Raw genomic sequence first — 57,215 nt, 5'->3', positions numbered from 1 at the left:
CCGTACCCGGCCAGCACCTCCGGCAACCGGTGCCCGCCCGCCGTCGCCGCGTCGATCAGGGCGTGGGCGACCGTGCGGGCCTCGTCGTGCAGCCCGTACCGCGCCAGGCCGAGGGCGATCAGCGCGTTGTCGTGGGGCCAGACGGATCCCCGGTGGTGGGACAGCGGGTGGTACGCGGCCTGGCCGGCGGCCAGCGTGCGCACGCCCCAGCCCGAGAAGAAGTCCGGCTCCAGCAGCCGCCGGCCCACCACCTCGCCGTACTCCTTGTCCAGCAGCCCCGACCACAGCAGGTGCCCGGCGTCGGAGGCCAGCGCGTCGATCTGCCGGCCCCGCCCGTCCAGGGCCAGCGCCGGGAAGGACTTCTCCCGCATCCAGAAGTCCCGCTGGAACCGGTCCCGGAGGTCGGCCGCCGCCTGTTCCAGCAGCGCGGCGTACGTCTCGTCCCCCCACACCGTCCGCGCCACCCCGGCCGTGCGGCGCAGCGCGTCGTAGGCGTAGCCCTGGGCGCCCGCCGCCATCACCGCGCCGGTGGGCCGGGTGCCGTCGGCACAGCAGATCGCGCCGGGGGAGTCCTTCCAGTTCTGGTTGGCGAGGCCGCCCTCGTCGGCGCGGTAGACGAGGTAGCCGCGCGAGGTCAGGCCGCCGTGGTCGAGCATCCAGCCGACGGCGGCCCGGGCGTGCGGCTCCAGGCGCCGGGCCGGCTCCGTTTCCCCCGTCCGCTCGACGTACGCGCCGAGCAGGATCAGGAAGAGCGGGGTGGCGTCGACCGAGCCGTAGTAGCGGCCGAACGGCACCTGGCCGAAGTGGGCCAGCTCACCGTGGCGTACCTCGTGCACGATCTTGCCGGGCTGGGCGACCGGGGACCGGCCGGTGCCGGTGGCCTGGGCGGCGGCCAGGGCGAGGAGCGTGGCGGCGGCGGACCGGGGGTGGTACGGCAGGACGAACAGGGAGGTGAGGAGCGCGTCGCGGCCGAGCAGGGTGAGGAACCAGGGGGCGCCGGCCGCCGGTACGCGCAGGTCCTCGCCGTCCGGCCCGGTGGCCGGGACCTGGAGCGCCGCCAGGTCGGCGAGGCCCCGGGCGCAGGCGGCGGCCAGCTCCGGCCAGCCGGTCGGGAAGGCCACGCCCTCCATGAAGCGGGCTTCCTCCGCGAGGAGGTGTTCCCGTACGGCGGCGGGATCGCGGGGCACGCGCAGGGCGCGCTTCTCGCCGTGCGGGCGGGCGGTCACCCGAAGCAGCAGCTCGGTCGTGCCGTGGGGTGCGAGGTCGAGGGTCCACACCAGGCGGCGGGCGCCGGTGCCGGTCTCCTCCACGGCGTCGGGGGCCGGGTCGGCCGTGATGGTCGTACAGGACCGCCACTCGGCGCGCCGGTAGGTGAACTCGATGCCGTCGGGCAGGACGTCGCGGGAGCGCAGGGCGCCGGGCTTGGCGTAGGTGCGGTGGTCGGAGCGGAGCTCGAACTGGTCGGTGAAGTCGGCGTCGACGGTGAGCGCGAGCCGTACGGTGGTGGGCACCGGGCGGTTGCCGGTGACCTTCACGGACTCCACGAACGAGCTGTCCCCGACGGCCTGTTCACGGAAGACGGTGTATGCCGGGGGCTCCTGCCGGCCGCCGCGCGGGACCAGTGCACAGCGGGCCTCGTCCCCGTCCGTGACCGGTGTGAGCACCTCGGGCACCGCGCCGTCGAGGGTGAGCTGCCAGCGGCTGAGGTGCCGGGCGTCCCGGACGAACAACCCGTCCGGGGAGCTGCCGCCCCGCACTCCGCTGATGTCGCCACGGTCGCCCACGGCGGCGAAGGTGGCGCCGTGCACGAGCAGATGATGCCGGTCCGTCATCCCCGGTCCCCTCCTCTGTCACTCCTGTCGAACGTTCCGGTGTCCGTGGGGGGTACGACTCTTTGTCCGCTCTTGTCCAGATGTTGACGCTCGTGAGGGGCGGCCGGCCGGTGGCACAGGTCGAGTGCGAGGGCCGCCGTCCAGCTGAAGCCGGTGGCCCCGCAGGGCGCGCCCGTGTACGGGTCGACGTACTCCGCGAAGCCGGTGGCGCCGGCGAGGTCCAGCACCGCCCGGCGCAGGGCCTCGGCCGCCGCCGTCTCGCCGTGCGTGCGCAGGCCCCGCTCCAGCAGCCAGCCGGTGTTGAACCAGGCCGGTCCGCGCCAGTAGCGGTGCGGGTCGAAGGCCGCGCCGAGCAGGTCGTAACTGGGCACGAGCCGGGTGCGGTCACCGACCGAGAAGTGCGGCCCGCGCAGGGTGCGGACCAGGCCGGCGGCGATGTCGCGGGGGAGGCCGGGCAGGAGCAACGGCACCAGACCGGAGACGGCGCGCTCGGGGAGGAGGCGGGAACGCCCCGGGCCGCCGTGCGTGCGGGAGGGCAGGAGGGCGGGGCCGGCACCGGACGAACCCGGCCCGGAACCGGCGGCGCCCCGCCCGGGGGCGGCGCCCTCGTCCCGCAGGTCCCGGCACAGGAACATCTCCGCCTCCGCGTCCCACAGCCGCTCCACCAGCGTCGCCGTCAGCCGGTGCGCGCGGGCCCGGCGGGCGGAGCCGGACGCCCCCAGTTCCTCGGCGATCCGGGCCAGCGCGAGCTCGGAGGCGATGAGGAGGGCGTTGAAGGCCGGGTCCTCCACGGCGAACCCGCCGCCCCCGTCCGCATACCCGGCGTCCCGGTAGTCCGCGGCCAGCCGCACGTACCGCCCGTAGTCCAGGTCCGTCGGCCGGTCCCCGGCCGCGCCGTGCCGGAGGTCGGCGCGGTGGAAGGAGCGGGCCGGGGCCGGGGTGATCCGGGCCAGCGGGGCGTCCCAGCAGGGGCTGTTGTCCATGCCCTGCTCCCAGGGATGGACCACGGACACCAGTCCGGCGCCGCCCAGGTCCCGGCGGTGCAGCAGGTACCGGTGCCAGGCGGCCAGTCGCGGGTGGACGCGGGCCAGGAAGCCGCGGGCCCGGGACAGCCGGGGGTCGGCGCGGTGCACCAGCCAGGCCGCCAGCGCGTGCACCGGTGGCTGCACGATGCCGGAGGTCTGTAGCGTGCGCGGGGCGCCCGCCGTGCGTCCGGCGGTGGCGGAGCGCCAGAAGTCGGGGCTCGGGAAGTACGCGTCGAGCGGTACGGAGGGGTTGAACACGATGTGCGGGACGCGACCGTCGCCCCACTGGGCCGCGAGCAGCGTCTCCAGCTCCGTCTGGGCCCGCCGCGGCGAGACGTGCCGCAGCCCGATGGCGATGAACGCCGAGTCCCAGGACCACTGGTGCGGGTACAGGGCGCGGGAGGGCACCGTCGACGCGCCGGTCCAGTTCGCCTCCAGCACCCCGGCGGCCCTCGCGGGCAGGGACGCCGTGACCGGGGTGGCGGCCGTGGCCGGTGGATCGTATGCCGTCTCGTACGGGGTGGAACGGGCAGTGAGCTGGGCGGTGCGATCCACTCGGGGCTCCCCGGAGACGTCCGGCCGACGCGGTTCCGCCCCGGCCACCGTAGGGTTACGCCTATTCAACATGCAAAACTCAATATGTAAGGCAGACTTGAGAAGCACAAGGGGGCGCGCATGACCGGACGTCCGGGAAGGACCGGCAAGAGCGGGAGCCAGGCGGGCGCCGGCGATCTGCTCGAACTGGTGCGCAGCGGACGGGCCGTGACGCGCGGCGCGCTCCAGCGGGCGACCGGACTGTCCCGGGCCACCGTCGGCCAGCGCCTGGACCGGCTGTTCCGGGCGGGCTGGCTGCGCGAGGGCGCCGGCGGCCCGGTGGACTCGCCGCTCGGCGGACGCCCCTCCATCACCCTGGAGTTCGACGACTCCCACGCGGTGGTCCTCGTCGCCGACCTGGACACCCGGCACGCCCGCGCCGCCGTCCTCACCCTGACCGGCCGCATCCTCGCCGAGCAGGCCGGCACGCTGGTGGTCGAGGACGGCCCGGACGCGGTCCTGGGCGAGCTGGGCCACCGGTTCGCCGGGCTGCTGGCCAAGGCGGGGCGGAGCGCGGAGGAGGTGTGCGGGATCGGGCTGGCGGTGCCGGGCCCGGTGGACAGCGAGACCGGCCGGGTGGTCCAGCCGCCGATCATGCCGGGCTGGGACGGCTACGACATACCGGGCCGGCTCTCCCGCGCCCTCACCGACCGCACCGGGGCCCCCGCGGTGCCGGTCCTGGTCGACAACGACGCCAACCTCATGGCGTACGGCGAACAGCGCACCGGACACCCCGACTGCAGGGCCTTCGTGCTGGTCAAGGTGTCGACGGGCATCGGTGCCGGGGTGGTCGTGGACGGTGCGCTCTACCGGGGCGTCGACGGCGGCGCGGGCGACATCGGGCACATCCGGGTCGGCGCCGACGCGCTGTGCCGGTGCGGCTCGTACGGCTGTCTCGCGGCGGTGGCGAGCGGCGGTGCCGTGGCCCGCCGGCTGGCCGCCGCGGGGGTGCCGGCCGCCTCCGGCTCGGACGTGCGGGATCTGCTGGCCGCCGGGCACCCGGAGGCCGCCGCGCTGGCCCGGGAGGCCGGGCGGCAGGTCGGGGACGTGCTGGCGACGGTCGTGACCCTGCTCAACCCGGGTGTGCTGATGATCGCGGGCGACCTGGCCGGAACCCCCTTCCTGACCGGTGTGCGCGAGCTGCTCTACCAGCGGGCGCTGCCCCGATCCACGGGTCACCTGGACGTCGTCACCTCGCGGCTCGGCGACCGGGCCGGGCTGATCGGCGCGGGCGCGCTGGTGGTGGAGCACCTGTACGCCCCGGACCGGGTCGAGCAGCGGCTGTCGGAGCTGGGTGTGTGACGGGGCTGCCGCCACTCCTGGCCGGCGTCCGCCGAGCGGTCCGCATGGTGGAACGGAGCGGTCTGTGGCAGCGTGATTCTCGCCACCCTTGATAAGGGTTGCGCTCAGATGAGCGGATCATGCGCGGCTGCACTTCCTCAAGGGGTGGCACTCCGTGCCACCCCTTGATCGTTCATCGATCGAAATCAGTCGTGCCAGGGTCCGCTCACATGAGCAGAAAACTGCACCTGTGGAGACTGCTGTCTTCAAGAAGTGAAAACATATGGCTGGCCTCGCTTGCCAAGCCTTGACTTTCGATCCGCTGGCGGACGGGTGGTTACAGGCGCATGACGCGCAAGTGGACGTACCCAGGCACCTTCGATCTGGGTATGTTCCTCGCCATCAGGGCAGCCACCGTGGCCTCAAGGAGTCGAGACCCGTGTCGGAAAACAAAGAACCCCAGGCAGCGAAGTTCGTTTACGACTTCACCGAGGGCAACAAGGACCTCAAGGACCTGCTCGGCGGCAAGGGTGCCAATCTCGCCGAGATGACCAACCTGGGTCTCCCGGTCCCTCCCGGCTTCACGATCACCACGGAGGCCTGCAAGGTCTACCTGGAGAGCGGCGAGGAGCCCGCGGCACTCCGTGACGAGGTCAGCGCGCACCTCGAAGCCCTCGAAGCGAAGATGGGCAAGAAGCTCGGCCAGGCCGACGACCCGCTGCTCGTCTCCGTCCGCTCCGGCGCGAAGTTCTCCATGCCCGGCATGATGGACACGGTCCTGAACATCGGCCTGTCCGACACGTCGGTGCAGGGCCTGGCGGCCCAGGCCGGCGACGAGCGGTTCGCCTGGGACTCCTACCGCCGCCTCATCCAGATGTTCGGCAAGACCGTCCTCGGTGTCGACGGCGACCTCTTCGAGGAGGCCCTCGACAAGGCGAAGGCGGCCAAGAAGGTCGCGGTCGACACCGACCTGGAGGCCGCGGACCTCAAGAAGCTGGTCGCCACCTTCAAGAAGATCGTCAAGAAGGAGGCCGGCCGCGACTTCCCGCAGGACCCGCGCGAGCAGATGGACCTCGCCATCAAGGCGGTCTTCGACTCCTGGAACGGCGACCGCGCCAAGCTGTACCGGCGCCAGGAGCGCATCCCGCACGACCTGGGCACGGCCGTCAACGTCTGCTCGATGGTCTTCGGCAACCTCGGCCCCGACTCCGGCACCGGTGTCGCCTTCACCCGCGACCCCGCCTCCGGCCACCAGGGCGTCTACGGCGACTACCTGCAGAACGCCCAGGGCGAGGACGTGGTCGCGGGCATCCGCAACACCGTGCCGCTCGCCGAGCTGGAGCAGATCGACAAGAAGTCGTACGACCAGCTCATGCGGATCATGGAGACCCTGGAGAACCACTACAAGGACCTCTGCGACATCGAGTTCACCATCGAGCGCGGCCAGCTCTGGATGCTCCAGACGCGCGTCGGCAAGCGCACGGCGGGCGCGGCCTTCCGCATCGCCACCCAGCTGGTGGACCAGGGCCTCATCGACGAGACGGAGGCGCTCCAGCGCGTCACCGGGGCCCAGCTCGCGCAGCTGATGTTCCCGCGCTTCGACGAGCAGGCGAAGGTCGAGCAGGTCGCCCGGGGCATCGCGGCCTCGCCGGGCGCGGCGGTCGGCAAGGCGGTCTTCGACTCGTACACCGCGGTGAAGTGGTCCCGTTCGGGCGAGAAGGTGATCCTGGTCCGCCGGGAGACCAATCCCGACGACCTGGACGGCATGATCGCGGCCGAGGGCATCCTCACCTCCCGCGGCGGCAAGACCTCCCACGCGGCCGTCGTCGCCCGCGGCATGGGCAAGACCTGTGTCTGCGGCGCGGAGGAGCTGGAGGTCGACACCAAGCGCCGCCGGATGACGGTGCCCGGCGGACGCGTCGTGGAGGAGGGCGACCTGATCTCCATCGACGGCTCGTCCGGCAAGGTCTACCTGGGCGAGGTCCCGGTCGTGCCCTCCCCGGTGGTGGAGTACTTCGAGGGCCGCATGCACCCGGGCGCCGACGACGCCGACGAGCTGGTCGAGGCGGTCCACCGCATGATGGCCTTCGCCGACCGCAAGCGCCGCTTGCGGGTGCGCGCCAACGCGGACAACGCCGAGGACGCGCTGCGGGCGCGCCGCTTCGGCGCCCAGGGCATCGGCCTGTGCCGCACGGAGCACATGTTCCTCGGCGACCGCCGTGAGCTGGTCGAACGCCTCATCCTCGCCGACACGGAGGAGGAGCGCGAGGAGTCCCTGAAGGCCCTGCTGCCCCTGCAGAAGAAGGACTTCGTCGAACTCTTCGAGGCGATGGACGGCCTTCCGGTGACGATCCGTCTGCTGGACCCGCCGCTGCACGAGTTCCTGCCCGACATCACGGAACTCTCCGTCCGCGTGGCCCTCGCGGAGTCCCGCCAGGAGCCGCACGAGAACGAGCTGCGCCTGCTCCAGGCCGTGCACCGGCTGCACGAGCAGAACCCGATGCTGGGCCTGCGCGGCGTACGCCTGGGCCTGGTCATCCCCGGCCTGTTCACCATGCAGGTCCGGGCCATCGCGGAAGCGGCGGCCGAGCGCAAGGCGGCCAAGGGCGACCCGCGCGCGGAGATCATGATCCCGCTCGTCGGTACGGTCCAGGAGCTGGAGATCGTCCGCGAGGAGGCGGACCAGGTGGTCGCCGAGGTCGAGGCGGCGACCGGTACGCGGCTGAAGCTGGCGATCGGCACGATGATCGAGCTGCCGCGGGCCGCCCTCACGGCCGGCCAGATCGCCGAGGCTGCGGAGTTCTTCTCCTTCGGCACGAACGACCTGACGCAGACGGTGTGGGGCTTCAGCCGGGACGACGTGGAGGCCTCGTTCTTCACGGCGTACCTGGAGAAGGGCATCTTCGGCGTCAGCCCGTTCGAGACGATCGACAAGGACGGCGTCGGCTCCCTGGTGAAGGCGGCCGCCGAAGCGGGCCGTCGTACCCGCCCCGACCTCAAGCTCGGCGTCTGCGGCGAGCACGGCGGTGACCCGGAGTCGGTCCACTTCTTCCACGAGGCCGGCCTGGACTACGTCTCCTGCTCCCCGTTCCGCATCCCGGTCGCCCGCCTGGAGGCGGGCCGCGCGGCCACCCAGTCGGCGGGCAGCGACCACCGCTGACCCACCCGGTCCCCGGAGCCGCCGTCGGTCCCCGACCCTCACCGATCGGCGGCGGCTCCGGCGCACGAAAGAGGAGGGGCGGCACCCCGGTGCGGGGGGTGCCGCCCCTCTGCGCGGCCGGACCACCTCCCGCTTCCTATGATCAGTCGATCATTCAAGGGCGGGGTCCGAGAGAGCCGGGAGAACGACGATGAACGACAAGGTCACGCGGGTACCGCCGCGTCCCCGGCCGCGTCCCGTGGCGGACTGGGAGGACGCCGAGGAGAACGCCCTGGAGTGGGCCCGGTGGCTGGGTTTCGCCGGAGCGCGGCGGACGCCGGGCGGCGCGGACAGGGGACTCGACATCGACGGGCCCGGCGTGTACGGGCAGGTCAAGTTCCACGGCCGGGCCATCGCACCGAACCTGATCCAGCAACTGTTCGGTGCGCGGGGCCGCCGGGAGGGGGAGCTGCTCTTCTTCTCGAACTCCGGGTACACGAAGGCGGCCCTGGAGTGCGCGGACGATCTCGGTGTCCGCTGCTTCCAGTACTCGCCGTCCGATGGCGAGGTCACCTCCCGCAACGCCTCCGCGCGGGAACTGATGCAGCGCGCGCACCGGCCCGCGGAAGCGGGGGAGGAGGGTCCCCCGCGCACGGTGCGGAGGTTCACCGAGCCGGTCTTCCTGGACGGCGACTACGCGGAGTTCAGCCCGGACGGCTCGATGATCGCCTACAAGGACACGCTCACCTCCGTGCGCGTCGAGGAGTGGCCCAGCCGCGCGGAGGTCGCCACCTTCACCGAGGACAGCGAGGTACTCGGTCTGGAATTCGTCGCCCCCGCGCTGCTGGCGGTCCACTTCCCGTTCCTCGACGAGACGGTGCTCTGGGACGTCCGAGCCGACACCGTCCTGCGGACCGTCGGGGAGCGTCCGCGGCACGGGCGACCCGGCATGGCCTATGTGCGCCGGGTGGAGTGCGGTGGCCAGGTGGTCACCGTGTTCGGGCACGACGGGCCGGACCGCTGGTCCGTGCTCACGGGCGAACGGCAGCCTCCACTCCGGCTTCCCGGCGTGAACGGCATGACCGACGGGCTCGTCTCGTGGGGCATATCCCCCCAGGGGGTGCCGGTGGCGTGTTACGGCAGGCGGTCGGGGAAGAAGCGCAGCTGGAACCTCCACATCGGCGACCGGTTCCAGCGGATCGCCACGGAAAGCCACGGAACGGTGCCGTCCCGCTTCGCCTTCACCTCCGACGGCCGCCTGACGGCCGCGGTGGGACACGGTCCGGACATCGCGGTCTGGGACATGGACCGGGCCGAGAGGGTCGCCGTCCTGTGCACGGGCAACCCCCCTCCTGCCCGAGGACGAGGACGCGCTGGAGGCGGTGGCGTTCAGCGCGGACGACTCCCTCCTGGCCGTCGGGGGCCGTGACAGGACCGTCCGCCTGTGGAACATGCGTCTGCGCGAGGAGACCGCTCTGCTCGAAGGCTGCGAAGACGACGTCTCGAAGATCAGCTTCAGCCCGGACGGACGTCACCTGGTGGCGTCGGACGAGAGCGGGACCGCCCGGCTGTGGGACCTCTCGCGGGACCGATGACACACGGCCGCAACTCGTCTTTCGTAATCGGGGCGCATGGTTGATCGTTGGGCCGTGCATCGATGACGGACGTCAGGGGGCACACGATGACGATCAGCCGTAGGGAGCTGCTGGCCGCGGGGGTGGGCGCCGGAGCGCTCACGGCTTGCGGATCCAACACCGGCCGGGGCGGCGGTGGTTCGGGGCCGCAGCTGACGCAGTGGTACCACCAGTACGGCGAGCCCGGCACCGAGCGGGCCGTGCGGCGCTACGCCGCCGGCTTCGGCAAGGCGCGCGTGTCGGTGCAGTGGCGGCCCGGGAACTACGACCAGCAGATCGCCGCCGCGCTGCTCACCGACTCCGGGCCCGACGTCTTCGAGGTCAACGGGCCCACCCTGGACCAGATCCGGGGCGGGCAGGTGCTCGACCTCACCGACCTGGTGCGGGAGGTGAAGGACGACTTCAATCCGGCCGTGCTCACGCCGAAGACCCACGACGGCAGGGTCTACGGCATTCCGCAGGTCATCGACACGCAGATGCTCTACTACCGCAAGAGCCTGCTGGAGGACGCCGGTGTCGAGCCGCCCGCCACCCTGGACGCCCTGGTGGACGCCGCGCACCGGCTCACCACCGGCAAGGTGAAGGGGCTCTTCCTCGGCAACGACGGCGGAGCGGGCGTGCTCGGCGGGACCCCCCTGTACGCGGCCGGATTCCGGTTCGTCGGCGACGACGGCAAGGTCGGCTTCGACGACCCCGCCGCCGCCCGCACCCTCGGCAAGCTGCACCGGCTGTACGCCGACAAGTCCCTGCTCCTCGGCGCGCCCAGCGACTGGTCGGACCCGTCCGCCTTCGTCCAGGGGCTGACCGCGATGCAGTGGACCGGGCTGTGGGCGCTGCCGCAGGTCCGCAAGGAACTCGGTGACGATTTCGGGGTGCTGCCCTTCCCTCGGGACGGGAGCCACGGACGGCCCGCCGTGCCCGTCGGGGCGTACGGCGCCGCCGTCAGCGCCCGCAGCCGGCACAAGGAACCGGCCAGGGAGTACGTGAAGTGGCTCTGGGTCGACCGCACCGACCACCAGGAGGACTTCGCGCTCTCCTACGGGTTCCACATCCCCGCCCGGATCTCCCTCGCCGAGAAGGCCACCGCGCTGAAGGACGGTCCCGCCGCCGACGCCGTCCGCTTCACCACCGACCACGGCTACGCCCAGCCGCTGCTGTGGACCCCGGCGAGCCAGACCGCCTACCAGGACGCGCTCAGCCGGATCATCAAGGACGGGGCCGAGCCGGAGCGGGAACTGCGGGCCGTCGTACGGAAGGTGTCGGCCGAACTCGACCGTGTGAAGAAGGCGTCGTGAGGCGGCGCGGGGTGCTCTGGTTCTGGGTGTTCGTCGGGCCGTTCGCGCTCGGGCTCGCGCTGTTCACGTACGTCCCGCTGCTGTGGAGCGTGGCGCTCAGCCTCTTCGACGCGCACAACACGGTCACGCCGACGCGCTTCGTCGGGCTGGACAACTACACGGCCATGCTGCGGGACGGGGCGTTCGTGGACAGCCTGAAGACCTTCGCCGTCTTCACGGCCTTCATCGTGCCCGTCACCTACGCCTTCTCCCTCTCCCTCGCCCTGATGGTCAACCGCCTCAGGGCCGCCCGGGCCTTCTTCCGGTCCGTGTTCTTCCTGCCGGCCGCGTGCAGTTACGTCGTGGCCGCGCTCATCTGGAAGATGTCGCTGTTCAGCGGGGTGCGGTTCGGGCTCGCCAACACCGTGCTGGGATGGTTCGGCGGCGATCCCGTGGCCTGGCTGTCCACCACCGATCCGCCCTGGTACTGGCTGGTCGTCGTCACCGTACGGCTGTGGCTCCAGGCCGGGTTCTACATGATCCTGTTCCTCGCCGGGCTCCAGCGGATCGACCCGGCGCTGTACGAGGCGGCGGCGGTGGACGGGGCCCGGCCCGGCTGGACGGTGCTGCGGCACATCACCCTGCCCCAGCTGCGGGCCACGTCGGCCGCGGTGGTGCTGCTGCTCGTCGTGGGCGCCTTCCAGGCCTTCGACGAGTTCTACAACCTGCTGTCCGACGCCCGGGGCTATCCGCCGTACGCCCGGCCGCCGCTGGTCTACCTCTACTACACCGCCCTCGGACAGGGGCAGAACCTCGGGCTCGGCAGCGCGGGCGCGGTGATCCTCGCACTGGTCATCGGCGTCGTCACGGTGGGGCAGGCGCGCTGGCTGCGGCTGGGGAGGACGGACGGCGATGGATGACGCCCTGGTACGGGCCGGACGGGCGCTGCGGCTGGTGCTGCTGATCGCGCTCGCCCTGCTCTTCCTGCTCCCCTTCTACCTGCTCGTGCGCAACGGACTGGCCGACGAGAAGGACATCACCTCCCCCGAGTGGACCTTCTTCCCCCGCCACGTGCGGTGGGGCAACGCCCGCGAACTGTTCGGCGACCCGTCCGTGCCGTTCGCCCGGTCCCTGCTCAACTCCGCGCTGATCGCCGTCGCCACCACCCTCGGCACCCTGCTCCTCACCTCCCTCGCGGGGTACGGCCTCGCCCGCATCCCCTACCGCCACGCGAACAAGGTCTTCTACGCCGTGCTGGGCACCCTGCTCGTCCCGGCGGCCGTCACCTTCGTGCCCAGCTTCGTGCTGGTGTCGACGCTGGGCTGGGTCTCCACGCTGCGCGGACTGATCGTGCCGACCCTGTTCCCGGCCTTCGCCTGCTTCGTCTTCCGGCAGTACTTCCTGGGCTTCCCCCGGGAGCTGGAGGACGCGGCACAGGTGGACGGGCTCGGGTACTGGCGGACGTACTGGCTCGTCGTCGTACCCAACGCCCGTCCGGTGTTCGCGGCCGTCGGGACGATCGTGTTCCTCGGCGCGTGGAACTCCTTCCTGTGGCCGCTGGTGATCGGGCAGGACCAGAGCGCCTGGACGGTGCAGGTGGCCCTGTCCTCGTTCACCACCGCCCAGGTCGTGCGGCTGCACGAACTGTTCGTCGCGGCGGCCGTGTCGATCCTGCCGCTGCTCCTGGTGTTCCTGTGCTTCCAGCGGTGGATCGTGGCCGGGGTGGAGCGGTCCGGGATCGACTGACGCGGCCGGGGTCAGGCCGTGGAGCCGCCGTCGATCACCAGGTCGGCGCCGACCACCGAGGCCGCGTCGTCCGAGGCCAGGTACAGCACGGCGGCGGCCACCTCCGCGACGGTGGAGACCCGGCCGAGGGGCACCTCCTCGCGCATGCGCGCGGCCCGGCCGGCCTCGGTCTCCCCGTCCCGGAACGACATGTCCGTGGCGGTGGGGCCGGGGCTGACGGCGTTGACGCGCACACCGTCGGCGATGTGGTCCAGGGCGGCGGCGCGGGTGAGGACGGACACGGCCGCCTTGCTGACGGCGTAGCCGCCGGTGCCGGGCCGCCTGCTGTGCACGCCGATCCGGGAGGCGATGTTCACGATGGCGCCGCCGTCCGGCTGGGTGCGCATCCGCGCGATCTCGGCCTGGAGGGCGAGGAAGACACCGGTGACGTTGATGTCGAGCATCCGGCGCCAGTCCTCCTCGGCCAGGTCGCCCACGGACCGCCCCTTGCCCTGAAGCACCCCGGCGTTGTTCACGGCGACGTCCAGGGAGCCGAACCGGTCCACGGTGGTGTCCACCAGGGCGCGCAGGTCGTCGGCGCGGGAGACGTCGGCGGTGACGGCGAGCCCCTTGCCGCCCTCGGCCTCGATCAGTGCCACGGTCTCGTCCAGCGGCTCCCGGCGCCGGCCGGCGACGACGACCCGGGCGCCCTCCCGGGCCAGGGCGAGGGCCACCCCGCGGCCGATGCCGGAGCCGGCGCCGGTGACGAGGGCGGTCCGGCCGGAGAAGCGGTGCGTCATATGAGGTTCCCTTTTCTAGACCGAGCGGTTCAGTATGAGGGGGAGAAAAAGGCGCATCGGGAACGCGCCCCCGCAAGGAGCGCGTCCAGGGGGCGCGTCCAGGGGGCGCGTTCTCCGTGGTCCCGTTCAGGCGTCCAGCAGTGCCAGGGCCTGCTCCGCCGCGTCCCGGACCCTGGCCGGGTCCGTCGAGGCCTTGCCCACCACCCGCAGGCCCTGGAGCAGGACCAGCAGCATGCGCGCGAGGGTCAGCGGGTCGCGGTCCCCGGCCAGCTCGCCCTGGGCCTGGGCGCGGACGAGGGCGGAGTGCAGCAGGGTCTCGACGGTGTCCCAGCTGCGCTCCACCCGGCGGGCGGCCTCCCGGTCGTGCGGGGCCAGCTCGACCGCCGTGTTGGTGACCAGGCAGCCCTGCTCCCGGGTCGCCTCGGCGGTGGCCTCGGCGGCGAACCGCCGGACCAGCGCGCGCACGGCCGGCAGCACCGGGCCGGGCCGGGACAGCTCCCGCGTCAGCACCGGGTCCTGTGCCCGCCCGTACCGGTCCAGCGCCCGCAGGTACAGCTCGTGCTTGCTGCCGAAGGTGGCGTACAGGCTGGCCTTGCCGATGCCCAGGTGCCCGACCAGATCGGCCATCGACGTCGCCTCGTAGCCGCGCCGCCAGAACAGCTCCAGGGCCGACTGGAGCGCCGCGTCGGGGTCGAATTCCTTGGGTCGGGGCATGGAGGCAGGCTAGGCCCATCTGAACCGGTCGGTCAAGAAACAGCCGTGGCGACGAGGGGCTCGCGAGGGCGCCGCGCGCGTGCTGGCCACCGGTGGCAGCATGGAGGGCCATGCGCGCCGCGTACATCGAGCAGCTGGGTCCCCCGGACGTCATCCGGTACGGCGAGCTGCCCGCGCCCCGCCCCGGCCCGACCGACGTCCTGGTGGACGTGCTCGCCACCGCCGTGGACCCGGTGGACGCCCTCGTCCGGTCGGGGGTCTTCCGTACGGCCGTGGAGTTCCCGTTCGTCATCGGCCGGGATCTGGTGGGGACGGTCGCGGAGACCGGACCCGGTGTGACCGGCTTCCGGGCCGGTGACCGCGTGTGGTGCGACAGCCTCGGACACGAGGGGCGGCAGGGCGCGGCCGCCGAGCAGGCGGTGGTGGCGGCCGACCGGCTCTACCCCCTGCCCGGCGGCGTCGACCCGGACCTCGCCGTGGCCGCCCTGCACCCGGCCGCCACCGCGTACCTCGCCCTGTTCGTCCACGGCCGCCTCCGCCTCGGCGAGACGGTGCTGGTCGCGGGCGCCGCGGGCAACGTCGGCAGCGCCCTGGTGACGTTCGCCGCGCGGGCGGGGGCCCGGGTCCTCGCCACGGCCGGCGCCCGGGACGCCGCGTACTGCGCCGAGTCCGGCGCGGCCGAGGTGTTCGACTACCGCGACCCGGAGCTGACCGAAAAGATCCGCCGGGCGGCGCCGGCCGGTGTCGACGTGTACCTGGACACGGCGGGCGTGAACGACCTGGAGACCTCGGTCGGTCTGCTCGCCCGCCGTGGCCGGGTGGTGCTGCTCGCCGGGGCGGGGACCCGTCCCGTGCTGCCCGCCGGACCGCTGTACATGAACGGCGGCTCCGTCGTGGGCTTCGTCATCTCGCACGCGACGACGGCCGAACTCGCCGCCGCCGCGCGAGCCGTCAACGACCTGCTGGGGCAGGGTCTGCTGCGCCCCCGGAGCCTGGAGTTGCTCCCGCTGGGCGCCGCCGCCGAGGCGCACGCGCGGATGGAGCGGGGGGAACTGCGGGGCCGCCGGGTGGTCCTGCGCACGGACCTGGCCTGACCTGGTCCGGTCCGTGCGCCCCGTCGTCTACGGCGCCCGCGCTTCATCGCGCCGCGCGGTCCGTGCGCTCCGCCGCCTCCGCCCCGGGCTGCAGTGCCCGCGCCCGCATCTCATCTCGCGCGCGACGACCGTCGGGCTCGCCGCCGAGGCGCACGCGCGGGGGGAACCGCGGGGCCGCCGGGTCGTGCCGCGCACGGACCCGGTCCGCGGGCCCCGCCGGCCCGCGCCACCGCTACAGCGCCCGCACCTCGTACGCGGTCACCCGCGCCGACTCGTCGTCCAGGCACTCCCCGGTGACCAGGTCGAAGCGCTGCTTCAGCAGCGGGGACGCCACGAACGGGCGGCCCCGGTGGGTGCCGGTCAGGCCGCGGGAGAGGACGGCGGCGCCGGTGAAGGGGTCGCGGTTGTCGACGGCGTACAGCCGGTCCGCGCGGTCGCGGAAGAGGGCCGCCTGGCGGCCGTCCGGCAGCAGGGCCGCCACTCCGCGGCCCGGGACCAGCAGGCTCAGGTCGCAGACCGTGAACCAGTCGTCCGCCAGCCGGAGCCGTACCTTCAGGTCGGTCGTCTCAACTGCCAGGGTCATCGCTGGGCGCTTCCTTCCAGGACGTCGTCGGCGGGCCGCAGGCCGATGGCCAGCAGCGGCAGGTCGGGCTTGATCTGGTCGCGCTCGGGAACGAAGGAGACGACCGGGTCCGGGGTGTCCGGGGCGTTCACGAAGGACACGAACCGGGCCAGCTTCTCGGGGTCCCCGACCGTCTCCGCCCACTCGTCGCGGTAGTTCGCGACGTGCGCCCGCATCAGCTCCTCCAGCTCGTCGCAGATGCCGAGCGAGTCGTGCACCACCACGTCCCGTACGTGCTCCAGGCCCCCCGGGAGGCGCTCCAGCCAGGTGCTGGTGCGCTCCAGACGGTCGGCCGTACGGATGTAGAACATGAGGAACCGGTCGATCAGCCGGACCAGTTCGGCGTCGGACAGGTCCTGGGCCAGCAGGTCGGCGTGGCGCGGGCTGGCGCCGCCGTTGCCGCCGACGTACAGGTTCCAGCCGCCCGAGGTGGCGATCACCCCGAAGTCCTTGGACTGGGCCTCGGCGCACTCCCGGGCGCACCCGGACACCGCCGACTTCAGCTTGTGCGGGGACCTGAGGCCCCGGTAGCGCAGCTCCAGGTCGATCGCCATCCGGACCGAGTCCTGCACGCCGTAGCGGCACCAGGCGGAGCCCACGCAGGACTTCACCGTGCGCAGCGACTTGCCGTAGGCGTGGCCGGACTCGAAGCCGGCGTCCACCAGCCGGGCCCAGATCAGCGGGAGCTGCTCGACACGGGCACCGAACATGTCGATCCGCTGACCACCGGTGATCTTCGTGTAGAGGCCGAAGTCCCGGGCGATCTCGCCGATCACGATCAGCTTCTCCGGTGCGATCTCCCCGCCGGGGATGCGCGGCACCACCGAGTACGAGCCGTTCTTCTGGAGGTTGGCGAGGAAGTGGTCGTTGGTGTCCTGGAGCGCGGCCTGCTCGCCGTCCAGGACGTAACCGCTCGCGCCGATCACCGGGGCGAGGGAGGCGATGATCGAGCCGACGGCCGGCTTGCACACCTCGCAGCCGTCCCCGCCCCGGGCGCCCTCGCGGCCGTGGCGGTCCAGCAGTTCCCGGTACGACGTGATGCGCAGGGCCAGGACGATCTCGTACAGCTCCTCGCGGGTCTGGGCGAAGCAGCCGCACAGGCCCTTGTCGACCTCGACGCCGGACGCCTCCAGCTCGGCGTCGACCAGCCCGCCCAGCACCTTCACGCAACTGCCGCACGTGGTACCGGCCTTGGTGCACTTCTTCACCTCGGGCACCGTGGTGCACCGGTGCTCGGTGACCGCCGCGCGGATCGTGCCCTTGCGGACGTTGTTGCAGGAGCAGATGATCGCGTCGTCCGGCAGCGCGGCCGCGCCCAGCTGCGCCCCCGAATCGGCTCCGGCGGGCAGCACGAGCGACTCGGGGGAGACGGGCGGCACCGAGCCGGTGAGCGCGCGCAGGGTGCCGTACGCCTCCGCGTCGCCGACCAGGATGCCGCCGAGCAGCGTGCCGTCCGCGCCGATGACCAGCTTCTTGTACAGGCCCGCGCGGGAGTCGGAGTAGACGACGTCCAGGCAGTTCTCGGTGGTGCCGTGCGCGTCGCCGAAGGAGGCCACGTCGACGCCGAGCAGCTTCAGCTTGGTGGACAGGTCGGCGCCGGTGAAGGAGGCCTCGTCGGCCGCGATGGTCGCGGCGGCCGTCTCCGCCTGCTCGTAGCCCGGTGCCACCAGGCCGTAGACCCGGCCGTCGGCGGCCAGCGCGCACTCCCCGATCGCGAACACGTGCGGGTCGGAGACGGTCCGGCACTGCTCGTCCACCGCGATGCCGCCGCGCTCGCCGACCGTGAGGCCCGCGTCGCGGGCCAGCTGGTCGCGAGGGCGGACACCGGCGCTGAACACCACCAGGTCGGTGGCGAGTTCGGAGCCGTCGGACAGCCTCATGCCGGTGACGGCACCGGAGTCGTCCGTGACGATCTCCTGGGTGCCCACACCGGTGTGGACGGTCAGGCCCATGTCCCGGATGGTCCGCAGCAGGGCCGCGCCGCCCCCGTCGTCCACCTGCACCGGCATCAGGCGCGGCGCGAACTCCACGATGTGCGCGTCGAGTCCGAGCCCCTTGAGCGCGCCGGCGGCCTCCAGGCCGAGCAGACCGCCGCCGACCACGGCACCCGTGGCCGCCCGGGTCCTCGCGTACTCCTCGATCGCCAGCAGGTCCTCGATGGTCCGGTACACGAAGCAGCCCGTGGCGTCCTTGTTCGGCACCGGCGGCACGAACGGGCAGGAGCCGGTGGCCAGGACGAGGACGTCGTAGTCCACGGCCAGGCCCGAGCGGGCGGTCACCGTGCGCGCCTCGCGGTCGATCGTCTCCGCCGGGTCGCCGAGGTGCAGCTCGATGCCGTGGTCCTCGATGAACCCCATGTCGGTCAGGGAGAGCTCCTCGGCCGTCCTGCCGGAGAAGTACGAGGTCAGCTGGACGCGGTCGTACGCCGGACGCGGCTCCTCGCACAGCACGACCACGCGGTGCGTGGCGGTCAGGCCGCGCTCGGCGAGCGCCTCGAGGAAGCGCTGGCCGACCATGCCGTGGCCGACGAGCACGATCGTGGGGGTGGCCCCCGGGGTGGCGGTCATTCAGGAGCCTCCGTCGTTGGTGAGCAGGTGGAGCAGGGGGCCGTCGCCGGGGAGCGGATCCGCTCCCTCCCAGGCGCGGGCGAGCGCGCCCACGGTGCCGAGTTCGCCGACGAGGACCCCGCCGACCAGGCGGTCGTCGCGGACGACGACCTTGCGGTAGGTGCCGCGGGTGGCGTCGGCGATCCGCACGACGTCGTCACCCGGGTGCGGCTCGGTCTCGCCGAACGCGGCGAGGTCGAAGGGGGAGCCGGGACCGGTGAGGGTCAGCCGGGTCAGCGAGCGGGTGCCGGTGTAGCGGGCACGGGCGTCGCCCGCGAGCAGCTCGGCGAGCGCGTCGGCCTGTTCCAGGGCCGGGGCGGCCAGTCCGTAGACCGTGCCGTCGTGCTGGGCGCAGTCGCCGACGGCGTGCACGCGCGGGTCGGAGGTGCGCAGCTGGTCGTCGACGAGGATGCCCTCGCGGACGGCGAGGCCCGCCTGCTCGGCGAGACCCGTGCGGGGCCGTACCCCGCAGGCGAGGACCACGAGGTCGGCGCCGAGCGCGTACCCGTCGGCCAGCTCCACCGAGCGGACCTGGCCGGCGACGCAGCGCACGTCCCGCACCCGGCACTCGGTGTGCACCTCGACGCCCAGCCCGGTCAGGTGCCGCAGCACCAGCCGGGAGGCGTCCGGGTCGAGCTGGCGTTCCATGAGCCGCTCGGCCTGCTGCGCGAGCACCACCTGGGCGCCGCGCACGGCGAGCGCGCGGGCCGCGGAGACGCCGAGCAGCCCGCCGCCGATGACGACCGCCCGTACGCCGGGCCGCACGGCCCCGGCGAGGCCCAGGCAGTCGTCCATGGTGCGGAACGCGTGGACGCCCGCGGGCAGCCGGTGGCCGGGCCCGAACAGGCCGCGCAGCGGGGGCAGCACCGGGTTGGAGCCGGTGGCCAGCACCAGCGCGTCGTACGCGATGCGCGTGCCGTCGGCGCAGGTGACGGTCCGGGCGGCCCGGTCGATGCCGGTGACCCGGGTGCGCAGCAGGCCGGCGGGCGGCGGGAGGGCGATCACCTCAGGGGCGTACCGGCCGGCCAGCACCTCGGCCAGCAGCACCCGGTTGTACGGCGCGTGCTCCTCCTCGCCGACGAGCAGCGGGGGCGTGCCCAGCTCGCCGAGCCGCCGGGCGAGCCGTACGCCCGCGAGGCCGGCGCCGATCACCACCACACGCGTATTCGAGGTCATGTCCCGAGCGTGCGTCCCCGACGTTACCCGGCGGCATCACGTCTGTTTCCCGGGCGGAACGCTGCCCTCAGCGGGCCGGGGCGGGGGGTGTGAGGGGGGTGCGCGGGGCCGGGGGAGGGGTGTGAGGCGGGGGCCGCCGGGGGCCCGGGGGCCGGCCCGGCGGCCGCGAAGCCGCGGGTCAGCGGGTGCGCAGCAGGTCCACCAGGCCGGTGGTGTCCTCCGTGGCGTGGCCCGCCGCCGCCCGTGCGCGCATCAGGTCCAGGAACGGGGTGAGCAGGTGCGCGCTCACGCCCTGTTCCGCGGCCGTGCGCAGCAGCGTCCCGCTGCCGGCGACCTGCATGCCCAGGTGGGAGACGACCCCGGTGGTGTAGTCACCGGACGCCAGCCGGCCGGCCGTCTCCTCGGCCGTGCCGGCCATCGCGGTCAGCCAGGGCACGAGCAGCGCGGCGAAGTCCCCGGGCGCCACCTCCGTCCCGCGCAGCAGCGCGAACGCGTGGGTGACCCCGGCGAACATGCCGTACATCGCGCTCAGCAGCGCCACGTCGTGCAGCGCGGCGAGAGAGGGGTCGGCACCGACGTACTCGGTGGCGGCCGGGACGGCGAGGGCGGCGCGGTGCTCCTCGAACAGCTCCGGGTCGCCGCTGTAGAGGACGAAGGCGCCGGGCGCGCCGATCATCGGCGGTACGGCCATGATCCCGCCGTCCAGGAACCGGGCGCCCCGCTTCTCCGCCCAGGCGGCGCGCTCCCGGGCGTCGGCGGGGGTGCCGGTGGTGAGGTTCACCAGGTCCCGGCCGGCCAGCTCGGCGGAGTCCAGGGCGGCGCCCACCGAGGCGTCGTCCAGCAGACAGGTCACGACGAGCCGGTTGGCGGCCACCGCCTCGGCCGCGCTCCCCGCCGCCACCGCGCCCGCGGCGGTCAGCGCGGCCGTCCGCCCGGGCGTGCGGTTCCACACGGTCAAGGGGTGTCCGGCGGCGAGCCAGGCCCGCCCGAGCGCGGTGCCCATCGCACCGGTGCCGAGCAGGGTCAGGGGAGTGGGGGACGCGGCGGAAGGGGAGGTGTCGGTCATGGCGACTAGGCTCGCCCGTGGAGCCGCCGCGCAGAAGTACGTACTTCCGAGTGGGTGGTTACCAGCGGGAAAGCATGCGGGCCGGAAGGGGGAGGACCATGCCGGTGGGACGGCGGCCGGGGGCGTACCTGTGCGGGACCGACGCGGCGATGGACATCATCGACGGCAAGTGGAAGGTGTCGATCCTGTGGGTGCTGGGCGAACGCGGTACGTGCCGCTTCGGTGAGCTGCGCCGGCGGCTGCCGGGCGTCACGGAGAAGGTGCTCGCCGCGCAGCTGCGCGAACTGGAGGCCGACGGCGTCGTGCACCGCGAGGAGTACGACGAGGTGCCGCCCCGCGTGGAGTACACGCTGACCCCGAGCGGCCTCCAGCTGAACGAGGCGCTGGAGCCGCTCGGCAGCTGGGGCAGAAGGCACGTACTGGGCGGGGCGCCGGCGCCGCACTGAGCCGCCTGGGGGCGATGCCCTCAGCGGCTGCCGGTCAGATGGGCGAACACCACCACGTTGCCCTGGTAGCCGGTGGTCCTCGAGTAGCCGCCGCCGCAGGTGATGACGCGCAGTTCGGGGCGGTGGGCGGCGCCGTACACCTTCTCGTCGGGGAAGGCGCGGGCCGAGTACACCTCCACCGCGTCCACGGTGAACACGGCCACCGAGCCGTCCCGGCGGTCCACCTCGATGCGGGCGCCCCGCTTCAGCGCGCCCAGGTCGTAGAAGACGGCGGGGCCCTCGGTGTTGTCGACGTGGCCGGCGACGATCGCGGTGCCGGTCTCGCCGGGGGTGGTGCCGGCCTCGTACCAGCCGGCCAGGTTCTTCTCCTTGGCGGGCGGCGCGTCCAGGCTGCCGGAGCGGGTCAGGGCCAGGCCCGTGAGGGGCGCGTCCACCCGGATCGCGGGGATGCGGATGCGCAGGGGCGGGGACGGCGCGAGGCCGGGCGCCGCGACCCGCGTACCGCCCGGGTCGGGGCGGCCCTCGGCGGCGGACGGCTGCGGCGGGGTGTGCGGGACGGCGCCGCCGCCCAGCAGCCACACGCCCGAGCCGAGGGCGGCGACGGTGACGGCGGCTATGGCGGTGTCGCCGAGCCGGGCGGCCCTGGCGCCGCGAGCGGTCCCGCGGTTCCCGGCGGCCTTGCGGTTTCCGGCGGCCTTGCGCATGCCAATCCCCTCTCCCGGGGGCGTGCCCCCGAAGGGCCCCTTCCCCCTCCGGGCCGCGAGGGGCGTCGGACCCGGAGGGGGCGGGATGTGCGGTACCGGCGGACGGACAGCGGAGGGTGTCCGTCAGATCCCGTCGCCTCTCGCCCGGCGATGCAGGAGCCAGGTACCGCCCGCGGCGGCGACGGCCAGTGCCGCCACGCCCGCCGCGGTCTGCACGGGGTCGGGGCCGAGTCCGCCGCCGACCCCCGTCTTGACGCTTCCTCGCGGCAGCACCTCCTGGTGCACCGCGCTCAGGGCCACCACCAGGTCGCCCGCCACCTGCCGGTCGCCCACGGCGCACCGGGCGACGATCTCGTACGTCCCCGGCTGCGCGCTGGACGGCACCCGGAACTGCCCGATCGCCTCGCCCTCGTGCGTGGTGGGCGCCAGCATGAACGTGCCGGCGCCGACCGCGCCCGCGTCGCCGGTCGCGGGTCCGGTGTCCCCGCACGCGGCCGTGTTCACCGTGACCTGGTCACCGGGCGCCACGGTCGCCGGGTACAGGTCGAGACGGCCGGTCCCGGCCGCGTGGGCGGGTGCCGCGGCGGTCACGGCGAGCGCGGTACCGGCCAGCAGACGGGCAGTGCGTCGCATGGTGCTCCCCAGGGCTTGTCCGACTCGTCCAGGGGTGGGCCCCTGCCCTACCGAGGTAAGTCGCAGTCGCGGGGATCCGCTTCCCGAGGCGGCGCCGGGAATGCGGTGAACGGGTGGCGCGAAAGGCCCCCCACACGGCCTAGCCGGAGTGTGTTCCGGCAGGTCAGGGCCGTGTGAGGGGCCGGGTGCGAAGAGCACACGATTGGCCCCCACCCGCCGGGGGGCCGCGCCGGTTCAGTTCACGTTGACCGCGCTCCAGGCGGCGGCCACCGCGTTGTACTCGGTGCTGCCCGCGCCGTAGAGGTCCTTGGCCGCGTTGAGGGTGGCCGTGCGCGCGCCCGCGTAGTTGGTCGAGGAGGTCATGTAGACCGTCAGCGCCCGGTACCAGATCTTGCCGACCTTGTCCCGGCCGATGCCGGTGACCGTGGAGCCGTTGTACGTCGGCGAGTCGTAGCTGACGCCGTTGACGGTCTTGGCTCCGCTGCCCTCGGCGAGCAGGTAGGCGAAGTGGTTGGCGACGCCCGAGGAGTAGTGGACGTCCAGGTTCCCGACCGACGAGCTCCAGTAGTCGGCCGAACTGCCGTCCTTGGACGGCTTGTCCATGAAGCGCAGGGCCGCCTTGCCGAAGCCGGGCTTCACGATCTTCTCGCCGATGAGGTAGTCACCGGTGTCGGAGGAGTTGTTCGCGTACCACTCCACCATCGTGCCGAGGATGTCGGAGGTGGCCTCGTTCAGCCCGCCGGACTCGCCCGAGTAGGTCAGCGCGGCGGTCTTGGACGTCACGCCGTGGGTCATCTCGTGCCCGGCGACGTCCAGGGCGACCAGCGGCCCGAAGGTGGTGCCGTCACCGTCGCCGTAGGTCATGCAGAAGCAACTGTCGTCCCAGAAGGCGTTGTTGTAGTTGCTGCCGTAGTGGACGCGGTTGTACGAGCCCTTGCCGTCGCCGGCGATGCCGTTGCGGCCGTGGACGTTCTTGTAGTAGTCCCAGGTCTCGTTCGTGCCGTACTGGGCGTCGACGGCGGCCGAGGCGCGGTCCGCGGTGGTGCCCGAGCCCCAGTGGTTGTCGGCGTCCGTGAACAGGGTCGCGGGGGCCCGGCTGAAGCAGATGCCGAAGACGCACAGATCGGTCTTGTTCTCGGCGTCACCGGTGTAGGTGTTGCCCCGCGTCGGGTCCTTGAGCTGGTACGAGGTCCCCGACTGGGTGGTCTCCAGCGCGACCGTGCCGCTGTAGAGGCCGTTGCCGTCGCCGGTGGCCGTCTCGATGCTGTCCCAGGCGTCGATCTGCGCGCCGGTGCGCGCGTCGGTCAGCACGGTGCGGGCGACGGGGTTGCCGAGCGAGTCCAGGCCGGCCGCGTCGGTGCGCCAGGCCAGCTTCGGGCTGCCGTGCAGGGCGTCGACCACCAGCACCGGCTTGGCCTTGGCCTGCTTCAGCGTCGTGCCGTGGTGGGCCGCGCGCAGGGCGCTCACCGCGAGGCCGGCGGCCTTGGGGCCGGAGACCCGTGGGGTGACGGAGGGCACGGAGATCGCCTGCCGGGTGGCGCGGTCGGCGCCGCGGTAGGCGCCGTCGGGGGCGAGGTGGACGACGAAGTCGCCGCCCAGGACGGGGAGCTGACGGTAGGTGCGGTCGTAGCGGACGTGCTGGGTGCCGTCCTTGTCCACGACCACGTCCCGGACGCTGGTGTCCTGGGGCGCGGTGAGGCCCAGGGCCGTCGCGTGGGCCAGGAGGGCCGAGGCCGCGTTCTGGACCGCGGTGGCCCGGGTCGGTCTGGCATCGGCGTGGGCGGCGGGGGAGAGGGCGACGGCCAGCAGGGTCGCGGTGGTCAGGGCGACACCGGCGGTGGCTGTGCGGCGGTTTCCTCGGACGTGCTGCCGTATCCGGCTCATCTGTCTCCTCGGGGAGGCGCCAGGCTGGGAGTGGGGGTGGCGCTGACGTGTCACCGAGATTTAAGAGGGCATGACATGTCATGTCCATAGCGCGTTCATGGAACTTCGGGGAGATGTGTGGGGAGCCGGCGAGGGTCCAGAATCGTTCGCGTGACCGCCGAGGACCCCCGACCCTTGCCCTTCTTCGTCTACGGCACCCTCCGCCCCGGCGAGGCCAACCACGACCTCTACCTGCGCGGCCGCACCCTCGCCGAGGAACCCGCCCGCCTCACCGGCGCCGTGCTGTACGACGGCCCCGGCTACCCCTACGCCGTCGAGGAGCCCGGCGGCACCGTGCGCGGGGAACTGGTGACCGCCCGGCCCGAGGCGTACGCGGACCTGCTGGCCGCCCTGGACCGGCTGGAGGAGTACGAGCCGGACGGCCCCCGCAACCTCTACGAACGCCTCGCCCGGGACGTCGTGCGCACCGCCGGCGGCACCGTCCGGGCCTGGGTCTACCTGGCCGCCCCGCGCGTCGCCGCCCGGCTGCGCGCCACCGGCACCCGCATCACGGACGGCGACTGGCTCTCCCGCCGCTGAGTCAGGACAGCAGGGTGACCCCCTCGGGCACCTCGATGCCGAACTCCTCCTCCACCAGGCGCCGCGCCTCCGCCTCCCCGGCCAGCGTGCGCCCGCTCACCGTGCCGTCGGCGCGCGTCTCGGTGAACCGGGCGCCGTCCAGCGCGAGATGGCGGTCCGCGGTGGTCCGCTGGAGGTAGGGACGGCGGGTGAACGGGGACCGGGGGTGGGTGCCGACGAACCAGTTGAACACCTCCAGGTCGGACGCGGCGAACGGCTCCTGGGTGAACGCGTACTGACCGGCCCACGCTCCTTCTCCCGGGCCGCCGCGGGGGTCGTGGGCCTGCAACTCCCACAGCTCCAGCGGCCCGTCGTGCGGCAGCCGCACCAGCCGGTGCCGGCGGCCGGCGCCCTCGAACTCGGTGCCGGTCACCAGCGGCACCGGCAGCAGCAGCGCGCCGGGCGCACCGAAACCGACGTCCGCGAGGTAGGGCAGCGGCTCGCCGGGCACCTCGACCCGGAGCATCGCGTGCGTCCGGGGCCGGCTCTCCGGTGTCCGCGCGCCCACCACGACCCGGGCGGCCAGCTGGACCACCCGGAAACCGAGCGCCTCCAGCGCCAGCCGGAGCAGGATGCCGTGCTCGTAGCAGTAGCCGCCGCGCCGGCCGCGGACCATCTTGGCCATCAGGTCGGCGGGCGCGAGGGAGGGAGCCCTGCCCCGCACCGGGTCCAGGTTCTCGAAGGGCAGCGACAGCGCGTGCGCCAGGTGCACCCCGCGCAGGGTGGCCAGGCAGGCCCGCCGCTCGCCCTTCCAGCCGATGCGGTCGAGATAGGCGTCGAGGTCGTACGGCTCGCTCAGGTCGGTGTCGGACATACCCCGAACCTATGCGAACGCCACCCCGCGCGCCTCGGCCGGCGGACCGGGCCTCACTGGTCCGCCGGACCCAGAACCTCCACCCGCACCGCGCACGACTTGAACTCCGGCATCCGGGACGTCGGGTCCAGGGCCGGGTTGGTGAGCGTGTTGGCGCGGCCCTCGCCCGGCCAGTGGAAGGGCATGAAGACCGTGTCCGGACGGATGGCACCGGTGATCCGCGCGGGCGCGACGGCCCGGCCGCGCCGGGACACCACCGCCACCCGGTCGCCGTCGGCCGCCCCCAGCCGGGCCGCGAGCCGCGGGTGCAGCTCCACGAACGGGCCGGGCGCCGCCGCGTTCAGCTCCGCCACGCGCCGGGTCTGCGCCCCCGACTGGTACTGCGAGACCACCCGCCCGGTGGTCAGCAGCAGCGGGTACTCGGCGTCCGGCTCCTCGGCCGTGGCCCGGTGCACCACGGGCACGAACCGGGCCCGGCCGTCCGGAGTGGCGAAACGGTCGAGGAACAGGCGCGGGGTGCCGGGGTGCACGACGGCCGGACCGGGGTCCGCCGCCGGGTCGTCCGGCAGCGGGTCCGGGACCGCGTCCTCGCCGTCCGCCACCCCCGTACCCCCCGTCGCACCCGGAACCTCCGGGCACGGCCAGAAGACGCCGTTCTCCTCGGCCAGGCGGCGGTAGGTGATGCCGGAGTAGTCCGCCGGGCCGCCGGCGCTCGCACGGCGGAGTTCCTCGAAGACCTCCTCCGGGTCGGCCGGGAATCCCTTCTCCACCCCGAGCCGGTCGGCCAGTTCACGCAGGACGTACAGGTCGCTGCGGACGCCGGGCGGGGGAGCGACGGCCTGGCGGCGCAGCAGCACACGGCCCTCCAGGCTGGTCGTCGTGCCCGTCTCCTCCGCCCACTGGGTCACCGGCAGCACCACGTCCGCCAGCTCCGCCGTCTCCGACAGGACGACGTCGGCCACCGCCAGGAAGTCCAGCGAGCGCAGGCGCCGCTCGACGTGGGCCGCGCGCGGGGCCGACACCACCGGGTTGGACCCCATCAGCAGCAGCGCCCGGACGTCCGTGCCGAGCGCGTCGAGGAGTTCGTACGCGCTGCGCCCGGGACCCGGCAGGCTGTCCGGGTCCACGCCCCACACCCCGGCCACGTGCCGCCGCGCCGCCGGGTCGTCCAGCTTGCGGTAACCGGGCAACTGGTCGGCCTTCTGCCCGTGTTCGCGTCCGCCCTGCCCGTTGCCCTGCCCGGTCAGACAGCCGTACCCGGAGAAGGGGCGGCCCGCGCGGCCGGTCGCCAGGCACAGGTTGATCCAGGCGCCCACCGTGTCCGTGCCCTTGGACTGCTGCTCCGGCCCGCGCGCGGTGAGCACCATCGCCGCCTCCGGCTCGCAGAACATCCGCACCGCCTCACGCAGTCGCGGCACCGGCACCCCGGTGATCCGCTCCACGTACTCCGGCCAGTGCGCCATCGCCGCGGCCCGGGCCTCCTCCCACCCGGTGGTCCGCGCCCGGACGTACTCCTCGTCCGTGCGCCCCTCGGCCACCACCAGGTGCAGCAGCCCCAGCGCGAGGGCGAGATCGGTCCCGGGCCGGGGCGCGAGGTGCAGGTCCGCCTGCTCGGCGGTCCGCGTCCGGCGCGGGTCGACGACGATCAGCGTGCCGCCGTTCTCCCGCAGCTCCGTGAAGAACCGCAGCGCCGGCGGCATGGTCTCGGCGAGGTTGGACCCGACGAGGATCACGCACCCGGTCCTCGGGACGTCCTCCAGCGGGAACGGCAGCCCCCGGTCCAGGCCGAACGCCTTCGTACCGGCCGCCGCCGCCGACGACATGCAGAACCGGCCGTTGTAGTCGATCTGCGAGGTGCCCAGCACCACCCGGGCGAACTTGCCGAGCGCGTACGCCTTCTCGTTGGTGAGCCCGCCCCCGCCGAACACCCCCAGCGCGTCGGCGCCGTACCGGTCGCGCGTCGCCCCGAGCCGCTCGGCGATCCGGTCCAGCGCCTCGGGCCAGCCCGCCTCCACCAGCCGGCCGCCGTCGCGCACCAGCGGCGCGGTCAGCCGTACCGCGGGCGACAGCACCTCGGCCGCCGTACGGCCCTTGCCGCACAGCGCGCCCCGGTTCACCGGGAAGCCGGCGCGCCCGGTGACCTCGACGCCTCCCCGGGGCAGGGGCGTGATGTTCATCCCGCACTGCAGGGCGCAGTACGGGCAGTGGGTGGGCGTCGAGGTGTTCTCCATGCCGCCCAGCGTGCGTCGCCTGTGTTACGGCCCCGGGCCGCCCCCGGTTACACGCCCGGCACGGCGGCCTCCCCGCGCCGGTCGGCGGGCCGTGAGGCCGCGGTCACCGGCCGGCGGCCAGCGCCCGCGCCACCCCCGGCTCCCTCGGCCCGAGGAACGTCGGGTCCGGCTGGAAGACGGCGTCCAGCACCGCCTTGCCCGCCGCGAACACCTCCCGCGTCCCGCCGTAGTACCAGGTCGCGTCGTGCTCGGCGTCGACCCCGACCCCGTACGAGGCGACCCCCGCCGCCTCGCACAGGGCCACCGCCCGCCGGATGTGGAAGCCCTGGCTGATCAGCACCGCCCGGTCCACCCCGAAGATCTTCTTGGCCCGGACGCAGGAGTCCCAGGTGTCGAACCCGGCGTAGTCGCTGACGATCCGCGCGTCGGGCACCCCGTGCTTGGTGAGGTAGGCGCGCATGGCGTCGGGCTCGTCGTAGTCCTTCCGGCTGTTGTCCCCGGTGACCAGCACCACCTCGATCCGCCCGGCCCGGTACAGCGCGGCCGCCGCGTCCAGCCGGTGCGCGAGGTACGGCGAGGGCTGCCCCTGCTTCCACAGCCCCGCCCCGAACACCACCGCGACCTCGGTGCGCGGCACGTCCGCCGTCGTCCGCAGCCGGTCCGCCGTCGACACGTACAGCCAGGCCGACGGGAGCAGCGCCAGCACGCACCCGGCCATCACGGCCCGCACCAGCCGCCGCTGCCCGGTCCGCGTGCGCGGCCACCGCGGTCGGCGCATCCTCATACGGCCCCCTGTGCTCGCTCCCGACCAGGAGGACGCCGCAGGCGCCGTCCCGGTTCGCCTCACACCGCGCATCCGTACGCCGTGAACCCGAGGAAAACACCGGTGACGGCCGTGCAACGGGCACGCAACGTCTCCCGGTCAGGATCGATTCCATGACGGCGTCCACCCCCCTGCGCACCGGCAGCCGGCTCCTCGCCCCGCCGGCCCTCGTGCTGGTCGCCCACGGCAGCCGGGACCCCCGGGCGCTCACCACCGTGCGGGCCCTGCTGGACCGGGTCCGCGCGCTGCGCCCCGGCCTCCCCGTCCACCTGGGCCACATCGAGCTGAACGAGCCCCTGCTCCCCGGCACCCTCGCCGCCCTCGGTGACACCCCGGCCGTCCTCGTCCCGCTCCTCCTCGGCAGGGGCTACCACGTGAAGCGGGACATCCCCGAGACGGCGGCGGCCGCACCGGTACGCGCACGCGTGGCCGCCCCGCTCGGCCCCCACCCGCTCCTCGCCGAGGCCCTGCACGCCCGCCTCCTCCAGGCCGGCTGGCCCGCGGCCCCGGACGGCACCACCCGCCGCGAGGCCGCGGTCGTCCTCGCCGCGGCCGGCTCCCGCGACCCCGACTCGGCCGCGGACACCCGGCACACGGCCCGGCTCCTCTCCGCCCGCCTGGGCGTCCCGGTGCTCCCCGCGTACGCCTCGGCGGCGACGCCGACGGTTCCCGCGGCTCTGCGCGCACTGGCGGCACGCGGCCGGCGCCAGGTGGCGGTGGCGTCGTCCTTCATGGCCCCGGGCCGCTTCGCCACCCGGTGCGCGGCCCAGGCCCCCTGGATCGCGTCGGCCCCCCTGGGAGCCCACGAGGCGATGGCGCGTCTGGTCCTGCACCGCTACGACCAGAGCCTGACGGAAACGTCCACGGCAGCCGCCTGACAGGCCACACCGCACCCGCGCCCGCCGGCGGAAGCCGACCCGGCGCCCGACGGGGCTTACTGTCGACCCATGGAAGGCACCGCACTCCCCACGGCATACGACCCCACGGCATACGACCCCACGTCGGTCGAGCGCTGGGCGCCCGAACCCGACAAACGCCCGGGCCGCACGGCCTTCCAACGCGACCGCGCCCGCATCCTGCACTCCGCCGCCCTGCGGCGGCTCGCCGGCAAGACGCAGGTGGTGACCCCGGGCACCAGGAGCCAGGTCTGGGACGCCAGCCCCCGCACCCGCCTCACCCACTCCCTCGAATGCGCCCAGGTCGGCCGGGAACTGGGCGCCGCACTCGGCTGTGACCCCGACCTGGTCGAGGCGGCCTGCCTCGCCCACGACCTCGGTCACCCGCCCTTCGGCCACAACGGCGAGACCGCGCTGAACGAGTTCGCCGACGACTGCGGCGGCTTCGAGGGCAACGCCCAGTCCCTCAGGCTCCTCACCCGCATCGAGCCCAAACGGTTCACCCCCGAGGGCTCCGTCGGCCTCAACCTGACCCGCGCCACCCTGGACGCGGCCACCAAGTACCCCTGGCAGCGCGGCGCCCACCCCACCGACCCGGCGTCACGGAAGTTCGGCGTGTACGAGGACGACCGCCCGGTGTTCGACTGGGTGAGACGGCACGCCCCCGGCACCCGCACCTGCTTCGAGGCACAGGTCATGGACTGGTCGGACGACGTCGCCTACTCGGTCCACGACGTCGAGGACGGCCTGCACGCCGGCCACGTCGACCCCGGCTGCCTGCGCGCCGAGCCGGAACGGCAGGCGGTGTTCGAGGCCGCCCTCGGCCGGTACGTCCCCGCGGACACCGACCCCGCCGAACTCGCCGCCGCCCTCGACCGCCTCCAGGACGAGGAGTGGTGGCCGCACGGCTACGACGGCACGGCGGTCGCCCAGGCCCGGCTGAAGGACGCCACCAGTCAGCTCATCGGCCGGTTCTGCCTGGCCGCCGAGGCCGCCACCCGCGCCGCGTGGGGCACCGGGCCGCTCACCCGCTACGACGCCGAACTCGTCGTACCCCGGGGGACCCGCATGGAGTGCGCGGTGCTCAAGGCGGTCGCCGACCGGTTCGTGATGCAGCGCGCGGAACAGGAGCGGCTCCGCGCCGACCAGCGGGTCATCGTCGCGGAGCTGGCCGGGGCGCTGACCGCCCGCGCGCCCGAGGGCCTGGACCCCCAGTTCCGGGCGCTGTTCGACGCGGCGGACGACGACAAGGCGCGCAAGCGGGTGATCGTGGACCAGATCGCCTCCCTGACCGACGCCTCGGCGCTCTCCCTGCACGCGAGACTTACGGGGCATATGTGAGGGGAACATGACCCGCCATGGCCTGATCGGGTCACACCCTCTTCCCGCAGCACGCCGCGTGCGGGACGCTCGCATGTGGCGGCACCCTTACGAGGAGGCATCAAGTGGTCGACGCGGATCAGACGTTCGTCATCGTGGGAGGCGGTCTCGCCGGCGCCAAGGCGGCCGAGACGCTCCGGGCGGAGGGCTTCACCGGCCGGGTGATACTGATCTGCGACGAACGCGACCACCCCTACGAGCGCCCGCCGCTGTCCAAGGGCTACCTGCTGGGCAAGGAGGAGCGGGACAGCGTCTTCGTGCACGAGCCCGCCTGGTACGCCCGCAACGACGTCGAGCTGCACCTCGGCCAGACCGTGGACCGGATCGACCGTACGGCGAAGACGGTCCGCTTCGGTGACGACGGCACGATCGTCCGCTACGACAAGCTGCTGCTGGTCACCGGCGCCGAACCGCGCCGCCTGGACATCCCCGGCACCGACCTGGCGGGCGTCCACCACCTGCGCCGCCTCGCGCACGCCGAGCGCCTCAAGGGCGTCCTGCAGCACCTCGGCCGGGACAACGGGCACCTGGTGATCGCCGGCGCCGGCTGGATCGGCCTGGAGATCGCGGCGGCGGCCCGGGGCTACGGCGCGGAGGTCACGGTGATCGAACCGGCGCCGACCCCGCTGCACGGCGTGCTCGGCCCCGAGCTGGGCAACGTCTTCGCCGCGCTGCACCGCGAGCACGGCGTCCGCTTCCGCTTCGGGGCGCGCCTCACCGAGATCGTCGGCCAGGACGGCGTGGTCCTCGCGGCCCGCACGGACGACGGCGAGGAGCACCCGGCGCACGCCGTCCTCGCGGCGATCGGCGCGGCACCCCGGGTCGCCCTCGCGGAGGCGGCCGGCCTGGAGATCGCCGACCGGGCGCACGGCGGCGGCATCGTCGTCGACGAACGGCTGCGCACGTCCGACCCCGACATCCACGCGGCCGGCGACGTGGCGTCCTTCCCGCTCGCCCTGTTCGGCACCCGGCTGCGCGTCGAGCACTGGGCGAACGCGCTGAACGGCGGCCCGGCGGCGGCACGCGCGATGCTGGGCGAGGAGGCGGTCTACGACCGGGTGCCGTACTTCTTCACCGACCAGTACGACCTGGGCATGGAGTACAGCGGCTGGGCGCCGCCGGGGTCGTACGACGAGGTGGTGATCCGGGGCGACGCGGGGAAGCGGGAGTTCATCGCGTTCTGGGTGAAGGAGGGACGCGTGCTGGCCGGGATGAACGTGAACGTGTGGGATGTCACAGAGCCCATCCAGAGGCTCATCCGTTCCCGGGCCCAGGTGAACGTCGAGGCGCTCTCCGACCCGCACGTCCCCCTCGACAGCCTCACCCCGTGACCTCCGCGAGCGCCGGGACTGTCACCGCGCCCCCGTAGAATTCACGCGTGGCAGGACGGATCAACGACGAGGACGTGAAGGCGGTACGGGACGCGGTCCCGATCGACGCCGTGGTCTCCGAGTACCTCCAGCTGCGCAACGCGGGCGGCGGCAACCTCAAGGGCCTGTGCCCGTTCCACGACGAGAAGTCGCCGTCCTTCCAGGTCAGCCCCAGCAAGGGTCTCTTCCACTGCTTCGGCTGCCAGGAGGGCGGCGACACCATCACCTTCGTGATGAAGGTGGACCACCTCTCCTTCTCGGAGGCGGTGGAGCGGCTGGCCGCGCAGGCCGGCATCACGCTGCGGTACGAGGAGGGCGGGTACAACCCGGCCCACCAGCGCGGGGAGCGCATCCGCCTGGTCGAGGCGCACAAGATCGCCGCCCAGTGGTACGCCGAGCAGCTCGCCACCAGCCCCGAGGCCGAGACCGGCCGGGTCTTCCTCGCCGAGCGCGGCTTCGACCAGGCCGCCGCCGTCCACTTCGGCGTCGGCTACAGCCCCCAGGGCTGGGACCACCTGACCCGCTTCCTGCGCGGCAAGGGCTTCACCGACAAGGAGCTGGTCCTCTCCGGCCTCGCCCAGGAGGGCCGCCGGGGACCCATCGACCGGTTCCGGGGCCGGCTGATGTGGCCGATCCGGGACATCGGCGGCGACGTCGTCGGCTTCGGCGCCCGCAAGCTGTACGAGGCCGACAACGGCCCGAAGTACCTCAACACCCCCGACACGCCGATCTACCGCAAGAGCCAGGTGCTGTACGGCATCGACCTGGCGAAGAAGGAGATCGCGAAGAGCAGCCGCGCGGTGGTGGTCGAGGGCTACACCGACGTCATGGCCTGCCACCTCGCCGGTGTGACCACGGCCATCGCGACCTGCGGCACGGCCTTCGGCGGCGACCACATCAAGATCCTGCGCCGGCTGCTGATGGACAACGGCTCGGCCCGGGTGATCTTCACCTTCGACGGTGACGCGGCCGGGCAGAAGGCCGCCCTGCGCGCCTTCGAGGACGACCAGAAGTTCGCCGCCGAGACGTACATCGCCGTCGCTCCGGACGGCATGGACCCCTGCGATCTGCGCCTCGCCAAGGGCGACGAGGCCGTGGCGGACCTCGTCGAACCGCGCACGCCCCTCTTCGAGTTCGCGCTCCGCCAGGTCGTGAGCCGCTACGACCTCGACACCCCGGCGGGCCGCGCCGCGGCGCTGGACGAGGCCGCGCCGATCGTCGCCCGGATCAAGAACAGCGGCGCCCAGCACGAGGTCGCCGTCGAACTGGCCGGCATGCTCGGCATCCTCGACACCCAGTTCGTGGTCCGCCGGGTGGCCCAGCTGGCCCGCTGGGCGCGCGACGGCAAGGGCCCCCAGCAGCAGGACCGGCGCCGCCCGGCCGACCAGCAGTGGACACAGGCGCCCCGCCCGGCCGGCTCCGGGCCTGCCCTGACCCTGCGCAACCCGGTCTTCGCCGCCGAACGCGAACTGCTCAAACTCGCCCTCCAGCGCCCCGAACTGGTCTCCCCGGCCTTCGACGCCTACGGCGTGGACGAGTTCACCGCCCCGCCGTACGCCGCCGTGCGCCAGGCCGTCGCGGAGGCGGGCGGCGCCGAGTACGGCGTGCCCGACCCGCAGGAGTACCTGGTCCGCGTCCGTGAGGCGGCGCCCGACGACACCGTGCGCGCGATGGTCACGGAGCTGGCCGTCGAGCCGATCCTGCGGCGCACGGTGGACGAGACGTACGCCGGCACGGTCCTCGTCCAGATCCGCCGCCGCGCCGTGGAACGCCGCATCCGCGACATCCAGTCCCAGATGACCCGCCTGTCCACCGCCGGCGACCCGGCCCAGCTGGCCGCCGTACAGAACGAACTCTGGATCCTCCAGCAGTACGACCAGGCGCTGCGCGAACGGGGCGCGGAGGCGCTGTGACGCGGGGCCGGCCCTCCGCGGGGTTGCCAGCCGCATAGTCCTGCGAGACGAGTAACCGGCCGGTGACGGACCGGACGCAAAAAGTCACCGCACGCCCCTCGTGGCGGGCTTGTGTCGTACTCCACACTGGGGGCGGTGCCCGAGCCTCGGAGCGCACGCTGCCGCACACCTTCAGCAGCGATCATCCTGGAGGTCGCCCCCGTGCAGACCCAGACCCTCACCCAGACCGACAGCAGCACCAGCGCCACCGTCATCGCCGCGGACGACGACCCGGACGCGGAGGAGGACGTCCTCGCGGCCGTGCCCCCGCAGAGCCGTGCCGGCCTGCACCCCGAGACGGAGCCGCCCGCCGAGGCGCTCGCGGACGAACCCGGGGAGCCCGTCGAGGTCCCCGCCGTCGCCCGGGTCGAATCCGGCGGGCCCTCCGCCGACCTGTTCCGCCAGTACCTGCGCGAGATCGGCCGCATCCCGCTGCTCACCGCCGCCGAGGAGGTGGAACTGGCCCGCCGGGTGGAGGCCGGCCTGTTCGCGGAGGAGAAGCTCGGCACCACCCCCGATCTGGACAGCGAACTCGCGCAGGACCTGGACCGACTCGTCGTCATGGGCCGCATGGCCAAGCGCCGGCTCATCGAGGCGAACCTGCGGCTCGTCGTCTCCGTGGCCAAGAGGTACGTCGGCCGCGGCCTGACCATGCTCGACCTCGTCCAGGAGGGCAACCTCGGGCTCATCCGGGCCGTGGAGAAGTTCGACTACGCGCGCGGCTACAAGTTCTCCACCTACGCCACCTGGTGGATCCGGCAGGCCATGTCCCGCGCGCTCGCCGACCAGGCCCGCACCATCCGGGTCCCGGTCCACGTCGTGGAGCTGATCAACCGGGTCGTGCGGGTCCAGCGGCGCATGCTCCAGGAGCGCGGCTACGAGCCGACGGCGGAGGAGGTCGGCGCCCATCTGGACCTGCCGCCCGAGCGGGTCGGCGAGGTGCTGCGGCTCGCCCAGGAGCCGGTGTCGCTGCACGCCCCGGTCGGCGAGGAGGACGACGTCGCCCTCGGCGACCTCATCGAGGACGGCGACGCGGCGAGCCCCGTCGAGTCCGCCGCCTTCCTGCTGCTGCGCGAGCACCTGGAAGCGGTGCTGTCCACGCTGGGGGAGCGCGAGCGGAAGGTCGTCCAGCTCCGCTACGGCCTGGCCGACGGCCGCCCGCGCACCCTGGAGGAGATAGGCCGCATCTTCGGCGTGACCCGCGAACGGATACGGCAGATCGAGTCCAAGACGCTGAACAAGCTCCGGGACCACGCGTTCGCGGACCAGCTGCGGGGCTACCTGGACTGAGGGGGCCGCCGCCGCGCAGCGGCCCCCCCGCGCGCCTAGTCGACCTCGGCCACCGCCTGCGCGAACTGCGCCTTGTACAGCCGGGCGTAGGCGCCGTCCGCCGCCAGCAGCTCCGCGTGCGCGCCCTGTTCGACGATGGACCCGTTCTCCATCACGAGGATGGTGTCCGCGTCCCGGATGGTCGACAGCCGGTGCGCGATCACGAACGACGTACGGCCGGCCGCCAGCTTGGCCATCGCCTTCTGGATCAGCACCTCCGTCCGCGTGTCCACGGAACTCGTCGCCTCGTCCAGCACCAGGATCACCGGGTTGGACAGGAACGCCCGCGCGATGGTGATCAGCTGCTTCTCACCGGCGCTGACACCCGTGCCCTCGTCGTCGATCACGGTGTCGTAGCCGTCGGGCAGGGTGCGGATGAAGCGGTCCGCGTGGGCCGCCCGGGCCGCCTCCTCGATCTCCCCGCGCGTGACCTCGCGGGAGGCGCCGTAGGCGATGTTCTCCGCGATGGTGCCGCCGAACAGCCAGGTGTCCTGGAGCACCATGCCGATCCCGGCCCGCAGCTCGTCCCGGGTCATGCCGCGGATGTCGACCCCGTCCAGGGTGATCCGGCCGCCGGAGACGTCGTAGAACCGCATCAGCAGGTTGACCAGCGTGGTCTTGCCCGCGCCGGTCGGGCCGACGATCGCCACCGTGTGCCCCGGCTCCACCGTGAGCGACAGGTCCTCGATCAGCGGCTTCTCGGGGTCGTACCGGAACGACACGTGCTCCAGGCGCACCCGCCCGCGCAGCTCCTCGGGCCGCTCGCCGCGCACCGGATCCGCCTCCTGCTCCTCCGCGTCCAGGAGTTCGAAGACCCGCTCGGCCGAGGCGACACCGGACTGCACCAGGTTCGCCATCGACGCGACCTGCGTCAGCGGCATCGAGAACTGCCGCGAGTACTGGATGAAGGCCTGCACATCGCCGATGGACAGGGCGCCGGACGCGACCCGCAGACCGCCGACGACCGCCACCAGCACGTAGTTCAGGTTCGACACGAACATCATCAGCGGCTGCATCACACCGCTGTGGAACTGCGCCTTGAACGCGGCCTGGTACAGCGCCTCGTTCTGCTCGGCGAACTGCCGGGCCGACTCCTCCTGCCGCCCGAACACCTTCACCAGGGTGTGCCCGGTGTACATCTCCTCGATGTGCGCGTTCAGTTGGCCGGTGGAGCGCCACTGCTGCACGAAGTGCGGCTGCGACCGCTTGCCGACCCGGGTGGCGACCACGAACGACAGCGGCACGGTCACCAGCGCCACCAGCGCCAGCAGCCAGGACACCCAGAACATCACCACGAGCACGCCGACGATGGTCAGCACCGAGTTGATCAGCTGGCCCATCGACTGCTGGAGCGTCTGCCCGATGTTGTCGATGTCGTTGGTCGCCCGGGACAGCACCTCACCGCGCTGGCGCTTGTCGAAGTACGACAGCGGCAGCCGCGACAGCTTCGCCTGCACGTCCCTGCGCAGCCGGTACATCGTGCGGTTCACGGCCCGGTTGACCAGCCGCGTCGCGACCGCCATCAGCAGGCCGGCGACCAGGAACACACCGAGCGCGAGCAGCAGGACGTGCCCGACGGCGTCGAAGTCGATGCCCTTGCCGGGCGTGAAGTCGGTGCTCCTGAGCACGTCCGCGATGCGGCCCTGGCCACGCTCGCGCAGGGAGTCGAGGACCTGCTCCTTGGTGGCGCCGGCCGGGAACCGCCGGCCCACGATGCCCGCGAACACCAGGTCGGTGGCCCGGCCGAGGATCTTCGGGCCGATCACGCTCAGGCTCACGCTGACGACCACGCACAGCAGCAGGCCGTAGATCGTGAGGCGTTCCGGTCTGAACTGGGCGACGAGCCGTTTGCCCGACCCCTTGAAGTCCATCGAGCGCTGGTCGGGGCCGCCCCCGGCCATCATGCGTCCCATGGGCCCGGCCATCAGGCGGCCTCCGCTTCCGTCAGCTGGGAGAGCACGATCTCCCGGTAGGTCTCATTGGATGCCATCAGCTCGGCGTGCCGGCCGGAACCGACCACCCGGCCCTCGTCCAGCACGATGATCAGGTCCGCGTCCCGGATGGTCGCCACCCGCTGGGCGACGATCACGACGGTCGCCTCGGCGGTCTCCCGGGCGAGCGCGGCGCGCAGGGCCGCGTCCGTGGCGTAGTCCAGCGCGGAGAAGGAGTCGTCGAAGAGGTAGATCTCCGGGCGCTGCACCAGCGTGCGGGCGATGGCGAGGCGCTGCCGCTGGCCACCGGAGACGTTGGTGCCCCCCTGCGCGATCGGCGCGTCCAGACCGCCCTCCAGCTTCCGCACGAAGTCAGCGGCCTGCGCCACCTCCAGCGCGTGCCACAGCTCCTCGTCGGTGGCGTCCGGGTTGCCGTACCGCAGGTTGGTCGCGACGGTGCCCGCGAACAGGTACGGCTTCTGCGGCACGAGCCCCACCGTCCGGGCGAGCAGGTGCTGCTCGACCTCGCGGACGTCCACGCCGTCCACCAGGACCTCGCCCTCGGTGGCGTCGAACAGCCGGGGCACCAGACCCAGCAGGGTCGACTTGCCGCTGCCGGTGGAGCCGATCACGGCGGTCGTCTGCCCCGGCCGGGCCACCAGGTCGATGGACTTCAGCACCGGCTCCTCGGCACCCGGGTAGCGGAAGCCCGCGCCCCGGATCTCCAGGTGCCCGTGCGCCCGCAGCTCGGTGACCGGGGCCGCCGGCGGTACGACGCTCGAATCGGTCCCCAGGACGTCCTGGATGCGCTCGGCGCACACCTCCGCGCGCGGCACCATCATGAACATGAAGGTGGCCATCATCACGGACATCACGATCTGCATCAGGTAGGCGAGGAACGCGGTGAGGTCACCGATGGCCATCCCGCCGCTGTCGATCCGGTGGGCGCCGAACCACACGACCGCGATGGACGACAGGTTCACCACCGTCATGACGATCGGGAACATCAGGGCCAGCAGCCGGCCGGTGGCCAGCTGCATGTCGGTCAGCTCGCCGTTGGCCTCCCCGAACCGGCCCTGTTCGTACTCGTCCCGGACGAAGGCGCGGATCACCCGGTTGCCGGTGATCTGCTCGCGCAGCACCCGGTTCACCGTGTCCAGCCGGACCTGCATCGCGCGGAACAGCGGACGCAGCCGGCGCACGATGAGCGTCACCGAGATGCCGAGCACCGGCACCACCGCGACCAGTACCCCGGACAGCGGCACGTCCAGACCGAGGGCCAGCACGATGCCGCCCACGCACATGATGGGCGCCGACACCATCAGGGTGAACGACAGCAGGACCAGCATCTGGACCTGCTGCACGTCGTTCGTCGTACGGGTGATGAGCGAGGGCGCCCCGAAGTGACCCACCTCACGCGCGGAGAACGACTGCACCCGGTCGAAGACGGCACCGCGCACGTCCTTGCCGAGCGCGGAGGCGGTCCGGGCGCCGTAGTACACGGCACCGATGTTGCACACCACCTGCACCAGCGAGATGCCGATCATCAGGGCACCGAAGGACAGGATGTAACCGGTGTCACCCTTCACGACACCGTTGTCGATGATGTCCGCGTTCAGAGTGGGCAGGTAGAGGGTGGCGCAGGTCTGCAGGAACTGCAGCGCCACCAGCAGGGCGATGGGTTTCTTGTAGGGCCTGAGATAGGTCCGCAGAAGTCGTATGAGCACGCTACGTCTCTCGGAGTCGGCGACAGGGGCTGGTCGGTTGCCCTTGGCCCCTATCGTCGGACACTCCACCGGCGTTACCTCAACCGATTAACGCGCCGCCGGTCCTCACGGGCGGAACGCCCCCGGATGGGTCTGCTCCCGCACGGCCGTGTACTGCTGACGCACCGCCTGCCCCACTGCCAGCTCCTCGCCGGGCTCCAGCACCTGCGCCGCCGCGCCCTGCCAGGCCGGCGGGGTGCGCGGGTCGAGTGTGCCCTGCGACACGCCGAGCGCCCAGGCCGCCTGCCGGGCCGCGCCGATCGCCGTGTAGTCCGCGGGCTGCGGTACGACGACCTGCGCGCCGAACAGCGACGGCGCCGACGCCTGTACGGCGGACAGCTCGGCGGCCGGGCCGAGCAGGAAGATCCGGCGCACGTCCACGCCCCGACCGCGCAGCACGTCCAGCGCGTCGGCCAGCCCGCACAGCATGCCCTCGAACGCGGCCCGCGCCAGGTGCTCCGGCTTCATCGACTCGCGCCGCAGCCCGGCGAGGGTCCCCGCGGTGTGCGGCAGGTTCGGTGTCCGCTCACCCTCCAGGTACGGCAGCAGCACCAGCCCGTGCGCGCCCGGCGTGGACTTCATCGCCAGCTCGGACAGGCTCTCCAGATCCGGCAGGCCGAGCAGTTCGGCGGCGCCGCGCAGGGCGCGTACGGCGTTCAGGGTGGTGACGACCGGAAGGTGCATGCCGGTGGCGTCGGCGAGAGAGGTGATCATCCCCGACTGGTCGGTGAGCGCCTCGGGGTGCACGGCCATCACGGAGCCGGACGCCCCGAGGGACACGACCGCGTCCCCCAGCCCGATGCCGAGCCCGAACGCGGCGGCCATGGTCTCCCCGGTGCCGGCGGAGATCAGCAGGCCCTCCGGGGTCGTACCGGCCGCGTCGGACGGGCCGATCACCTCCGGCAGCACCGCCTGGTGACCGAGGGCCAGCTCGACCAGGTCGGGCCGGTAGGCGCCGGTGGCGGCCGACCAGTAGCCGGTGCCGGAGGCCCCGCCGCGGTCGGTGGTCCGCCGCACGGGGCGCCCGAGCAGCTGCCACACCAGCCAGTCGTGGGCCTGGAGCAGGACGGCCGTGCGCAGGGCGTTCTCGGGCTCGTTCTTCGCGAGCCAGCGCAGCTTGGTGACCGGCTGGGCCGCCTGCGGGACGGATCCGACCGCCTGCGCCCAGGCCTCCCGGCCGCCGAGCGCGTCCACGAGGTCGGCGGCCGCGACCTGGGCGCGCTTGTCGCCGCCGGCCATCGCGGGACGCACGGTGTTGCCCTGGGCGTCCAGCGGGACCACCGCGTTCTGCTGGGACGACACGCCGATGGCCTGTACGCCCTCCAGCAACCCGCCGCCGGCCGCCTCACCGAGTGAGAGCAGCCAGGCCTGCGGGTCGACGTCACTGGGCCGGCCCTCGGCCGGGTGCGGGGCGTACCCCTGCCGTAGTACGGCACCGCTGTCCGTGTCGCAGACCACGATGCGTGTGAAGTCCGGTGAGCTGTCCAAGCCGGCGACTATCCCCATGCGGAGAATTTTGCCGCATTCCCGGGAGTGGCCCTCACGTGTCGCTCGTGCCCCAGTCGTCCTCGGTCCTGCCGTCGCTGTTGCGGTCGCGCAGGGAGCGCACCGGGTGGGCCACCGACTCCGGGACCCGGTCGCCGACCTTGTCGCTGACCGTGTGCAGGGCCTTGCCCGCGTAGACGCGCCCCTGCTGGGCGGCCGTCTCGGCGGTGTTGCGCACCGCGGGGTTCTGCGCGATCCGGCGGGCCGACTTCTTCAGCTGCTCGTAGCGCTCACGACCGGCCCTCGTGCCGAGTACGTAACCGAGAGCCAGTCCGGCGAGGAACGTGAGCCGGTAGCGCATGGCTGCCACCCTTCCCGTGCGTAGGTTTCTGGTACCGCGCTGGCGTCGGGGATACCGATTGGCAGAGCACCCCCCTGCTTGCGCTAATGTATGTGTCGCAGCGAGCGCCCGCCCCCTGGCGAATACCCAGGTAGGTGCGTTCGATGCAACGAGGCGATCCTCCGTAGCTCAATTGGCAGAGCAGCCGGCTGTTAACCGGCAGGTTACTGGTTCGAGTCCAGTCGGGGGAGCTTCGGTCCTCCGTAGCTCAATTGGCAGAGCAGCCGGCTGTTAACCGGCAGGTTACTGGTTCGAGTCCAGTCGGGGGAGCGCTGAACGAGGACCCCTCCGGGGTCCTTTTTCATGTCTCCGGGAACCGCCGCGGCCTGCGGCGCTGTCCTCACGGTCATGAGCGGTGCGGTAGCCGACCAGCCGAGGCAGGAGATCGTATGAGCGGCTATGCTGCGGCAGACGGCGCGCACACTTGTACGCGACACGCCGCTATGGGGCGGTAGCTCAGCCGGTTAGAGCAGCGGACTCATAATCCGTCGGCCGTGGGTTCGAGTCCCACCCGCCCCACCAACGCAGGCCTCCGAGCCGCGGCACGTCTCTTCTTGGCAGGGAGATCATGAACCCCGCGTCGGCTTTCGAGCGCCATGCAGGCCGGGTGCCACCCAGGCGGCGCACCAGGGCGGTGGCGATGGGGTGTTGTGGACAGCGCTGACCGCCCAGCGGCTGCTGACGGCGTCCCGGACGGCCTGGCCTGAGCGGCTGTCGCGGGGCGGGCACCGCGGCGGGTGACGTGGAGGCGGTGCGGGCTACAGGTCGTCGGGTAGGAGCCGGAAGGCGGGATGGCCGGTCAGGGGGCGGACCATGCGGAAGTGATCGTCGGTGGTGAGCAGGGCGTCGGTGCGGTAGGCGGCGGCCAGGGCGACGTTCATGGCGTCGGTCAGTCCGATGCCCTTGCCGCCGTCGGCGTACCCTTCCGCGACCGCGATCGCCGCACTCAGGTGCGTGCTGACAGGCGGCACCTCGAATCGGCGCGTCGCCACGTTGCGCTCGATGAACCGGGCCGTCGCCAGGGCTTTGCGGGCTCCGGCGCGTGTCGCGATCAGGTGGTCCGGCTCGGCCAGAACCAGGGGGGAGATGACCAGGTGGCTGGTCGCTGGCAGTGCCTTCCTGTGCTCCTGGTGTCCGGTGAGGTTCGGGTCGAGCAGGCGGTACAGGCCGTTGGTGTCGGCGATGGCGACCAGGGTCACGCGCCCATCCCCTTGAGCGTGTCCTCGATCTCGTCGTCGGTGAGATCGGGCAGGCCGAGGTCGGGCAGGTCGGTGTCGCTTATCGGTACGACCCGGGCCACCGGGGTTACTACCTTGACGGTCCTCCGGGGCGGGCACGGCCGCCTCGCACGTCCTTGCCCACTGTCCGGGCGTTATGCCGGGGGCATCACCCCGTGGATCCGCGACAGGGTGAACATCCGCTCCGCGTCGCGTAGATGACACCAGGCGTACAGATACGGAGGGTCGAGGTCGAGGCCGCTGATGGTGCGGATCGTGCGGTTGCCCGTGGTGGCGACGTACTCGATGGTGACCGCCGTTCCACTGTCGACGGCGTGGGCGAGTTGACGGACATCGGCATGGGGGATGCGGGTCGCGTGTCCGGCGATGATTTCTTCGGTATCGGTGGCGAAGGGGATGCCATTGCCGGGGTCGGGGGCGGGATGGGCCAGTGGGGCGCCCGCGAGTCGGGTGGCCAGCTCGGCCAGCTCGGCCTGCTTCGGGGTGGCGGTCGTACAGGATGAGGTGCTGGGCCTGCTTGCCGCTCTGCGCGGAGGCGGGACCGGCGCGGTCGCCCGGGGGCTGCGGAGTCGTTCGACGCGCACGGTTCCGTCGGCTGTCTCCGCGACCGGCGCGTATCCCTCCGTCCGCAGTGCGGCGAGGGTTCTCTCCACAGGGGTACGGCTGACGAGGACGGTCGGGGCAAGGTGCCGCAGGCCCAGTGCGGAGAGTTTGCGGTGGGCAGCGATCTCGGTGAGGAGGGTGGGTTCCTCGCCGTGGATGACGCAGGCGGCCGAGGCGATGCGGATCCGGCCGTGGCCGCGTGCCGTGTCCGTGATCAGGTAGGACAGGGGCTGGGGCAGCGGGCCCGCGGCGACGGCAGCCAAGTCGGCCTCGATGGAGTCCGGGCTATGGCCGGCGTCCAGGGCGCGGCGGAGGCTCGCCGGGCTGAACCGCCACAGCGAGGCCGTGCCGCTGGTCTCCCGGTCGGCGACCGAGTCCAGCAGCGTGACCAGCCGAGCGGCGGGCGTGCCGGTGACGACGGCGGTCAGGTCGCTGCCGAAGCGGGCCGTCGCGGTGGCGGCGGGAAGCAAGCGGTGGCAGGCGTCGGCCAGTTCCTCGGTGCTGTCGGCCAGCAGAGCGGCGCCGATCGGGGACAGCGCACCGCGAGCGAGGACACCGAGCAGCTCCCCCACCCGGATCACGGTGGCGAACGGCGTCGCGTCCTGTGGCAGCACCTCGGCGAGCGGCCGTGACCAGTGGGCCGAAGGACCCAGTTCGGCTGCGTTCTTCGCGCCTTGCCCGGCCGGAAGCCGGGAGACGGCGGTGAGCAGCCCCTTCCGGGCCTGGAGACAGCCGGTGCAGGGCGGGGCCCCGGCCAGCGCGGGCAGCGCTTTGTCGTCGTCGTCCCGGGCCCGCGAGGGGGTGAGCCCAAGTGTCCACCAAGCGTGCAGCAGTACCGGAAGTCGCTCTGCGGGCTCCGATTCCGCCCAGGTGTCGTAGGCGTCCGTCATCGCTACCCGATCCCCGTCGCGGGCCATGAGACCGGCCTTGTACGCCGTCTCAAGGGTGAGGCGTACGACGGGCTCCTCGCATCGGGCCGCCTTGCCGATCCTGGCCAGTTCGCGGGTCCCGACACCGCCGGACTTCAACCGGGCGGGTGGAGTCGTCGCACACACCGACAGGACCGAGGCGGCGTGGGCGGCGAAGGCCGTGGCTGCGGCGGACGCCTCACCGTCGACCTCCGCCGGGGAGACGCGTACCAGAGGTGCGACGGGCGGCGTGGCGTCGAACGGGGCGTGCCAGCCTGGCCCGCGCAGCGCAAGCGTCACCTCGGCGGGCATCCGTACAGGGCCGTAGTCGTATCGACCCTGGACCAGCAGTCCCCGCTCCAGCGCCCAGCGAGCACCCGGATCGGGGGCGGACTGCCCCCCGAAGAGAACGAAAGCCTGCGGTCGGTACGCGGGGTCCGCCTTGCGTTCCAGCAGTTTCCGGGTCTCGGCCGGTGCCCGTGCGACCACCGCGGTGACGCGTGCCGGGTCGCTGTGGTGCTCCACGAGCGACGCGAGGCGCTGCGGCTTGGTGCCGGGAGGCCGCACGCCCAGAGACGTGAGCATGCGGCGCAACTCCTCGGAGGCCGTGTCCTTCAACAGCGTCGCCAGCGGCTGGTCCAGTCCGAGCGGCGTGTCCCACGCCTGCCGCAGGGGCGCGGCCATCCGCAGTGTTCCCTCGTCGTCCGGCCAGACCAGCGCATACGTGGACAGCGTCTGGAGCGCCGCTTCCAGGCCGCGCGCGGTCTCGTCATCCGTCGCGTCCAGCAGGTCCGCCAGGACCTCCCGAGAGGCCGGCGCACCCAGTGCCGCCAGTGCCTCGGCTGCCTGCAGGGCGGGCAGCGTGAGTCGGGGCAGCGCGAGGGCGACCGAGCCCGGCCGCTGCAGGCGTTCGGCCAGTTCGCTCACCGAGCGGGGCTCCGGCGGGGACACGGCATCCGACCGTGCCGCGAGTACCTGCTCCAAGTCATGGGCGTCGAGGCGGTGGAGCCAGGCTGGGAGGGTCGACTTACTGGACTTCACTGATCAGTGCACCTCGTCGAGGGGAACGCCACGCTTCGCGCCGGCAGGCTGGGCGGGACGCGCTGCGCCGTACGGGCCTCCAAGCATGGCGCATCGGGAACGTTTTCCGCTGCGGGAAAGCGACAGCCCCCGCCCGTCGGAGGCGGCGGCCCCGTCGACGAGTCCCGGCCGGAACGGAACTCGGGCACGGCCGGTCGCTCCGTGCAACTGGAGTGCGGCCAGTTGCGAGAGTTACCAGGGTGATTAGGGTGGAAAGTGACCCAAAGTGACCTAGAGATCAAAGGGGGCAGGTCATGCGTGCCAGCCACTGCAAGCGATCCGCCGTCCTGGGTACCGCCGTCATCGCCGCCACCCTCGCCCTGAGCCCTGTCGGCATCCAGCAGGCGTCCGCGGCGTCGCCGAACGCGACACACGCCGGCGCCACCGCCACGGTCGAGCGCGACGACAGCTACCGGCAGGGGTACAAGTCCGGGTTCCGCGCCGGGTGGGCCGACGCCAAGGACGACTGCCACAAGAGTGGCGGCTACAACAACTTCGCCCGGAACAACGGCTCCTTCGCGCGTGGTTACGCCGACGGCTACTCCGACGGGTACGCGCGGGCCGAGGACAGGTACTGCTGAGCCGGGAGGACGGGTACCGCCGAGCTGAAAGGCCGTCAACCGACGACGCTCTCGCCCGGGGTCGGCTACCGTCAACCGCCGCGCCGGCGAGAAGACTTGAGCCGGCCCAGGCTTGAACCGGTCACGTCCTGGGCACGGACCTCCTACCGGCGTGCAGCCGGGCGGTGTCGGCAGCAGGAGGGCGTCATGGACCGTCGCATCCGGGTACGTGTCAGCCGGCGGCCCGCCGCGCCGCGCGGGCAGGAGATCGACCGCAGGACGCCCTCGGGGCGCATCCTCCCGTACTGACCGCCGGGGCCGCACGGGCGGGAAAGCCCGCCGTCCCGTTCCGTCGAGGGCCGCGCACACCTCGCCCGCCCCCCCCGTGCGCGGACCTGCACCCCCGTCCAGGGGAGCCGAGGCGCATACTGGGCACTCATGGAACCGTGCGGCTGGGAGACGGCGTGAACGCAGCTGAACCGGCGCGGCCCCGGCGGGCCGTCGTGCCGAGGCCGGCGCCCGCGGCGCCGCGGCTCGACGTGTCACCGTTGACCGGGCGGAGCGGATTCCGGGCGGCGGGGGAGGTGAGCCTGCCCACGCGCGGCATCTGGGAGCGCGCGCTGGAGCGGGCCGTTCGCGAGGGCGAGGACGTGTCTTACTTGGAGCTTTCCGCGCTGACCTTCGTCGACGCCGCGGGCGCCGGCGCACTCGCGGCCGCCGCCCGCGGCCTCGGCGGCCACCGGCGTCTGGTGCTGGACCGGCCCCCGGACGCCCTGCCACGGATACTGGACCTGCTGTGGCCCGGTCTGCCGGGGATCGAGGTGCGGACGTCATGACCGCCACGACCGACCCCGTGGACCCCTTCGTGCATCCCGCGTTCTTCTACGCCGACGCGGGGGAGTACGTCGCCGGCACCGTGCCGTTCGTCCGGGCCGCGCTGACGGCCGGCGAGCCCGTCGCGGTCGCCGTCCCCGGCGAGAACCTGCGGCTGATCAAGGACGAGCTGGGCGCCGACGGCGCCGCCGTGCGCTTCCTGGACATGCGCGAGGCCGGACGCAACCCCGGCCGGATCATCCCCGGTGTCCTGCGCGCCTTCGCCGACGCCCAGCAGCCCGGCCGCCGGGTCCACATCATCGGCGAGCCGGTCTGGGCGGACCGCAGCCCGGCCGAGTACCCGGCCTGCGCCCAGCACGAGGCGCTCATCAACGCCGCCTTCCAGGGCCGCGAGGTCACCATCCTGTGCCCGTACGACACCGCCCGCCTGGACGAGCGGGCGCTCGCCGACGCGCACGCCACCCACCCCGTCGTCATCCCGGAAGGCTCCGGCACCGAGAAGGCCAGCGCGGCCTACGACCCCGACGGCGTGGTCTCCCGCTACAACGAGCCGCTGCCCCCCGCCCCCGACGACGGCCCCGGCGTGCTGCGCCTCTCCTTCGACGAGGACTCCCTGTCCGCCGTACGGCACCTGGCCACCGACCACGGCGCCCGGCTGGGCCTGACCGGCCTGGACCTGGAGAACGTGGCGCTGATCACCGCCGAGCTGACCACGAACAGCGTCGTCCACGGCGGCGGCACCGGCGTCCTCACCGTGTGGCCGGAGGACGGGTACGTGCTGTGCGAGGTCCGCGACCGGGGCCGCCTCGCCGACCCGCTGGCCGGCCGCCGCCCCGCCACCCGCGACCAGCGGGGCGGACGCGGACTGCTGCTGGTCAACCTGGTGGCGGACCTGGTCCGCACGCACACCGGACCGGAGGGCACGGCGATCCGCGCCTACCTCCCCCGCTGACCGCACGCCCCGGGCGGGCTCAGGCGGCGAGCGGGTCCAGGACCAGCGGTTCGATCCGGCCCTCCAGCATGGCGCCCAGGCCCTGCGCCGCGCACACGTCGGGCCGCTCGGCGATGTGCACCGGCATCCCGGTGGCCCGCCGCAGCATCTGGTCGAACCCGGGCAGCAGCGCCGAGCCGCCGACCATCACGATCCCGCGGTCGGCGAGGTCGGCCACCAGGTCCGGCGGGCACTCGCGCAGCACCTTGCCGATGGCGTCCAGGACGGCCGTCAGCGGCGTCTGGATCGCGTCGCGCACGGCGGCGGTGTCCACCCGCACACTGCGGGCCAGCCCCGTCGCCACGTCCCGGCCGTGGATCTCGGTCGACGCCGGACCGTGCGGGGTCAGCCCGTTGCCCGACAGGGCCAGTTGCAGCGGCCGCACCGCCTGGCTGGGCAGCATCAGCGCGTGCGCGTGCCGCAGGTGCTGCACGATCGCGTGGTCCACGGCCTCGCCGCCCACCGGGATCCGCTCGGCGGTGACGATGGAGCCCAGCGAGAGCACCGCGACCTGGGTCGCCGCCGCCCCGCACACCATCACCATGGTGGCCTCGGGCCGCTCCACCGGCAGCCCGCACCCCACCGCGGCGGCGATCAGCGTGTCGACCAGCTCCACCCGCCTGGCCCCCAGCCCGACCAGCGTCTCCGTCGTGGCGCGCTGGGCCAGCGGATCGGCGTCGTACGGGGCGCAGGCCGCCGCCCGCAGCCGGGGCTTGCGGCGCAGCGCCCGGCGCATCTTGTCGCCGAGCAGGTGCCGCAGCATCCGCTGGGCCATCTCGATGTCCACCACCGTGCCCCCGGCGATGGGCCGTACGACCCTGATGTAGTCCGGGGTGCGCCCCGTCATCCTCTCCGCGAACTCGCCCACGGCGATCAGCGCGCCGGTGCGGGTGTTCACGGCGGCGACCGAGGGCTGGTCCACGACCAGACCGGCGCCCTTCACATACACCCGGGTGCGGGCCGCCCCGAGGTCGACGGCGAAGTGACAGCGGCGCAGCCGCTCCAGGTCGACGGTCACGGCGGATCCTCCCGAGTGCGCGGGCCTTGAGGTCCCCGCCTGTCCGGCGGGCTCACTGGAATCCTGCGCGGCCCCGGGAGCGGGCGCCTTTCCTGGGCCGCCGGGCGGGGTGCCGCCGAACGGGTGTCTTTCCGGGCCGCTGCGGAGTGTCGGCGTGTCAGCGGGCGCGGAGGGCCTCCTCCAGCGGTTCGAGGCAGGAGACCGTGACCTCGCTGCCGCCCTCGCGCAGGAGGCGCCGGCCGGCGGCGGTGGGCGCGTAGCCGACGAAGCGGAGGCCGAGCTGCTGGGCGGCGGTGAGCTCGGCGACCGAGGAGCTGATCAGCACACAGGAGCGGGCCGGCGTGCCGACGGCGCCCAGGGCGCGCAGCAGACAGTCGGGGTGCGGCGTGAGCAGGCTGAGGTCGGCGCGGCGGCCGTGGACGCCCGCGAGGGGCAGCCGGTGGGGCTCCAGACAGCGGTGGACGGCCTGGGTGGACACGTCCGTCACCACGCAGACCCGGCGGCCGGAGCGGTGCAGGGCACGGACGAGCGCGAGGGAGCGGTGGGTCGTGGGCGCGTCCGGCACGGCCCGCAGCTCCAGCTCGTCGAGCCGTGCCCGCAGCAGCGGGCCGAGCCCGTCGTGGGCGTAGGCGCGCAGCAGGTCCAGCGGGTGCGTGAACGCCTCCCGGCCCAGTGCGCCCGCGACGGGCAGCGGCCGGCCCGTGAGCGCGTCCGGCGGATCGCGGTGGTCGGCGACGACGGACAGCAGGTCGAGGACGGCCTCCCGGGCCGTCTGCCCCGGGAACAGCCGGGCGAGGGGCCCGTCGAAGCCGACCAGCACCGTCCCGGCGCCCGAGAGCAGCGCCGCCAGCCGCCGCCGGGACGGGACCGGTGGCTCCGCCGCCGGCGCGGGCGCCCACTCGGGGACCAGCTGCACGGCGTACGACACCGCCAGCCCCGGTACCGGCCAGTCGTCCACCCCGGCGTTCACCGCCCGCTGGGCCGCGCCCGCCCGGCGCGGCGGGTAGCGGCGCGTGACGGGGGCCGCCGCGCCGCGCAGGTGCTCCAGCAGGATGCCGGAGACACCGGTGGCCTCGGCGCGGACGAACGCCACCGGGTCGTCGACCCGCCAGGACAGTTTCACCGCGGCGGTGAACGCGCCCCTGCCGGAACTCGGCAGGGACACGATCTCCCGGGTCTCGTGCGGGGTGAGGTCGACCGTGTAGTACGTCTCCGGGCGGGGCGGGCGCGTGCCGTAGGGGCGGATCGGGTCGAGCAGCGCCAGCGGGCCGCCGGGCCGGGTGTGGACGACGGCCGTGCGCCCCGGCGTGGGGACGCCCAGCTCGCGCAGGTCGGCCGTGATGAACGGGCCCAGCACCAGATCCCGCTCCCCGGGCTCGGCGGACCCGGGCCCGAGCGGGCAGTACCAGGCGGCCGGCGGGCTGTCCGGGGCGCTGTCGCGAAACAGCGGCCGGAACCGCTGCGAGCGCCGTGCGGCGGAGCTGGCGGCGAAGTCGTCGTACAGGGCGGGCGGTACGACGACCACCACGCCCGCCGCTTCCTCCGGCGGCCGGACGGGCGGGCGGCCGAACGTCACCCGCAGCCGCGGCGGGTCGGCCAGCCGGGCGAGCGCCTGGGGGAGTTCGCGCAGCACGGCGACGAGGACCGGCAGGAGGTAGGCGCCGGGCGCGGTGCGCACCAGGTAGCCGTCCGGGCGGACCTCCGCCTCGTACCGCCGGGGGCCGAGGGAGCCGCGGGCGAGGATCTCGTGCACGGTGGCTTCGAGCGTGATGCGGGCTTCCGGGCGGCCGGTGAGCCCGTCGGCGGTGAAGTGGATCTCTCCCCGGCCGGCGGCCGCCGCGGCCGGCTCGCTCCGCGGCCCCCGGCCCAGCCGCAGCAGCCGCTCGGCGCCGCGCCGCTGTTCCTCCGGGCTGCCGGAGAGGAGCGCGGCGACGGCCGGGGCCAGCTCCGTCCCGAGCGCGTCGGAGGCGTCGGGGTACAGGGCGCGCGCGATGCCCCCGAGCGCCCGGAGCGCCTCCTCCCGGTCCCCGTGGGCCAGCGGCGCGGAGTCCAGGCAGGTCAGCACCGGCCCGCCGGTGGTGAGCACGACGGAGCGGGGGGTCAGCACGCCGCGCGGCCCGTCCTGCGCGTGCAGGGCGAGGACCGCCTCGGCCAGCGGCGGGAGCAGCGTGCGGACCTCTTCGGCGGGCAGGCCGTCCGGGGCGTCCCGGAGGCGCCGGCGCAGGGTCGGGCCGGCGACGGACTCGCGGACCAGGTACGGGGTTCCACCGGCGACGCCGTGGTCCCGCACCGGTGCGATCCCGGGGTGGCGCACCTCGCCGAGGCGCCGGCCGAGGTCGAGGAAGGCGGCGGGGGAGGGGCCCGGCGGATACCGGCGCAGCACGACGAGGGTGTCACCGTCCCGCGTGTCCCGAGCGAACCAGCCCGTGCCGCCCGTGTCCTCGGCCTGCCGCAGCAGCCGGTACCGCCCCGCGAACAGCTCCCCGGCGCCGTCCGCGGTCAGCCGCCGGACGCTGTCCTCGCTGACCGTGGCGAACGGATCGCCCGCCGCGGCCGTCCCCGCGCCCGGCGCGGCCGGGACCGACGCCCGGAACTCGCCCGGTGCCCGGCCCGCCCTGCGGTCGATGAACTCGCCCACGCTGCGCAGGAGTCCGGTGGTGCGGTGGCGGTCGGTGCGGGGCATGCCGAGCAGCAGCAGCTCGCGTACGCCGTCCCGGAAGGCGTAGGAGCCGGGCGGACCGTCCGGGACGGTGGTGAGCATCCCGCTGACGATCACCTCGGCCAGGTGCCGGGGGCGCGGATCGGGTTCGACGGCGGCCTGGACCAGGCGCATCACCGGCAGGTCGGGGCGGCCCACCGCGAGATGGCCGGCCAGCCGGACCGCCTCCGGGGAGGCGGTCGCCCGGAACCGCAGGACGAGTTCCTCGGCGGACAGCAGCCCGACGTCCGTACGGTCCTCGGCGTCCGCCGGCAGCGGGCGCCCCAACCGGGCGGCGGCGCCCGGGAATCCCCCGCCACCCGGGGCCGCGAGCAGCCCGGCCCAGTGCGCGAGCCACCGCGGCTCCGGCTCCAGCACGGGGAGCGGGACCGCGCCGCCGGACACGGCGGGCTCGGGCGGCTCGTACGGGGTGAACGCGAGCGTCGCCGTGGGGGCGGCGGGGTGCGGGGCCGACAGGGTGCCCGGGACGGTGGGCAGGGCGGTGTCGCGCCACAGGTGTTCCGGGAGCGGTTGGACGACGGCCAGGGGCGTCCGGCGCGCCCAGCGGTGCAGGGTGGCGAACCAGCGGGTGCCGGCGGGCCCCTCCCGCCACTGCGGGCCCATGCAGTCACTGATCAGGAGGGTGACCGTACGGCCGTCGGCGGGGGCGTGCGGGCCGGGGCCGTGCACGGTGCCGTCGGCGGCGGCGCGGTGCAGGGCGACCGTGCGGAAGGCGCCGGACTGGGCGAGGACCGTGTGCAGTTCGCGGATCAGGGGCCGCCAGACCGGCATGGTGGGGCCGGTGTCGTGGACCAGGTCCAGGCGCAGCCAGCGTTCCCGTGCGGGGCGCAGCACCGGCAGCCACCACGCGGGGTCGGCGCCGAGGCGGGCGATGCGGTCGGCGGTCGCCGGCTCGTCCAGCTCCAGGCCCACGGGTGCCTCCACCCGGCGTCCCAGGGGGCGCAGCGCGCGTTGCAGCGCGAGCGGGTGACGCAGCATCGGGGGCGCCGGGGCCAGGAGCGGGGTATGGGACCGCTCCGCCGCCGGGGCGGGGCGGCGGGCGGGCAGGTGCAGGGGGACGCGGGAGGGCGGCTCGGCGGCGGGCTCCGGCTTTCCCGCCGGCTCCCCCGGCGGAGGGGGCGGGGCGGGGGCCGGGGGTGGGGCTTCCCGCTCCGGGGCCCCGGGACCGGCGGGTGCTTCGTCGCCGGTGGCGGGTGTCATCTGCCGGGCCAGCCACAGCAGTTCGGCCAGTTCCAGCGGGGTGGGGCGCACCCCGTGGGACGCCTCGGCCAGGATGTCGGCCAGGCGGACGAAGGGGTCCGTGGGACCGGGGCGTTCGGCGGCCCGGGAGGATGCGGAGGCCATCAGGAGCCGTCAGAAGACGTCGGACGGCGCGGTCTGCCCCAGGTACGGCATCAGCTGTTCGGCCAGCCGGTCGAGGGAATCGGCGTCCAGGTCGGCGGAACGGGCCAGGTAGATCGCGTTGAGGAGCTGGTCCGTGGCCAGGTCGCCGGTGCCCGCGCGGGACAGGAACCGGTCGATCAGGGTGCGCGCGTGGGCGTCGAGTTCGCCCAGATGGGCGCGGACGATCTCGGCGAGCCGGCGGTCGTCGGGCTGCCGCAGGCGCAGGGTGACGCAGCGGCGCAGGAAGGCGGGCGGGAACTCGCGCTCGCCGTTGCTGGTGAGGACGACGAAGGGGAAGGCCCGGCAGCGGACCCGCCCGCGGGCCACCGGGACCCGCTCGTCGGTGCCGTCGGCCAGCACCTCGGCGACGCCGTCCGGCGCGTGCCGCGCTGCACGCACCAGCTCGGGGATCTCGTACTGGCCCTCCTCCATCACGTTCAGCAGGTCGTTGGGCAGGTCGAGGTCGCTCTTGTCGATCTCGTCGATGAGCAGCGCGCGGGGCCGGGCGTACGGCAGGAGGGCGGTGCCGAGCGGCCCCAGGCGCAGATGGTCCTCGATGCCCGACCGGTCGTCCGCGCCCTCGGCCCCGCCCTGCCGGGCGGCCTCCTGCCGGGCCGCGTACAGCCGCGAGAGCGGGTCGTACTGGTAGAGGCCGTCATGGAGCGTGCTGCGGCTGGTGATGTTCCAGCGCAGCACCGGGCCGAGCCGCAGCTCACGGGCGACCGCGTACGCGAGCGAGGACTTGCCGGTGCCGGGCGGGCCGGTGACCAGCAGCGGGCGGCGCAGATACAGGGCCGCGTTGACCAGCTGGACCGTCTCCGCGGTCGCCTGGTACGTCTCGGCGCGGTGCGTGCGGTCGGGGGAGACGGCGGCGGCGTCGGCGGACGCGTCCGGCGCCGGGAGCGCCGGCCCGCCGTCGAAGTCCCGCCAGGGCGGCGGCGGGGGCAGCTCGGTGATGCCGTCGTGCGGCGCGTTCGTACCGGTGTAGACGGGCCACAGGGGCATGGGCTCTTCTTCTCCGTGGGGGGCGGTCCGGTCGGATGGTGGCTCAGGCGACGGGCGAGTGCAGGCTCGCGGTGGTCCCGGGGAAGCAGCGCGGGTCGTCCCAGAGCAGCTGGAGGTCTCTCGCCCAGTGCAGCTCCGGCTCGTCGGCGGCGTCCGCGGTCAGCCGCAACGACAGCACGTGGCGCGGGAGTTCGGCGGGCGGCACCCCGGCGACCGAGGCGGCGAGCCGGTCGAGGAAGGCGGTGCCGGGGCAGGGCGCATCCGCGGGGGCGGTGTCCGCGCGGGGCGGATCCGCGGCGCCGGGGCCGGGGGGAGCGGCGGACCCGGCGCGCGAGCAGGGCGCGTCCTCGTGCGCGGCGCACGGGGAACCGGTGCGCGGCCACAGCAGGATCGGGACGGGCACGGTGAGACCGACCTCGAAGTGCTGCCGTGCCGCCGCGGGCGGGGCCGCGTAACCCGCCACCCCGGCGTCGCCGTCCCAGAGCCGTTTGCGCAGGCCCGGCGGCCGCTCCCGGGTGCCGCACTCGACCCGGTGCACCTCGACCCCGCCGCCGGCGTCCAGCTTCTGCCACTTCTTGCGCAGCTGGTGGCGCAGCCGGCCGCTGTGGTGGCGCGCCCGGTCGGTCACCACGAGGGGGTAGGCGCAGCCGAGCGGCGTGCTGTCGTCCGCGCCGCACTCCCAGTGCGCCACCGCCTCGTTGAGCCACTCGCGCGGCAGGACGAACGTCACCAGCTCGTCGGCGTCGGGGGCTAGGTGGGCGACGGCCTCGTCGATGCGGCTCTGGACGTAGGCCCGCACCCCGGTGCGCGGCAGCCTGCGGGCGCCCACCGGCCGGCGCCGCCCGTCGCGGTACGCGGACACCTCCACGGTCACCTGGTCGGGACCGGCGCCGCTGTGGTCGATCTCCACGACGACCGGGGACCAGGCGGGAGCCGCCGGCGTGCCGGCCGGGGCCGGGGCGTCCGGGCCCGGGGCCGCCGGGGCCGCCGGGGTCCGTAACGCCGCCTCCGCGTCCAGCAGTTCGAGCAGCCGGTCGGCGAACCTGCCCACCGCCCGCGGATCGGGGACCTCCCACTGCACGTAGGCGGCGGCGGCCCACAGCGAGGGGAAGCCGCCCGGGGGCAGCGGCGGCCCGAAGGCGCCCACCGCGTCCACGTACAGCCGGTTCGGGTCGCCCACCCGGCCGGCGGCGGCCACGGCCCGGCGCAGCAGGGCGTACAGCCGCCGGCGGGCGTCGTCCGAGCCGGGCGCGGGCACCAGTTCGCCGAGCTCCGGCCAGTACCGGGCCAGCACGTCCGGTGGCAGCATCCGGCCCTTGCGCACGTCCGGGGACGACCCCACGGCCGCGGTGACCATCCCCGCCACCCTGCCGTCCGGGAGCGTCGCCGCCGCCCCGCTGAACCCGTCCACGAGCGGCTGCCCGTGCCCCTGCCACGCCACCAGCTCCAGCCACTCCCCGGCGATCAACTGGCCGGAGACGGCCTGGCACTCGGCGAGCGTGCCCTCGTCGTAGCCCTCGGGGAAGCCGTACGCGACCAGCCGCGGGTACGGCTCGGTGTACGCGGCGTCGGGCGGGGCGAAGCCGGCCGGGGCGAGCGGGACGTCACGGTCCAGTTCGAGCACGGCGACGTCGCCGGGGTCGGTGACCCCGCCCGCCCAGCCGCCGTGGGCGACGACCGAGGCGGACAGCACGCCCAGCTCCCTGGCGTGCGGGAAGGTGACGGTCACCGCCGTCGCCCCGCTGCGCCTGACGACGTGGGCGCAGGTGAGCAGCCGGCGGCCGGTGACCAGGAAGCCCGCCCCGACCGCGTCGCCGCAGGCGATCCGGGCCTGCCAGGCAGCAGTGCGCATCACCGGTCGGCGGACTCCGGGCCGGGCACGGTCCGGTCGGGTGTGGCCTGGCCGGGCAGGGCCGGCGGTGCCGCGTGCTGCGCGGACGCGGCCCGCGCGGGCGGGTTCTGTGCCGCGGCGGCCTGGTCCGGCACCTGCCCGGGGGACCAGCTGAGCTTGACGACGAGGTGGCCCTCCGCCGACCCCTTCGCGATGACGGCCCCGGCCTCGGCGGACAGCCGCACACCGAACTCGATCTCCACCGCGTCCGGGCACAGGCTGCCGTCCCGGAAGACCCGCAGCGCGGACGCGGCGGCCGCTCGTACGCCGTCGAGCGCTCCCTCGAAGGTGCGCGCGGCCTGCGCCGGTCCGTCGCCGCGCGAGACGAGGCGGGCTCCCGACCGGGTGCCCGCGGCGCCCTCCACCACGACGAGCGCGCCGTCCTCGGTCCTGAACTCCACCAATTCGTCCACGGTGACGCTCGCTCCCCCGTCGTACCCGACCAGTGACCACCCCATGTTACGGACGGTGCAGCGGGAGTCACACACACGGCGCCGAAGGGCGCGACGTGTTCCGGGGCCGGCGAGAACCCGCCAGGGCGCCTTTCCGTCAGTACCGGCCAACTCCCTTACGGCAAGCGGCACATCACACTCGTCCCAGCACGCGACGCACTCGGCGCACACGAGAAGAGGCGTGGATGAGGACAGGACCAGTCAGACGCGGGGCCGCCCTGCTCGCCGCGGCGCTGGTGAGCGCCGTGCTCCCGGCCGGCCCGGCGGTCGCGGCGCCGCGCCCCCAGGGCCCCGGGGCGAGCGCCGCCACCACCGTCACCCTCGTCACCGGCGACAAGGTGACCGTCACCGGTCTCGGGCACGGCAGACAGACCGTCACCGTGCGCCGGCCCGTGGGCGCCACCGGCGCCGTGCGGACACAGCGCGGCGACGGCCACCTCACCGTCGTACCGGACGAGGCGCTGCCGTACCTGCGGGCCGGCACCCTGGACCGGCGGCTGTTCGACGTCAGCGGGCTGATCCGGCAGGGGCTCACCGACGCCGGGAGCGACGCCCTGCCGCTGATCGTCACCTACGACCGGAACGCGCGGGCCGCGACCCCGGCCGGCGCCGAGCGGACCCGTGCGCTGCCCAGCCTGCGCGGCGCCGCCGTGGAGGCCGGCAGGGGGCGCGCCTTCTGGCGGTCGTTCACCCGGACGCCCGGCATCGACAAGGTGTGGCTCGACGGGCGGGTGAAGGCCGAACTCGCCGAGAGCAACGCCCAGATCGGCACGGCGGCGGCCTGGGACGCGGGGCTGACCGGCAAGGGCGTCACCGTCGCCGTCCTGGACACCGGCGCCGACCTCGGCCACCCCGACCTCGTGGACCGGGTGAGCGCCGCCAAGAGCTTCGTCGACGGCCAGGACGTCGCCGACCGCAACGGCCACGGCACCCACGTCACCTCCACCGTCGGCGGCAGCGGCGCCGCCTCCGACGGCAAGGAGAAGGGGGTGGCGCCGGGCGCGGCCCTCGCCGTCGGCAAGGTGCTCGGTGACCAGGGCTCGGGCAGCGAGTCCCAGATCATCGCCGGGATGGAGTGGGCGGCACGGGACGTGCACGCCCGGATCGTCTCCATGAGCCTCGGCACCACGGAGGCGAGCGACGGCACCGACCCCATGGCGCAGGCGGTGGACACCCTCTCCCGGGAGACCGGCGCGCTGTTCGTCGTCGCCGCCGGCAACACCGGCGCCCCCTCCTCCATCGGCTCACCGGGCGCCGCCGACGCCGCGCTGACCGTCGGCGCCGTCGAC

At 73.9% G+C, this 57,215-nt stretch carries 43 protein-coding genes, 3 tRNA genes and 1 pseudogene (2 of these 47 running past the window's edge); 22 read left to right on the top strand and 25 right to left on the bottom strand.

Annotated features, from left to right (window positions below):
- Both ACZ5DC_RS07810 and ACZ5DC_RS07805 read right to left on the bottom strand, forming a co-directional pair.
- Positions 1 to 1,832, bottom strand: the 5' portion of a protein-coding gene (locus ACZ5DC_RS07810; protein ID WP_468650467.1) for an amylo-alpha-1,6-glucosidase. It extends 106 nt beyond the left edge of the window; only the first 1,832 of its 1,938 coding nucleotides appear in the window; it begins with the start codon at positions 1,830 to 1,832; its stop codon lies off the left edge, out of view.
- Positions 1,829 to 3,412: an MGH1-like glycoside hydrolase domain-containing protein gene (locus ACZ5DC_RS07805; protein ID WP_468650465.1), complete on the bottom strand. Its 1,584-nt coding sequence runs from the start codon at positions 3,410 to 3,412 to the stop codon at positions 1,829 to 1,831. Before ACZ5DC_RS07805 ends, ACZ5DC_RS07810 begins: the two co-directional genes overlap by 4 nt.
- A 120-nt stretch (positions 3,413 to 3,532) precedes the next feature.
- Here ACZ5DC_RS07805 and ACZ5DC_RS07800 point away from each other — a divergent pair, with 120 nt between their 5' ends.
- From ACZ5DC_RS07800 to ACZ5DC_RS07770, 7 genes and pseudogenes are all read left to right on the top strand, one after another.
- The gene (locus ACZ5DC_RS07800; protein ID WP_468650463.1) at positions 3,533 to 4,753 is read left to right on the top strand and encodes an ROK family transcriptional regulator; all 1,221 of its coding nucleotides are present in this window, start codon (positions 3,533 to 3,535) and stop codon (positions 4,751 to 4,753) included.
- Between the two features lie 418 nt (positions 4,754 to 5,171).
- Complete coding sequence (ppdK, locus tag ACZ5DC_RS07795) at positions 5,172 to 7,892, top strand: pyruvate, phosphate dikinase (RefSeq protein ID WP_468650461.1); 2,721 nt, start codon at positions 5,172 to 5,174, stop codon at positions 7,890 to 7,892.
- 190 nt (positions 7,893 to 8,082) lie between these two features.
- Positions 8,083 to 8,385 (top strand): annotated as a pseudogene (locus tag ACZ5DC_RS07790) (restriction endonuclease); the annotation flags it as partial.
- A 937-nt stretch (positions 8,386 to 9,322) separates the two neighbouring features.
- The gene (locus tag ACZ5DC_RS07785; protein WP_468651268.1) at positions 9,323 to 9,466 is read left to right on the top strand and encodes a hypothetical protein; all 144 of its coding nucleotides are present in this window, start codon (positions 9,323 to 9,325) and stop codon (positions 9,464 to 9,466) included.
- 86 nt (positions 9,467 to 9,552) lie between these two features.
- Positions 9,553 to 10,800, top strand: coding sequence for an ABC transporter substrate-binding protein (locus ACZ5DC_RS07780; RefSeq protein WP_468650459.1), 1,248 nt, complete (start codon positions 9,553 to 9,555; stop codon positions 10,798 to 10,800).
- On the top strand, positions 10,797 to 11,699 hold the full coding sequence (locus tag ACZ5DC_RS07775) for a carbohydrate ABC transporter permease (protein ID WP_468650457.1): 903 nt from the start codon (positions 10,797 to 10,799) through the stop codon (positions 11,697 to 11,699). Before ACZ5DC_RS07780 ends, ACZ5DC_RS07775 begins: the two co-directional genes overlap by 4 nt.
- Positions 11,692 to 12,525 (top strand): carbohydrate ABC transporter permease, encoded by an 834-nt coding sequence (locus tag ACZ5DC_RS07770; protein WP_468650455.1) that lies wholly within the window; start codon positions 11,692 to 11,694, stop codon positions 12,523 to 12,525. Before ACZ5DC_RS07775 ends, ACZ5DC_RS07770 begins: the two co-directional genes overlap by 8 nt.
- 11 nt (positions 12,526 to 12,536) lie before the next feature.
- Here the strand turns inward: ACZ5DC_RS07770 and ACZ5DC_RS07765 are convergent, their stop codons facing one another.
- Together ACZ5DC_RS07765 and ACZ5DC_RS07760 are read right to left on the bottom strand one after the other, a co-directional pair.
- Positions 12,537 to 13,304, bottom strand: coding sequence for an SDR family NAD(P)-dependent oxidoreductase (locus ACZ5DC_RS07765; protein ID WP_366749490.1), 768 nt, complete (start codon positions 13,302 to 13,304; stop codon positions 12,537 to 12,539).
- Between the two features lie 126 nt (positions 13,305 to 13,430).
- Positions 13,431 to 14,018, bottom strand: a complete 588-nt coding sequence (locus tag ACZ5DC_RS07760; protein ID WP_468650453.1) for a TetR/AcrR family transcriptional regulator — start codon at positions 14,016 to 14,018, stop codon at positions 13,431 to 13,433.
- A gap of 110 nt (positions 14,019 to 14,128) precedes the next feature.
- On the opposite strand from ACZ5DC_RS07760, the gene ACZ5DC_RS07755 reads away from it, so the two are divergent.
- Positions 14,129 to 15,112 (top strand): NADPH:quinone reductase, encoded by a 984-nt coding sequence (locus ACZ5DC_RS07755; protein WP_468650451.1) that lies wholly within the window; start codon positions 14,129 to 14,131, stop codon positions 15,110 to 15,112.
- Positions 15,113 to 15,344: 232 nt separating this feature from the next.
- Here the strand turns inward: ACZ5DC_RS07755 and nirD are convergent, their stop codons facing one another.
- From nirD to ACZ5DC_RS07735, 4 genes are all read right to left on the bottom strand, one after another.
- Positions 15,345 to 15,695: a nitrite reductase small subunit NirD gene (gene nirD / locus ACZ5DC_RS07750; RefSeq protein ID WP_366749486.1), complete on the bottom strand. Its 351-nt coding sequence runs from the start codon at positions 15,693 to 15,695 to the stop codon at positions 15,345 to 15,347.
- A complete protein-coding gene (nirB, locus tag ACZ5DC_RS07745) occupies positions 15,692 to 18,301 on the bottom strand; it encodes a nitrite reductase large subunit NirB (protein WP_468650449.1) in 2,610 nt (869 codons plus the stop codon). The genes nirD and nirB overlap by 4 nt, the downstream gene beginning before the upstream one ends.
- Positions 18,302 to 19,516: an NAD(P)/FAD-dependent oxidoreductase gene (locus ACZ5DC_RS07740; RefSeq protein ID WP_468650447.1), complete on the bottom strand. Its 1,215-nt coding sequence runs from the start codon at positions 19,514 to 19,516 to the stop codon at positions 18,302 to 18,304.
- Positions 19,517 to 19,694: 178 nt separating this feature from the next.
- Positions 19,695 to 20,582, bottom strand: coding sequence for an NAD(P)-dependent oxidoreductase (locus ACZ5DC_RS07735; protein ID WP_468650445.1), 888 nt, complete (start codon positions 20,580 to 20,582; stop codon positions 19,695 to 19,697).
- A 98-nt stretch (positions 20,583 to 20,680) separates the two neighbouring features.
- Between ACZ5DC_RS07735 and ACZ5DC_RS07730 the strand changes: the two genes are divergently transcribed.
- Positions 20,681 to 21,028 carry a winged helix-turn-helix transcriptional regulator gene (locus ACZ5DC_RS07730; protein ID WP_468650443.1) on the top strand — a complete coding sequence of 116 codons (348 nt, stop codon included), beginning with the start codon at positions 20,681 to 20,683 and terminating at the stop codon, positions 21,026 to 21,028.
- 20 nt (positions 21,029 to 21,048) lie between these two features.
- On the opposite strand, the gene ACZ5DC_RS07725 is transcribed toward ACZ5DC_RS07730, so the two are convergent.
- The 3 genes from ACZ5DC_RS07725 to ACZ5DC_RS07715 all read right to left on the bottom strand — a co-directional run bounded on the left by ACZ5DC_RS07725 (position 21,049) and on the right by ACZ5DC_RS07715 (position 24,249).
- Positions 21,049 to 21,732: a class F sortase gene (locus tag ACZ5DC_RS07725; protein ID WP_468650441.1), complete on the bottom strand. Its 684-nt coding sequence runs from the start codon at positions 21,730 to 21,732 to the stop codon at positions 21,049 to 21,051.
- Positions 21,733 to 21,855: 123 nt separating this feature from the next.
- Positions 21,856 to 22,365, bottom strand: coding sequence for a hypothetical protein (locus ACZ5DC_RS07720; protein ID WP_468650439.1), 510 nt, complete (start codon positions 22,363 to 22,365; stop codon positions 21,856 to 21,858).
- A gap of 234 nt (positions 22,366 to 22,599) precedes the next feature.
- A complete protein-coding gene (locus ACZ5DC_RS07715) occupies positions 22,600 to 24,249 on the bottom strand; it encodes a M4 family metallopeptidase (protein ID WP_468650437.1) in 1,650 nt (549 codons plus the stop codon).
- A 150-nt stretch (positions 24,250 to 24,399) separates the two neighbouring features.
- Between ACZ5DC_RS07715 and ACZ5DC_RS07710 the strand changes: the two genes are divergently transcribed.
- Positions 24,400 to 24,828 carry a gamma-glutamylcyclotransferase family protein gene (locus ACZ5DC_RS07710; RefSeq protein WP_468650435.1) on the top strand — a complete coding sequence of 143 codons (429 nt, stop codon included), beginning with the start codon at positions 24,400 to 24,402 and terminating at the stop codon, positions 24,826 to 24,828.
- 1 nt (position 24,829) lies between these two features.
- Here the strand turns inward: ACZ5DC_RS07710 and ACZ5DC_RS07705 are convergent, their stop codons facing one another.
- From ACZ5DC_RS07705 to ACZ5DC_RS07695, 3 genes are all read right to left on the bottom strand, one after another.
- Positions 24,830 to 25,681 carry an arylamine N-acetyltransferase family protein gene (locus ACZ5DC_RS07705; protein ID WP_468650433.1) on the bottom strand — a complete coding sequence of 284 codons (852 nt, stop codon included), beginning with the start codon at positions 25,679 to 25,681 and terminating at the stop codon, positions 24,830 to 24,832.
- A gap of 53 nt (positions 25,682 to 25,734) precedes the next feature.
- Entirely contained in the window at positions 25,735 to 27,912 is a 2,178-nt protein-coding gene (locus ACZ5DC_RS07700) for a molybdopterin oxidoreductase family protein (protein WP_468650431.1), read from the bottom strand.
- 103 nt (positions 27,913 to 28,015) lie between these two features.
- A complete protein-coding gene (locus ACZ5DC_RS07695) occupies positions 28,016 to 28,696 on the bottom strand; it encodes a SanA/YdcF family protein (RefSeq protein ID WP_468650429.1) in 681 nt (226 codons plus the stop codon).
- Between the two features lie 152 nt (positions 28,697 to 28,848).
- Between ACZ5DC_RS07695 and ACZ5DC_RS07690 the strand changes: the two genes are divergently transcribed.
- From ACZ5DC_RS07690 to ACZ5DC_RS07670, 5 genes are all read left to right on the top strand, one after another.
- Complete coding sequence (locus tag ACZ5DC_RS07690; protein WP_468650427.1) at positions 28,849 to 29,613, top strand: sirohydrochlorin chelatase; 765 nt, start codon at positions 28,849 to 28,851, stop codon at positions 29,611 to 29,613.
- Between the two features lie 69 nt (positions 29,614 to 29,682).
- Positions 29,683 to 30,972 carry a deoxyguanosinetriphosphate triphosphohydrolase gene (locus ACZ5DC_RS07685; RefSeq protein ID WP_468650425.1) on the top strand — a complete coding sequence of 430 codons (1,290 nt, stop codon included), beginning with the start codon at positions 29,683 to 29,685 and terminating at the stop codon, positions 30,970 to 30,972.
- Positions 30,973 to 31,076: 104 nt separating this feature from the next.
- The gene (locus tag ACZ5DC_RS07680) at positions 31,077 to 32,342 is read left to right on the top strand and encodes an NAD(P)/FAD-dependent oxidoreductase (protein WP_468650423.1); all 1,266 of its coding nucleotides are present in this window, start codon (positions 31,077 to 31,079) and stop codon (positions 32,340 to 32,342) included.
- A 47-nt stretch (positions 32,343 to 32,389) separates the two neighbouring features.
- Positions 32,390 to 34,294 (top strand): DNA primase, encoded by a 1,905-nt coding sequence (gene dnaG, locus ACZ5DC_RS07675; protein ID WP_468650421.1) that lies wholly within the window; start codon positions 32,390 to 32,392, stop codon positions 34,292 to 34,294.
- 126 nt (positions 34,295 to 34,420) lie between these two features.
- Positions 34,421 to 35,623: an RNA polymerase sigma factor gene (locus tag ACZ5DC_RS07670; RefSeq protein ID WP_468651266.1), complete on the top strand. Its 1,203-nt coding sequence runs from the start codon at positions 34,421 to 34,423 to the stop codon at positions 35,621 to 35,623.
- Positions 35,624 to 35,658: 35 nt separating this feature from the next.
- Here ACZ5DC_RS07670 and ACZ5DC_RS07665 read toward each other — a convergent pair whose 3' ends face one another.
- The 4 genes from ACZ5DC_RS07665 to ACZ5DC_RS07650 form a co-directional block, all read right to left on the bottom strand.
- A complete protein-coding gene (locus ACZ5DC_RS07665; RefSeq protein ID WP_468650419.1) occupies positions 35,659 to 37,587 on the bottom strand; it encodes an ABC transporter ATP-binding protein in 1,929 nt (642 codons plus the stop codon).
- Positions 37,587 to 39,320 (bottom strand): ABC transporter ATP-binding protein, encoded by a 1,734-nt coding sequence (locus ACZ5DC_RS07660; RefSeq protein ID WP_468650417.1) that lies wholly within the window; start codon positions 39,318 to 39,320, stop codon positions 37,587 to 37,589. Before ACZ5DC_RS07660 ends, ACZ5DC_RS07665 begins: the two co-directional genes overlap by 1 nt.
- A 105-nt stretch (positions 39,321 to 39,425) precedes the next feature.
- On the bottom strand, positions 39,426 to 40,865 hold the full coding sequence (locus ACZ5DC_RS07655; RefSeq protein WP_468650415.1) for a xylulokinase: 1,440 nt from the start codon (positions 40,863 to 40,865) through the stop codon (positions 39,426 to 39,428).
- 34 nt (positions 40,866 to 40,899) lie between these two features.
- Positions 40,900 to 41,205 carry a YtxH domain-containing protein gene (locus ACZ5DC_RS07650; protein ID WP_366749462.1) on the bottom strand — a complete coding sequence of 102 codons (306 nt, stop codon included), beginning with the start codon at positions 41,203 to 41,205 and terminating at the stop codon, positions 40,900 to 40,902.
- Between the two features lie 157 nt (positions 41,206 to 41,362).
- Between ACZ5DC_RS07650 and ACZ5DC_RS07645 the strand changes: the two genes are divergently transcribed.
- From ACZ5DC_RS07645 to ACZ5DC_RS07635, 3 genes are all read left to right on the top strand, one after another.
- Positions 41,363 to 41,435, top strand: a tRNA-Asn gene (locus ACZ5DC_RS07645).
- A 6-nt stretch (positions 41,436 to 41,441) separates the two neighbouring features.
- Positions 41,442 to 41,514, top strand: a tRNA-Asn gene (locus ACZ5DC_RS07640).
- Positions 41,515 to 41,689: 175 nt separating this feature from the next.
- Positions 41,690 to 41,766 (top strand) — tRNA-Ile (locus ACZ5DC_RS07635).
- Between the two features lie 236 nt (positions 41,767 to 42,002).
- Here ACZ5DC_RS07635 and ACZ5DC_RS07630 read toward each other — a convergent pair.
- Both ACZ5DC_RS07630 and ACZ5DC_RS07625 read right to left on the bottom strand, forming a co-directional pair.
- Positions 42,003 to 42,443, bottom strand: coding sequence for a PIN domain-containing protein (locus ACZ5DC_RS07630; RefSeq protein WP_468650413.1), 441 nt, complete (start codon positions 42,441 to 42,443; stop codon positions 42,003 to 42,005).
- A 173-nt stretch (positions 42,444 to 42,616) separates the two neighbouring features.
- Positions 42,617 to 45,034, bottom strand: a complete 2,418-nt coding sequence (locus tag ACZ5DC_RS07625) for a helicase C-terminal domain-containing protein (protein ID WP_468650411.1) — start codon at positions 45,032 to 45,034, stop codon at positions 42,617 to 42,619.
- A gap of 293 nt (positions 45,035 to 45,327) precedes the next feature.
- Here ACZ5DC_RS07625 and ACZ5DC_RS07620 point away from each other — a divergent pair, with 293 nt between their 5' ends.
- The 3 genes from ACZ5DC_RS07620 to ACZ5DC_RS07610 all read left to right on the top strand — a co-directional run bounded on the left by ACZ5DC_RS07620 (position 45,328) and on the right by ACZ5DC_RS07610 (position 47,419).
- On the top strand, positions 45,328 to 45,654 hold the full coding sequence (locus tag ACZ5DC_RS07620) for a hypothetical protein (protein ID WP_468650409.1): 327 nt from the start codon (positions 45,328 to 45,330) through the stop codon (positions 45,652 to 45,654).
- 563 nt (positions 45,655 to 46,217) lie between these two features.
- Positions 46,218 to 46,469 (top strand): STAS domain-containing protein, encoded by a 252-nt coding sequence (locus tag ACZ5DC_RS07615; RefSeq protein ID WP_468650407.1) that lies wholly within the window; start codon positions 46,218 to 46,220, stop codon positions 46,467 to 46,469.
- Complete coding sequence (locus ACZ5DC_RS07610; RefSeq protein WP_468650405.1) at positions 46,466 to 47,419, top strand: anti-sigma factor RsbA family regulatory protein; 954 nt, start codon at positions 46,466 to 46,468, stop codon at positions 47,417 to 47,419. Before ACZ5DC_RS07615 ends, ACZ5DC_RS07610 begins: the two co-directional genes overlap by 4 nt.
- A 19-nt stretch (positions 47,420 to 47,438) precedes the next feature.
- Here ACZ5DC_RS07610 and ACZ5DC_RS07605 read toward each other — a convergent pair whose 3' ends face one another.
- The 5 genes from ACZ5DC_RS07605 to ACZ5DC_RS07585 all read right to left on the bottom strand — a co-directional run bounded on the left by ACZ5DC_RS07605 (position 47,439) and on the right by ACZ5DC_RS07585 (position 55,932).
- A complete protein-coding gene (locus tag ACZ5DC_RS07605) occupies positions 47,439 to 48,476 on the bottom strand; it encodes a rod shape-determining protein (protein WP_468650403.1) in 1,038 nt (345 codons plus the stop codon).
- Positions 48,477 to 48,633: 157 nt separating this feature from the next.
- Positions 48,634 to 52,539 (bottom strand): SAV_2336 N-terminal domain-related protein, encoded by a 3,906-nt coding sequence (locus tag ACZ5DC_RS07600; protein WP_468650401.1) that lies wholly within the window; start codon positions 52,537 to 52,539, stop codon positions 48,634 to 48,636.
- 9 nt (positions 52,540 to 52,548) lie between these two features.
- Positions 52,549 to 53,583: an AAA family ATPase gene (locus ACZ5DC_RS07595; RefSeq protein WP_468650399.1), complete on the bottom strand. Its 1,035-nt coding sequence runs from the start codon at positions 53,581 to 53,583 to the stop codon at positions 52,549 to 52,551.
- Positions 53,584 to 53,626: 43 nt separating this feature from the next.
- Positions 53,627 to 55,435 (bottom strand): VMAP-C domain-containing protein, encoded by a 1,809-nt coding sequence (locus ACZ5DC_RS07590; protein ID WP_468650397.1) that lies wholly within the window; start codon positions 55,433 to 55,435, stop codon positions 53,627 to 53,629.
- Positions 55,435 to 55,932 carry a CU044_2847 family protein gene (locus ACZ5DC_RS07585; protein WP_468650395.1) on the bottom strand — a complete coding sequence of 166 codons (498 nt, stop codon included), beginning with the start codon at positions 55,930 to 55,932 and terminating at the stop codon, positions 55,435 to 55,437. Before ACZ5DC_RS07585 ends, ACZ5DC_RS07590 begins: the two co-directional genes overlap by 1 nt.
- A 179-nt stretch (positions 55,933 to 56,111) precedes the next feature.
- On the opposite strand from ACZ5DC_RS07585, the gene ACZ5DC_RS07580 reads away from it, so the two are divergent.
- Positions 56,112 to 57,215, top strand: the 5' end (the start) of a protein-coding gene (locus ACZ5DC_RS07580; protein ID WP_468650393.1) for a S8 family serine peptidase. Its footprint extends 2,508 nt past the window's final position; 1,104 of the gene's 3,612 nt are visible here — the first part of the coding sequence; the start codon lies at positions 56,112 to 56,114; its stop codon lies off the right edge, out of view.

The organism is Streptomyces sp. NPDC031445 (genome assembly GCF_055581365.1).
The sequence above is the reverse complement of the archived record's forward strand: the minus strand, read 5'-3'. Positions and strand labels throughout refer to the sequence as shown.

Coding starts and splice junctions, on each gene's coding strand:
- ACZ5DC_RS07800 (WP_468650463.1), top strand. CDS start 3,533: ATGACCGGACGTCCGGGAAGGACCGGCAAGAGCGGGAGCCAGGCGGGC.
- ACZ5DC_RS07785 (WP_468651268.1), top strand. CDS start 9,323: ATGCGTCTGCGCGAGGAGACCGCTCTGCTCGAAGGCTGCGAAGACGAC.
- ACZ5DC_RS07780 (WP_468650459.1), top strand. CDS start 9,553: ATGACGATCAGCCGTAGGGAGCTGCTGGCCGCGGGGGTGGGCGCCGGA.
- ACZ5DC_RS07770 (WP_468650455.1), top strand. CDS start 11,692: ATGGATGACGCCCTGGTACGGGCCGGACGGGCGCTGCGGCTGGTGCTG.
- ACZ5DC_RS07765 (WP_366749490.1), bottom strand. CDS start 13,304: ATGACGCACCGCTTCTCCGGCCGGACCGCCCTCGTCACCGGCGCCGGC.
- ACZ5DC_RS07760 (WP_468650453.1), bottom strand. CDS start 14,018: ATGCCCCGACCCAAGGAATTCGACCCCGACGCGGCGCTCCAGTCGGCC.
- ACZ5DC_RS07755 (WP_468650451.1), top strand. CDS start 14,129: ATGCGCGCCGCGTACATCGAGCAGCTGGGTCCCCCGGACGTCATCCGG.
- nirD (WP_366749486.1), bottom strand. CDS start 15,695: ATGACCCTGGCAGTTGAGACGACCGACCTGAAGGTACGGCTCCGGCTG.
- nirB (WP_468650449.1), bottom strand. CDS start 18,301: ATGACCGCCACCCCGGGGGCCACCCCCACGATCGTGCTCGTCGGCCAC.
- ACZ5DC_RS07740 (WP_468650447.1), bottom strand. CDS start 19,516: ATGACCTCGAATACGCGTGTGGTGGTGATCGGCGCCGGCCTCGCGGGC.
- ACZ5DC_RS07735 (WP_468650445.1), bottom strand. CDS start 20,582: ATGACCGACACCTCCCCTTCCGCCGCGTCCCCCACTCCCCTGACCCTG.
- ACZ5DC_RS07730 (WP_468650443.1), top strand. CDS start 20,681: ATGCCGGTGGGACGGCGGCCGGGGGCGTACCTGTGCGGGACCGACGCG.
- ACZ5DC_RS07725 (WP_468650441.1), bottom strand. CDS start 21,732: ATGCGCAAGGCCGCCGGAAACCGCAAGGCCGCCGGGAACCGCGGGACC.
- ACZ5DC_RS07720 (WP_468650439.1), bottom strand. CDS start 22,365: ATGCGACGCACTGCCCGTCTGCTGGCCGGTACCGCGCTCGCCGTGACC.
- ACZ5DC_RS07715 (WP_468650437.1), bottom strand. CDS start 24,249: ATGAGCCGGATACGGCAGCACGTCCGAGGAAACCGCCGCACAGCCACC.
- ACZ5DC_RS07705 (WP_468650433.1), bottom strand. CDS start 25,681: ATGTCCGACACCGACCTGAGCGAGCCGTACGACCTCGACGCCTATCTC.
- ACZ5DC_RS07700 (WP_468650431.1), bottom strand. CDS start 27,912: ATGGAGAACACCTCGACGCCCACCCACTGCCCGTACTGCGCCCTGCAG.
- ACZ5DC_RS07695 (WP_468650429.1), bottom strand. CDS start 28,696: ATGAGGATGCGCCGACCGCGGTGGCCGCGCACGCGGACCGGGCAGCGG.
- ACZ5DC_RS07690 (WP_468650427.1), top strand. CDS start 28,849: ATGACGGCGTCCACCCCCCTGCGCACCGGCAGCCGGCTCCTCGCCCCG.
- ACZ5DC_RS07685 (WP_468650425.1), top strand. CDS start 29,683: ATGGAAGGCACCGCACTCCCCACGGCATACGACCCCACGGCATACGAC.
- ACZ5DC_RS07665 (WP_468650419.1), bottom strand. CDS start 37,587: ATGGCCGGGCCCATGGGACGCATGATGGCCGGGGGCGGCCCCGACCAG.
- ACZ5DC_RS07655 (WP_468650415.1), bottom strand. CDS start 40,865: ATGGGGATAGTCGCCGGCTTGGACAGCTCACCGGACTTCACACGCATC.
- ACZ5DC_RS07650 (WP_366749462.1), bottom strand. CDS start 41,205: ATGCGCTACCGGCTCACGTTCCTCGCCGGACTGGCTCTCGGTTACGTA.
- ACZ5DC_RS07620 (WP_468650409.1), top strand. CDS start 45,328: ATGCGTGCCAGCCACTGCAAGCGATCCGCCGTCCTGGGTACCGCCGTC.
- ACZ5DC_RS07610 (WP_468650405.1), top strand. CDS start 46,466: ATGACCGCCACGACCGACCCCGTGGACCCCTTCGTGCATCCCGCGTTC.
- ACZ5DC_RS07600 (WP_468650401.1), bottom strand. CDS start 52,539: ATGGCCTCCGCATCCTCCCGGGCCGCCGAACGCCCCGGTCCCACGGAC.
- ACZ5DC_RS07595 (WP_468650399.1), bottom strand. CDS start 53,583: ATGCCCCTGTGGCCCGTCTACACCGGTACGAACGCGCCGCACGACGGC.
- ACZ5DC_RS07590 (WP_468650397.1), bottom strand. CDS start 55,435: ATGCGCACTGCTGCCTGGCAGGCCCGGATCGCCTGCGGCGACGCGGTC.
- ACZ5DC_RS07585 (WP_468650395.1), bottom strand. CDS start 55,932: ATGGGGTGGTCACTGGTCGGGTACGACGGGGGAGCGAGCGTCACCGTG.